The organism is Chryseobacterium gambrini, from assembly GCF_900156825.1.
In the GTDB taxonomy this organism is placed as follows: domain Bacteria; phylum Bacteroidota; class Bacteroidia; order Flavobacteriales; family Weeksellaceae; genus Chryseobacterium; species Chryseobacterium gambrini.
In genome coordinates this window covers 1-57,671 of record NZ_FTOV01000002.1, presented here as the reverse complement: position 1 = coordinate 57,671, position 57,671 = coordinate 1, and the positions used below count along the sequence as shown (strand labels likewise).

General features: G+C 36.4%; 57 protein-coding genes (1 of these 57 running past the window's edge). 35 read left to right on the top strand and 22 right to left on the bottom strand.

The annotated features are described in order from the left end of the window. From BW951_RS03790 to BW951_RS03755, 8 genes are all read right to left on the bottom strand, one after another. Nucleotides 1-436: the start of a PstS family phosphate ABC transporter substrate-binding protein gene (locus BW951_RS03790; RefSeq protein WP_076390616.1), read on the bottom strand. 437 nt of this gene lie to the left of the window's left edge; only the first 436 of its 873 coding nucleotides appear in the window; it begins with the start codon at nt 434-436; the stop codon falls past the left edge of the window. After that, complete coding sequence (locus BW951_RS03785; RefSeq protein ID WP_175608782.1) at nt 426-623, bottom strand: C4-dicarboxylate ABC transporter; 198 nt, start codon at nt 621-623, stop codon at nt 426-428. Before BW951_RS03785 ends, BW951_RS03790 begins: the two co-directional genes overlap by 11 nt. A gap of 74 nt (nt 624-697) precedes the next feature. Further along, on the bottom strand, nt 698-1,540 hold the full coding sequence (locus BW951_RS03780; protein ID WP_076390615.1) for an energy transducer TonB: 843 nt from the start codon (nt 1,538-1,540) through the stop codon (nt 698-700). Nucleotides 1,541-1,564: 24 nt separating this feature from the next. Beyond that, a complete protein-coding gene (locus BW951_RS03775) occupies nt 1,565-2,137 on the bottom strand; it encodes an ExbD/TolR family protein (protein WP_076390614.1) in 573 nt (190 codons plus the stop codon). Nucleotides 2,138-2,149: 12 nt separating this feature from the next. Further along, nucleotides 2,150-2,758, bottom strand: coding sequence for an ExbD/TolR family protein (locus BW951_RS03770; RefSeq protein ID WP_076390613.1), 609 nt, complete (start codon nt 2,756-2,758; stop codon nt 2,150-2,152). A 61-nt stretch (nt 2,759-2,819) separates the two neighbouring features. Then, nucleotides 2,820-3,683: a MotA/TolQ/ExbB proton channel family protein gene (locus BW951_RS03765; protein ID WP_076390612.1), complete on the bottom strand. Its 864-nt coding sequence runs from the start codon at nt 3,681-3,683 to the stop codon at nt 2,820-2,822. Between the two features lie 240 nt (nt 3,684-3,923). Continuing rightward, nucleotides 3,924-6,737 (bottom strand): leucine--tRNA ligase, encoded by a 2,814-nt coding sequence (gene leuS, locus BW951_RS03760; RefSeq protein WP_076390611.1) that lies wholly within the window; start codon nt 6,735-6,737, stop codon nt 3,924-3,926. A gap of 176 nt (nt 6,738-6,913) precedes the next feature. After that, on the bottom strand, nt 6,914-7,387 hold the full coding sequence (locus BW951_RS03755; protein ID WP_076390610.1) for a lipocalin-like domain-containing protein: 474 nt from the start codon (nt 7,385-7,387) through the stop codon (nt 6,914-6,916). A 199-nt stretch (nt 7,388-7,586) separates the two neighbouring features. On the opposite strand from BW951_RS03755, the gene BW951_RS03750 reads away from it, so the two are divergent. The 3 genes from BW951_RS03750 to BW951_RS03740 are packed head-to-tail and all read left to right on the top strand — an operon-like array spanning nt 7,587 to nt 9,967. Further along, nucleotides 7,587-8,564, top strand: a complete 978-nt coding sequence (locus BW951_RS03750) for an acyltransferase family protein (RefSeq protein ID WP_175608781.1) — start codon at nt 7,587-7,589, stop codon at nt 8,562-8,564. Nucleotides 8,565-8,572: 8 nt separating this feature from the next. Further along, entirely contained in the window at nt 8,573-9,331 is a 759-nt protein-coding gene (locus BW951_RS03745; protein WP_076390609.1) for a glycosyltransferase family 2 protein, read from the top strand. Between the two features lie 9 nt (nt 9,332-9,340). Next, nucleotides 9,341-9,967, top strand: coding sequence for a deoxyuridine 5'-triphosphate nucleotidohydrolase (locus tag BW951_RS03740; RefSeq protein ID WP_076390608.1), 627 nt, complete (start codon nt 9,341-9,343; stop codon nt 9,965-9,967). Here the strand turns inward: BW951_RS03740 and BW951_RS03735 are convergent. The 7 genes from BW951_RS03735 to BW951_RS03705 form a co-directional block, all read right to left on the bottom strand. Next, the gene (locus tag BW951_RS03735) at nt 9,959-11,188 is read right to left on the bottom strand and encodes a 3-deoxy-D-manno-octulosonic acid transferase (protein WP_076390607.1); all 1,230 of its coding nucleotides are present in this window, start codon (nt 11,186-11,188) and stop codon (nt 9,959-9,961) included. The genes BW951_RS03740 and BW951_RS03735 overlap by 9 nt on opposite strands. A gap of 11 nt (nt 11,189-11,199) precedes the next feature. Then, entirely contained in the window at nt 11,200-11,532 is a 333-nt protein-coding gene (locus BW951_RS03730; RefSeq protein ID WP_175608780.1) for a hypothetical protein, read from the bottom strand. 19 nt (nt 11,533-11,551) lie between these two features. Continuing rightward, nucleotides 11,552-11,890 carry a cupin domain-containing protein gene (locus BW951_RS03725; RefSeq protein ID WP_076390605.1) on the bottom strand — a complete coding sequence of 113 codons (339 nt, stop codon included), beginning with the start codon at nt 11,888-11,890 and terminating at the stop codon, nt 11,552-11,554. After that, complete coding sequence (locus tag BW951_RS03720; RefSeq protein WP_076390604.1) at nt 11,887-12,354, bottom strand: DUF1648 domain-containing protein; 468 nt, start codon at nt 12,352-12,354, stop codon at nt 11,887-11,889. The genes BW951_RS03725 and BW951_RS03720 overlap by 4 nt, the downstream gene beginning before the upstream one ends. Nucleotides 12,355-12,371: 17 nt before the next feature. Then, nucleotides 12,372-13,088 carry a C40 family peptidase gene (locus tag BW951_RS03715; RefSeq protein WP_076390603.1) on the bottom strand — a complete coding sequence of 239 codons (717 nt, stop codon included), beginning with the start codon at nt 13,086-13,088 and terminating at the stop codon, nt 12,372-12,374. Nucleotides 13,089-13,171: 83 nt separating this feature from the next. Next, nucleotides 13,172-13,819, bottom strand: a complete 648-nt coding sequence (locus tag BW951_RS03710) for an O-methyltransferase (protein WP_076390602.1) — start codon at nt 13,817-13,819, stop codon at nt 13,172-13,174. 397 nt (nt 13,820-14,216) lie between these two features. Then, a complete protein-coding gene (locus tag BW951_RS03705; protein ID WP_076390601.1) occupies nt 14,217-15,050 on the bottom strand; it encodes an OmpA family protein in 834 nt (277 codons plus the stop codon). Nucleotides 15,051-15,137: 87 nt separating this feature from the next. Between BW951_RS03705 and tilS the strand changes: the two genes are divergently transcribed. The 15 genes from tilS (at nt 15,138) to BW951_RS03625 (ending at nt 28,302) form a co-directional block, all read left to right on the top strand. Next, a complete protein-coding gene (gene tilS / locus BW951_RS03700) occupies nt 15,138-16,460 on the top strand; it encodes a tRNA lysidine(34) synthetase TilS (protein WP_076390600.1) in 1,323 nt (440 codons plus the stop codon). Next, nucleotides 16,457-17,011 (top strand): RNA polymerase sigma factor, encoded by a 555-nt coding sequence (locus tag BW951_RS03695; RefSeq protein WP_056013475.1) that lies wholly within the window; start codon nt 16,457-16,459, stop codon nt 17,009-17,011. Before tilS ends, BW951_RS03695 begins: the two co-directional genes overlap by 4 nt. Nucleotides 17,012-17,110: 99 nt before the next feature. Next, a complete protein-coding gene (locus BW951_RS22365) occupies nt 17,111-18,073 on the top strand; it encodes a redoxin domain-containing protein (RefSeq protein WP_084196354.1) in 963 nt (320 codons plus the stop codon). Nucleotides 18,074-18,241: 168 nt separating this feature from the next. Next, the gene (locus tag BW951_RS03680; protein ID WP_076390599.1) at nt 18,242-18,691 is read left to right on the top strand and encodes a YHS domain-containing (seleno)protein; all 450 of its coding nucleotides are present in this window, start codon (nt 18,242-18,244) and stop codon (nt 18,689-18,691) included. Nucleotides 18,692-18,713: 22 nt separating this feature from the next. Further along, on the top strand, nt 18,714-19,628 hold the full coding sequence (locus BW951_RS03675) for a hypothetical protein (protein WP_076390598.1): 915 nt from the start codon (nt 18,714-18,716) through the stop codon (nt 19,626-19,628). 46 nt (nt 19,629-19,674) lie between these two features. Continuing rightward, nucleotides 19,675-20,103, top strand: a complete 429-nt coding sequence (locus BW951_RS03670) for a DM13 domain-containing protein (protein ID WP_076390597.1) — start codon at nt 19,675-19,677, stop codon at nt 20,101-20,103. Nucleotides 20,104-20,113: 10 nt separating this feature from the next. Next, a complete protein-coding gene (locus BW951_RS03665) occupies nt 20,114-20,482 on the top strand; it encodes a DoxX family protein (RefSeq protein ID WP_076390596.1) in 369 nt (122 codons plus the stop codon). Next, nucleotides 20,475-20,984: a hypothetical protein gene (locus tag BW951_RS03660; protein ID WP_076390595.1), complete on the top strand. Its 510-nt coding sequence runs from the start codon at nt 20,475-20,477 to the stop codon at nt 20,982-20,984. Before BW951_RS03665 ends, BW951_RS03660 begins: the two co-directional genes overlap by 8 nt. Further along, nucleotides 20,985-21,419 carry an NRDE family protein gene (locus tag BW951_RS03655; protein ID WP_076390594.1) on the top strand — a complete coding sequence of 145 codons (435 nt, stop codon included), beginning with the start codon at nt 20,985-20,987 and terminating at the stop codon, nt 21,417-21,419. A 250-nt stretch (nt 21,420-21,669) separates the two neighbouring features. Then, nucleotides 21,670-22,722, top strand: coding sequence for an ATP-grasp domain-containing protein (locus tag BW951_RS03650; RefSeq protein WP_076390593.1), 1,053 nt, complete (start codon nt 21,670-21,672; stop codon nt 22,720-22,722). A gap of 51 nt (nt 22,723-22,773) precedes the next feature. Then, complete coding sequence (locus BW951_RS03645; protein ID WP_084196353.1) at nt 22,774-24,849, top strand: protein-disulfide reductase DsbD family protein; 2,076 nt, start codon at nt 22,774-22,776, stop codon at nt 24,847-24,849. A gap of 762 nt (nt 24,850-25,611) precedes the next feature. Next, a complete protein-coding gene (locus BW951_RS03640) occupies nt 25,612-26,139 on the top strand; it encodes a biopolymer transporter ExbD (protein ID WP_076390592.1) in 528 nt (175 codons plus the stop codon). Between the two features lie 64 nt (nt 26,140-26,203). Then, entirely contained in the window at nt 26,204-26,713 is a 510-nt protein-coding gene (locus BW951_RS03635; RefSeq protein ID WP_076390591.1) for a hypothetical protein, read from the top strand. A 10-nt stretch (nt 26,714-26,723) separates the two neighbouring features. Beyond that, the gene (locus BW951_RS03630) at nt 26,724-27,506 is read left to right on the top strand and encodes an alpha/beta fold hydrolase (RefSeq protein WP_076390590.1); all 783 of its coding nucleotides are present in this window, start codon (nt 26,724-26,726) and stop codon (nt 27,504-27,506) included. Nucleotide 27,507: 1 nt separating this feature from the next. Then, nucleotides 27,508-28,302 carry a patatin-like phospholipase family protein gene (locus tag BW951_RS03625; RefSeq protein ID WP_076390589.1) on the top strand — a complete coding sequence of 265 codons (795 nt, stop codon included), beginning with the start codon at nt 27,508-27,510 and terminating at the stop codon, nt 28,300-28,302. A gap of 259 nt (nt 28,303-28,561) precedes the next feature. Here BW951_RS03625 and BW951_RS03620 read toward each other — a convergent pair whose 3' ends face one another. After that, a complete protein-coding gene (locus BW951_RS03620) occupies nt 28,562-29,569 on the bottom strand; it encodes a DHH family phosphoesterase (protein WP_076390588.1) in 1,008 nt (335 codons plus the stop codon). A gap of 236 nt (nt 29,570-29,805) precedes the next feature. On the opposite strand from BW951_RS03620, the gene rpmH reads away from it, so the two are divergent. Continuing rightward, nucleotides 29,806-29,964 carry a 50S ribosomal protein L34 gene (gene rpmH / locus BW951_RS03615; RefSeq protein ID WP_007843334.1) on the top strand — a complete coding sequence of 53 codons (159 nt, stop codon included), beginning with the start codon at nt 29,806-29,808 and terminating at the stop codon, nt 29,962-29,964. Nucleotides 29,965-30,117: 153 nt separating this feature from the next. Next, nucleotides 30,118-30,828, top strand: a complete 711-nt coding sequence (locus tag BW951_RS03610; RefSeq protein WP_076390587.1) for a cell division ATP-binding protein FtsE — start codon at nt 30,118-30,120, stop codon at nt 30,826-30,828. Between the two features lie 136 nt (nt 30,829-30,964). Here BW951_RS03610 and BW951_RS03605 read toward each other — a convergent pair whose 3' ends face one another. Genes BW951_RS03605 through BW951_RS03595 form a run of 3 tightly spaced genes read right to left on the bottom strand, consistent with a single transcriptional unit; the run spans nt 30,965 to nt 33,702 of the window. Then, on the bottom strand, nt 30,965-31,660 hold the full coding sequence (locus BW951_RS03605) for a tRNA1(Val) (adenine(37)-N6)-methyltransferase (RefSeq protein ID WP_076390586.1): 696 nt from the start codon (nt 31,658-31,660) through the stop codon (nt 30,965-30,967). Then, nucleotides 31,660-33,114, bottom strand: coding sequence for a sensor histidine kinase (locus BW951_RS03600; RefSeq protein WP_076390585.1), 1,455 nt, complete (start codon nt 33,112-33,114; stop codon nt 31,660-31,662). The genes BW951_RS03605 and BW951_RS03600 overlap by 1 nt, the downstream gene beginning before the upstream one ends. 3 nt (nt 33,115-33,117) lie before the next feature. Beyond that, entirely contained in the window at nt 33,118-33,702 is a 585-nt protein-coding gene (locus BW951_RS03595; RefSeq protein ID WP_076390584.1) for a riboflavin synthase, read from the bottom strand. 49 nt (nt 33,703-33,751) lie between these two features. Here BW951_RS03595 and pdxA point away from each other — a divergent pair, with 49 nt between their 5' ends. The 9 genes from pdxA to BW951_RS03550 all read left to right on the top strand — a co-directional run bounded on the left by pdxA (nt 33,752) and on the right by BW951_RS03550 (nt 42,031). Further along, a complete protein-coding gene (gene pdxA, locus BW951_RS03590) occupies nt 33,752-34,843 on the top strand; it encodes a 4-hydroxythreonine-4-phosphate dehydrogenase PdxA (protein ID WP_076390583.1) in 1,092 nt (363 codons plus the stop codon). An 84-nt stretch (nt 34,844-34,927) separates the two neighbouring features. Beyond that, nucleotides 34,928-35,458, top strand: coding sequence for a YceD family protein (locus tag BW951_RS03585; RefSeq protein ID WP_076390582.1), 531 nt, complete (start codon nt 34,928-34,930; stop codon nt 35,456-35,458). 59 nt (nt 35,459-35,517) lie between these two features. Beyond that, nucleotides 35,518-35,721 (top strand): 50S ribosomal protein L32, encoded by a 204-nt coding sequence (gene rpmF / locus BW951_RS03580; RefSeq protein WP_076390581.1) that lies wholly within the window; start codon nt 35,518-35,520, stop codon nt 35,719-35,721. A 127-nt stretch (nt 35,722-35,848) separates the two neighbouring features. Beyond that, nucleotides 35,849-36,334 carry an acetyl-CoA carboxylase biotin carboxyl carrier protein gene (gene accB, locus BW951_RS03575; RefSeq protein WP_076390580.1) on the top strand — a complete coding sequence of 162 codons (486 nt, stop codon included), beginning with the start codon at nt 35,849-35,851 and terminating at the stop codon, nt 36,332-36,334. A gap of 92 nt (nt 36,335-36,426) precedes the next feature. Then, complete coding sequence (accC, locus tag BW951_RS03570) at nt 36,427-37,782, top strand: acetyl-CoA carboxylase biotin carboxylase subunit (protein WP_076390579.1); 1,356 nt, start codon at nt 36,427-36,429, stop codon at nt 37,780-37,782. Between the two features lie 226 nt (nt 37,783-38,008). After that, on the top strand, nt 38,009-39,250 hold the full coding sequence (gene rocD / locus BW951_RS03565; protein ID WP_076390578.1) for an ornithine--oxo-acid transaminase: 1,242 nt from the start codon (nt 38,009-38,011) through the stop codon (nt 39,248-39,250). A 7-nt stretch (nt 39,251-39,257) separates the two neighbouring features. After that, entirely contained in the window at nt 39,258-40,055 is a 798-nt protein-coding gene (locus BW951_RS03560) for a DUF5672 family protein (RefSeq protein ID WP_076390577.1), read from the top strand. A 3-nt stretch (nt 40,056-40,058) separates the two neighbouring features. Next, nucleotides 40,059-41,051, top strand: coding sequence for a WaaS/CpsH family glycosyltransferase (locus tag BW951_RS03555; RefSeq protein WP_076390576.1), 993 nt, complete (start codon nt 40,059-40,061; stop codon nt 41,049-41,051). An 11-nt stretch (nt 41,052-41,062) separates the two neighbouring features. Then, entirely contained in the window at nt 41,063-42,031 is a 969-nt protein-coding gene (locus BW951_RS03550) for a glycosyltransferase family 2 protein (protein ID WP_076390575.1), read from the top strand. 36 nt (nt 42,032-42,067) lie between these two features. Here BW951_RS03550 and BW951_RS03545 read toward each other — a convergent pair whose 3' ends face one another. Both BW951_RS03545 and BW951_RS03540 read right to left on the bottom strand, forming a co-directional pair. Beyond that, nucleotides 42,068-42,412 carry a phosphomannose isomerase type II C-terminal cupin domain gene (locus BW951_RS03545; protein ID WP_076390574.1) on the bottom strand — a complete coding sequence of 115 codons (345 nt, stop codon included), beginning with the start codon at nt 42,410-42,412 and terminating at the stop codon, nt 42,068-42,070. A gap of 16 nt (nt 42,413-42,428) precedes the next feature. Beyond that, the gene (locus tag BW951_RS03540; RefSeq protein ID WP_076390573.1) at nt 42,429-43,364 is read right to left on the bottom strand and encodes a glycosyl transferase family 90; all 936 of its coding nucleotides are present in this window, start codon (nt 43,362-43,364) and stop codon (nt 42,429-42,431) included. A 185-nt stretch (nt 43,365-43,549) separates the two neighbouring features. Here BW951_RS03540 and gltX point away from each other — a divergent pair, with 185 nt between their 5' ends. Together gltX and BW951_RS03530 are read left to right on the top strand one after the other, a co-directional pair. Then, on the top strand, nt 43,550-45,055 hold the full coding sequence (gene gltX / locus BW951_RS03535) for a glutamate--tRNA ligase (RefSeq protein WP_076390572.1): 1,506 nt from the start codon (nt 43,550-43,552) through the stop codon (nt 45,053-45,055). A 47-nt stretch (nt 45,056-45,102) separates the two neighbouring features. After that, nucleotides 45,103-46,059 carry an acetyl-CoA carboxylase carboxyltransferase subunit alpha gene (locus BW951_RS03530; protein WP_076390571.1) on the top strand — a complete coding sequence of 319 codons (957 nt, stop codon included), beginning with the start codon at nt 45,103-45,105 and terminating at the stop codon, nt 46,057-46,059. Nucleotides 46,060-46,123: 64 nt separating this feature from the next. Here the strand turns inward: BW951_RS03530 and BW951_RS03525 are convergent, their stop codons facing one another. Next, a complete protein-coding gene (locus BW951_RS03525; RefSeq protein WP_076390570.1) occupies nt 46,124-46,822 on the bottom strand; it encodes a DUF6759 domain-containing protein in 699 nt (232 codons plus the stop codon). 145 nt (nt 46,823-46,967) lie between these two features. Between BW951_RS03525 and tsf the strand changes: the two genes are divergently transcribed. The 4 genes from tsf to BW951_RS03505 form a co-directional block, all read left to right on the top strand. Continuing rightward, nucleotides 46,968-47,792, top strand: a complete 825-nt coding sequence (tsf, locus tag BW951_RS03520) for a translation elongation factor Ts (RefSeq protein ID WP_076390569.1) — start codon at nt 46,968-46,970, stop codon at nt 47,790-47,792. 250 nt (nt 47,793-48,042) lie between these two features. Further along, nucleotides 48,043-52,077 carry a T9SS type B sorting domain-containing protein gene (locus BW951_RS03515; protein WP_175608779.1) on the top strand — a complete coding sequence of 1,345 codons (4,035 nt, stop codon included), beginning with the start codon at nt 48,043-48,045 and terminating at the stop codon, nt 52,075-52,077. A 195-nt stretch (nt 52,078-52,272) separates the two neighbouring features. Next, nucleotides 52,273-55,629 (top strand): T9SS type B sorting domain-containing protein, encoded by a 3,357-nt coding sequence (locus BW951_RS03510; RefSeq protein ID WP_076390567.1) that lies wholly within the window; start codon nt 52,273-52,275, stop codon nt 55,627-55,629. Between the two features lie 81 nt (nt 55,630-55,710). After that, a partial coding sequence (locus BW951_RS03505; protein WP_228427486.1) for an Ig-like domain-containing protein occupies nt 55,711-57,671 on the top strand: 1,961 nt, incomplete at its 3' end.

Sequence of the window (57,671 nt, the reverse complement as noted above, 5' to 3'; positions counted from 1 at the left end):
TAAATTCTTTATTATCCGACTGCAATCCTTTCTGAATTTCCTCCATGGTAATACTTTCTTTTGGAGAATCTTTCGGAACAATAAAAATAACAGCATCTGCAGCGAATTTTGCAGGTAAAAACTTCAGTTCGATCTGTTCTTCGTATGTCTTAATTTCTTCCGGCGTAAGATCTCTGGACATTACCACGATTCTTGTCTTATTGTTTAATAAATCAATGAATCCGAGATCTTCTTTTTTCGTAACGACTTTGATCTTTGTTTCGGGATAATTAATCATATATCCTTCTGCTAAAGCTTCCGTAACACTTTTAAAAGATTCATCCGTAAGAATCGTCATTTCTCCTTTATGGTAAGACGGAGATTTTTCTTCTTTTTTACAACCAACTGCTATTATGCTAATGAAAAACAGCATTAGAAGCTTAACACTATTCTTCATTTCCTGAATTTTTAATTTTTGTAACCGCTCTGTAAATTCTGAAAATTCCATACAAAATAAGAAGTCCGCCTAATGCATAGGCAACTCCGGGTTCCAGAACTGTGAAGAAAAATCTGTAGTACATTACCACGATTCCCAGAACGATATAAAATAATCCCGTAACGAGGGATAACCAATTGAACATCATATAACAAAAATACCAAAAAAAATAAAAAGAGAAGCAAATGCTTCTCTTTTTTAATTATTATTTAAAGATAAATCTTATCCTTCAAAATTCATTGTTAAAGGTAATCTGAATCTATAACGTACAGATTGTCCGTTAATTTTAGCAGGAGTCCATTTATTTTTAATAGACTTGATGGTTCTGATTGCTTCAGCATTGAAGTCAGAGTTTCCACCGCTTGCTTTAACGTCCGTAATACTTCCGTCTCTTTCTACAACGAAAGTGATTTCAGTTTTTACTGTACCTTCATCTCCGTTCATCGCTGAACCATCGAAGTTACTGGATACTTTATTTCTGAAAGCATTAATACCTCCAGGGAATTCAGCAGTCTGCTCTACTTCTGTATAAACCTGAGTATCACTTACCTGAGGTTTTACTTCTGCTGTAGACGCCTTTGTACCTGTTGATGGTGGCGGTGGCGGCGGAGTGTAAGCCGGAGCTTTTACCCCTTCCTGATTAACCAGACCGGTTGTTGTTTCTAACTGCTTAGAAATTGGCGGTGGTGGTGTTTCAATTTTCGGAGCTTTTACAGGCTCAGGAACCACGTTCTGGATAATTTCAATTTTCTCTTCCTCTTTTGGTGGAGGTGGTGGAGGTGGTTCTTCTTCTTTTGGCTGCTCAATAACTTTATCTTCCTGAAGAATCTCTACCAAATCTGCTTTAACTTCTTGTTTTTCAGGTTCAGTAAGTCTCTTAATGGTAAGATAGATAAATGGAGACAAAGCCGCAATAAGGAATAATGCTGTTCCAACGATGAAAGATTTTGTCAGAAGTTTTGGGTACTGATGTCTTAAATCGTATGCACCATATTCCTTGTTTCTATTTTCAAATACAATCTCATCTAAGGTAAGATTAGGATCGTATACATTTTCGTTTGCCATAGATTTACAATTTTATGGTTTAAATTACTTAGTAGCCGGAGCTGCTGCAGCACCAGAGTTACCCACTTTTCTATCGTAAATAGCTTTTTCCCAAGGTTTAAGATCAGTAACACCGTACTGCTCACTCTTAGTAATTGCCATTTCGTCCAGGATATCTACGAAGTTTTTATATACAGCATCGTCAGTTGGCTTAATAATAACTGTAAATTTAGTTTTATCAGCCGCATTTGCTTTTGCCTGCTCAATTACTTTTCGGATTCCTTCTCTATCGAAAGTAGTTTCATTAAGATTCTGATCTGTTAAAGACGTATTGTCCTGCTGATGCCAGAAGATCTTATTGTTTTTACCTAATAATAAAGATATAGAGTTCGAAAGTTTAATTTCTGTTGGAGGTGGTTTTTTTGTTTCATCCTTCGGTTTTGCCGGAAGACCCAAATCCATTACATTCGGTTTAGAGAATGTGGTTGTGAACATAAAGAAGGTAATCAATAGAAAACCCAAGTCCACCATCGGAGTCATATCGACTCTGGTACTCTGTTTCTTGGAACGTACCTTGCCGCCTTTGGCGCCCTTTTCCTGTACTTGTACTTCTGCCATTTCTAAATGATATTATTCATTAGGTTTACCTTCTTGTGATGTAATCAACCAAAATTTAAGAAAATCGATATCTCTTAAACCCTCGAATAAGCTTTTAACTTTCGGATATTCTGTTGTAACGTCTCCTTTGATTGCTAATTTGTAATCAGGATTTACGTTCAAACTTTCTTTTACCCAGTCTACTAACTGCTTATTCGTACTATCCATAGGAATCCCTGTAGGACTCTTGAAATTCTTCTGCTCGTCATCTGGCAAATCAAGATAGCTTTTAAGCTGGTTCATAGGAACCCCAATTGCTTGTACTTTCTGGAATGCAGCTTTTTCATTATTGTCAAAAGTAACTCCGTACTTTTTTCCCATATTGTCTAAAAGCTGCAGTCTCTCTGATGCATTTTCTACAGGCTGGAAATAAAATTTTCCGTCCGGTGTAGCGTTGATGGTCATCAAACTTGCATCAGGAAGTAACTTCTCTGATATTGAAGATGGCGGTTTAATCTGCTCCACATCAGGTTTTTTAAACTGAGTGGTCAAGATAAAGAATGTAAGCAGTAGGAACGCAACGTCACACATTGCCGTCATATCCGTCACTACTCCATGTCTTTTTGGTTTGACTCTCGCCATTATTATTAATGATTTTTAATTAAACTTCTTTTTACTTACTGCAAATTCCTTGCTACAATTCTTAGTTGAATTCAGCGAAAGACTGTTGGATGCTCATTGCGATCTCGTCGATCTTATAAGTTAATCCGTCGATTTTAGAAGTAAAGAAGTTATAAAGGATGATAGCGATTGCTGAAGTACCAATACCTAAAGCTGTGTTAATCAAGGCTTCAGAGATACCTGTAGAAAGTGCAGCGGCATCCGGAGTACCCCCTCCTGAACCTAATGCGAAGAACGCCTTGATCATCCCGATTACCGTACCTAAAAGTGCTACTAACGTTGCAACAGTACCTAAAGTAGAAAGGATCATCATGTTTTTCTCAAGCATTGGCATTTCAAGAGTAGTCGCTTCTTCGATTGCTTTGTTAAGCGCTACCATTTTTTGCTCTTTGTTAAGCGTTGTATCGTGAGATAAAGCTTTGTAAGTAGTAAGACCTTCTTTTACTACGTTACCAACAGAACCTTGCTGTCTGTCGCACTCTTCTAAAGCTTCATCAATTTTGTTTTGGTTTAGTAAGCTTCTTACCTGTACAACGAAGTTGTCTAAGTTTCCTTTTCCGGCAGCTTTGCTAAGAACGAAATATCTTTCAAAAGAGAAAACGATTACCGTGATCATGAAAGTAATCAAGATAGGTACAATAACCCCTCCTTTGTAGATAATACCTAAGAACGATTCTGGGTGAATGTCTTTCCCCTCCTTGTCAGCAAAAGCAACAGATGCTCCTCCTAATTCATTAGCATCTTTAAAGTTTCCTGGGTTACCTAGAACGAATAAATAAATACAAACTCCTATTGCAAAGATAATAGGAATAATTACAGCTGGGTTTAAACCTCCCGACTTTCTAGCAATTACTTGCTCATCATTTTTTGAAACATTCATTTCCATATTTAACTAAATTATATTGTTTTAAAATTTTACAAGGTGTAAATTAAAGGCAAAAATAATTAAAATGCAAGAGTCTTAAATAAACATTTGCCATTTTTTTGATAAAGAAATTTTAATACACTTTCGATATTACAATTATTTTCTCTTTTTTTGGTAATATTTTTCAATTTTAACATTTACGTTAAAAAATCAAAAAATTTAAGCCTTCATTTTTTTTAATTTGCCAATGTTAATTTTTTTTTAAATTACTATATTCACAATTCTGTGAGGCACTACAATGATTTTCGTCGGGGTCTTCCCTTCCAGAATCTGCACCATTTTTTCGTCTTTAAGTACCACTTCCTCCACTTCTTTAGGTGAAAGCTGCGCGGAAAGTGAAATTTTAAACTTCATTTTTCCGTTTACACTTACCGGATACAAAATCTCATCTTCAACTAAGTAATCCTCGTTCAATACAGGGAATTTTTCAAATTCTATAGAATCCTGATGCCCCAATAAACTCCAAAGTTCTTCACAGATGTGAGGTGCATACGGAGAAATGATAACGGCTAAAGGTTCTAAAATATTGCGTTTGTTGCATTTTATTTTTTGCAATTCGTTTACAGCGATCATAAAAGAAGAGACAGACGTATTGAAAGAGAAGTTTTCAATATCGTAAACCACCTTCTTTATTAAGGTATGTAAAACTTTGTATTCTGCTTTGGTTGGCTCTTCATCGGAAACCGAGAAAGTATCCCCGTCAAAATATAAATTCCAGAACTTTTTAAGGAAACCGTAGACTCCACTCAGACCTTGCGTGTTCCAAGGCTTAGATTGTTCCAACGGACCTAAGAACATTTCATACAATCTTAAACCGTCTGCTCCGTATTCTTCACAGATGTCATCCGGATTTACCACATTGTATTTTGACTTGGACATTTTTTCTACTTCACGACCTGTGATGTATTTTCCATCTTCTAAAATAAATTCTGCATCTGCATAATCCGGTCTCCAAGCTTTGAAAGCTTCAGTATCCAGTTCATCAGAAGTTCCTTTTAATAAAGATACATCAACGTGAATTGCCTGAGTTGTATAATCTTTTGCTAAATTTTTAGAAACATATTGATTAGTTCCGTCAACTCTATACACAAAAGCACTCATCCCCAAAATCATCCCCTGATTAATCAACTTTTGGAAAGGCTCATCCTGATTAATATATCCTCTGTCTTTTAAGAACATATTCCAGAAACGGGAATATAATAAATGTCCTGTCGCGTGTTCACTTCCTCCGATGTACAAATCCACCTGTCCCCAATAATCTGAAAGTTCTTTTTTAGCAAAAACCTCATCATTTTTCGAATCCATATATCTTAGGAAATACCATGAGCTTCCTGCCCAACCCGGCATTGTGGATAATTCTAAAGGGAAAACCGTTTTTTCATCAATCAAATTTGTATCGACTACTTTTTGATTAGCTTCATCCCATGCAAACGTTTTTGCATTTCCCAATGGCGGATCTCCGTCTTCAGTCGGCAGATATTTTTCAACTTCCGGAAGTTCCAAAGGCAAAGCGGAAGTCGGCAATGTATAAGGCATTCCATCCTTATAATAGATAGGAACCGGTTCTCCCCAATATCTTTGTCTTGAGAAAATCGCATCACGCTGTCTGTAGTTCGTTGTTCCGTGTCCGATTCCTTTTTTCTCAATAGCAGAAATAATCAATGCCTTTGCATCATTATAATTTAATCCATTTAAGAAATCAGAATTTACGCAAACCGAATCTTTAGAATCGAAAGAAGCTTCCTGAACATCTTCGTCCGTTTCCACTACTTTCTTAATTTCTAAATTAAATTTCTTTGCAAATCTGTGATCACGCTCGTCATGTGCAGGAACCGCCATTACAGCACCTGTTCCGTAACCCATCAAAACATAATCTGAAATATAGATCGGCATTCTTTCTCCACTGAAAGGGTTTAAAGCATAACTTCCCGTGAAAGCGCCTGAAACATTTTTCACGTCCGCCATTCTGTCACGTTCCGTTTTCTTAGAAGTTTCTTCAATATAAGAATCTACCTCAGCTTTTTGCTCTGCGGTTGTGATGGTTTCCACCAAAGGATTTTCGGGAGCCAGAACCATAAAAGTCGCTCCGAAAATAGTATCTGGTCTTGTTGTAAACACTTCAACGATCTCGTCATGTCCTTCCACATTGAATCTCACCTGTGCTCCCTGAGATTTTCCGATCCAGTATTCCTGAGAATCTTTCAAAGGTTGTGGCCAGTCCAAAGTTTTTAATCCCTGCAATAATCTTTCAGAGTACGCAGAAATCCTCATGCTCCACTGCATCATTTTCTTCTGGAAAACAGGAAAACCTCCTCTTTCGGATTTTCCGTCTTTCACCTCATCATTTGCCAGAACGGTTCCCAAAGCAGGACACCAGTTTACAGTGGTTTCCGCTCTGTAAGCCAAACGGTAATTTAATAAAATGTCTTCTTTATCAATTCCTGAAGCTTCTTTCCACTCTTCCGCCGTGAAATTTAATTCATCGTTCTGATTGGCATTTAACCCTTCCGTTCCTTTTTCTTCAAAACGTTTAACCAAAGATGAAATAGGCTCCGCTTTATCAGTATCTTTATTATACCACGAATGGAACAGCTCAATAAAAATCCACTGTGTCCATTTATAATAAGAAGCATCGGAAGTTCTTACTTCTCTGCTCCAGTCGAAAGAAAAGCCAATTTTTCTTAACTGCTCTTCGTATCTTGTAATGTTTTGCTCTGTCGTAATCGCAGGATGCTGCCCTGTCTGAATAGCGTACTGTTCAGCAGGAAGCCCGAAGCTGTCGTAACCAACAGGGTGGAGAACATTAAAACCCTGATGTCTTTTGTACCTCGCGTAAATGTCGGATGCGATATATCCAAGCGGATGACCTACGTGAAGTCCTGCTCCGGATGGATACGGAAACATATCGAGAACATAAAATTTAGGTTTGTCTGTGTTGTCGGAAGTTTTATACGTTTGATTATCTTCCCAGTACTTCTGCCACTTTTTTTCTATCTGCTGATGATCGTAAAACACTTTTTTATAGATATTAGATGTTAAGATATTAGATGCCGGATTCTTTTAAATTCCTTTTCTAATTTTCACAAAAATAATGATTTTAAAAGAAATGGAAATTTAAATTTGACGAAATAATGCACAAAAAAATCTCATCAGTAGATGAGATTTGTATTTTATATTGATAATTCAGACTATTACTGAGGTATTCTCTTAAATGTATAGGTTTCAGAATGGAATTCGGTAGGATCTGATTTGTCTTCAAACATGATGTTTAAAGCAGTATCGCTGATGCTGATGATTCTTCCCTGATCCGGCTGAACAATTCCCTGATATTTTATCTGAATAGCTTTGCTGTCTTTATCATAAGTATAAGTAAATGTTCTGTCGAAAGTAGGTGTACAGGTTCCCGGCGTTGCGCTGTCTCCCATATCTTTTCTTGTTCCTGCATTTCCGGAAGCGAACGTCCATCTTGAAGTCTGCTGACAAGTGGTATCAAAAGAAATACCGTCCGAAACAGGAACTTCTCCTATTGCAACTACGGTTACTACTTTTTTCACGGGCTGCCAAACTCCCACTAACGGAGCTTCCTGTACTACTTCGTCGTCGTTATTACATCCTGTTGCTACAAATAATGATAAACCTGCAAATAATAATGCTAATTTCTTCATATATCAATTTTTTCAAGCGCTAAAATTATGATTTATTTATATTATTATACAATTTTTTTAAAAAAATATTGTTAAAATTTATTATTTTCTGTGTATCGGCATTTCAAAAGCGTTGTTTTTCCTTTATTCAGCAAACATTCATTACCGGAAATATGATCTTTTCTTCGAAAAAAACTATTTTTGTAACAAACAAATGCAAATGCAAGACCTTACGAAAAATAATTTTGATTTTATCCGTGTTCTCCTCGCTTTCATCGTTTTTTTAGGGCATCTTGGAGCTTTAAGCGTTTCTCCGGAGCTGAAATTTCTGGAACACAGCCCTATCGAAATTGCCGTTTTCGGTTTTTTTGTGGTGAGCGGATTTCTCATCGCCAGAAGTTATGAGCGTTCTTCCAGTCTTAAAAGCTATATTAGCAAAAGAATCAGGAGAATTGTTCCCGCTTATTTATTGGTTGTTTTTCTCTGTGCCATTTTACTCAGTCTTGTAAGCACTTATTCGTTCAGGGAATATTTTAGTAATACGCAGGTCTACAAATATCTTTTCTGGAATTCCATTTTTTTAAATTTTAAAGCACCGTGGCTTCCCGGAGTTTTCGGAAATCAGGCAGTCAACGGAGCTCTTTGGACACTAAAGATAGAAATGTGCTATTATTTTGCTGTTCCGCTGATGTTTCTACTGTTCGGAAAAAACAACAAGTATAGGAACATCAGTTTAATGATCCTATATTTTCTGTCGCTCGTTTATCTTAATTATTTTGAACATCAGGGAAAAATTTCAATGGCGAAACAGCTTCCGGGAACGCTGTCTTATTTCATACCGGGAATGCTGATTTATTTTAATTTTGACAAATTCATCAAATATAAAAACACCCTTTTTATCATTGCCATAGCCACAGTGTGGATCGATTTATTTACAAAGATTCAGCTTTTTTCTCCGATGATGATCGGGATTATCGTCCTGTACATCGCATATTCTTTTAAGTTTTTAAATAATTTCGGAAAATATGGAGATTTTACCTACGGAATTTATATCTTCCACTTCCCGATCATCAGAACTTTTACCACACTGGGATTATTTAAAGATTACAATCCTTACGTGATGGCTTTTGCATGTATGATGGTGGTTATTGCCGTTGGGGTAAGCTCATGGCATTTTTATGAGAAAAAATTTTTATAAAACACAAGATGAAAGAATTAGTTTCGATAATCACCCCCTCCTACAATTCGGCGGAATTTATAGAGGAAACCATACAGTCTGTACTCAGCCAGACGTATGAAAACTGGGAATGGCTGATCTCGGACGACCGTTCCAAAGATAATACGGTTGAGCTGATCCGAAAGTACAATGATCCCAGAATAAAATTACACGTTCTTGAAAAAAACGGCGGCGCAGGAAATGCCCGAAATAAAAGCCTCGAAAGAGCGGAAGGTCGTTACATCGCCTTTCTGGATTCCGATGATTTCTGGTATCCTGAATATCTTGACGAGATGATCGGGTTTATGGATAAAAACAATGCAGAATTGGTGTACTGCAATTATTCCAGATGTGATGAACATACGATGGAACCGGTTCTAAAAGATTTTGAAGCCGATACAGTCGTTACCTTTTCCAACCTGCTTAAAACCTGCAGACTGGCTCCGGTTTCTACAATGTACGATACCAAAAGAGTGGGAAAATTCTTCTTCCCCGTGAAAAGCAAGCGCGAAGATCATGTGATGTGGCTGAATCTTCTGAAAAAAATCCCGAAAGGCTATCCGCTGAATAAAACACTTGCTAAATACAGGATGCGCGAAAACAGTGTTTCCAGAAAGAAAAAAAACATCATCCGAGATCAATATCTGGTGTATAAAGATTTCATGGGATTTTCTACAGTTAAATCTTTATACTATACCGCAAACTGGGCATTCAACGGATTTTTGAAATATTCGAAAATTTTTAATTAATTTTATTGAATGGAATATTCAAAAGAGTTCAAAACTGCTCTGAGCAATTTTTCTTCTGTAGAAAAAGACCGCCTGATTTTCAGATTATTAAAAAAAGATAAACTTTTATCTAAAAAACTATACTTCGAACTTATTGATCCTGAAACCACAGACAATAAAAGAGATGCGATGGAGGAAATTGTTTCCGAAAAAGTTTTACTGGCATCAAAATACATCAGCAATCAGAAATATTTTCTGGGAATTATCCGTAAAATAAGCAGTGAAATTACCGAACACGTAAAAGTAACGACCGATAAATTCGGAGAAGTTTCTCTTAATTTATTGTTGATTAATAAGATTTTAGAATATAACGAAGATCTGAGCCGACAAAGATTCGATAATGTTTATAAACTGTATCTCTACATCATTAATAAAGTGGTGAAAGCTTTGCTTTTAACCAAAAAACTGGATGTCGATTACTGGATGGAAATTGATGAGCATCTGGATAATTTAAAAGATAAAATCCTTGAGAATACATATTTATCCAAACTTTTCATTAACAACGGGATCGATTTTAACTGGCTGACCAGCGATAAGATTCCGGAAAATTTTGACCAGATCATCAAAGACATTAAAAATCAGGGATTTTTACGATAAGATTTTCTGTAAGATCAGTTCCGTAGAATTCGGTTTTTCAGAGACAAATTTTTCAGCATTTTCAGACATTGCCTGAAGGGAATCTTCATTATTAATTAAAAACAGAACAAAATCTGCAGCAAGACCTGCATTTTCAAAAGACCTTCCTCCATCCGCCGAAATAAGACCGTCTGCTTCAGGATTTTTTCTATACTGATTTCCGAAAATTACCGGAACGCCAAAGGTTGCCGCTTCCAGAATATTGTGAAGTCCCGCATCATGAAACCCTCCTCCTACCACCGCAACATCGGCGTAAGAATACAATTTTGAAAGCAAACCGATGCTGTCGATAATTAAAATATTTGAGTTAAAATCCTCAACAGAATTTTTAATTTCACTGTATAAAATTGCTTCCGGAAAAAGCTGTTTCAAATGGGAAACTCTCTTCAGATCATGCGGAGCAATAATTAATTTTGCATAAGGACTTCCCTGCGAGACTTCCAGCGCAATTTTTTCTTCCGCCTGCCAAGAACTTCCGAAAACCACGGTTTTATCTTCGCCAATAAAATCTTTAATCCAATCTACTTGATTGTCTCGATGTCTCAACTGTTTTACACGGTCAAATCTCGTATCTCCCGTTACCGAAGATTTCGTTAATCCAATGCTTTTAGCCAGAGCAAAGGACATTTGGGTCTGATGAAAAAACCAGTCGATATTTTTCTGAAGTTGCTGTACAAACCATTTTCCATACGATGTAAAAAACGACTGACGATCATAGAACAAAGCTGAAATCACATACGTTTTTGCTCCTTTATTTTTAAGTTCACCAAGAAGATGATACCAGTAATCATACTTCACCGTAAAAAATAGTTGAACATCAAACTGGTCTGTAAATTCTTTTACAGCAGATTTTTTATCAAAAGGAAGATAACAGATCACATCGGCAAAATGTTTCTTTTTCACCACGTTTTCATAACCGGATGGAGAAAAGAAGGTGACTAAAATTTTATGATCCGTAAATCTTTCTTTCAACTGTTCCAAAACAGGCAGTCCCTGTTCATATTCTCCAAGACTTGAAGCGTGCATCCAGATCACTTGATCAGATTTTTTAAAGCCTGACTTCACCTTTCCTAAAGATTCTTTCCTGCCTTCAACGCCTTTTTTAGTTTTATCATTGAATAACGCAAAAACCTTCATCCCGAAGATGAGCAGATGGATAAATATGTTGTATAGAGTTTTCAATTCTTTTAAATTTATAAAATCTTGGTCTTTATTATTTCTATTACTTTAGCATAATAGTCTTTAACAAAAAAATTAACTTCTACAGAAATGCTATTATTCCAAATACATATAACTTCACATAGAGGATCTAACTGAACAGCAAACTCTATGTTGTCTAATTTATAATATGCTATTAAGTCTTCAGGTTGATTTATCGGCTGGTAAAATTGGAAGTTATTCAGATTTAAAGATAATTCGTATTTAAAAAACTCAAAAATTTCACAGCCAAAACCAGAATACCTGAGTTTAGCTTCCATATAACTTTCAGCTTTTAAATTCCAACTATTTAAAATATTCGCAGTCATAATATCTTTTAATTTCCATTTAAAGCACAATTCTATCATTATCAGCCGAAGGACTGGAAATGACTAAAAATTCCAGATCTTCATCAGATTCATTAGCAATATAATGTTTAGATTTTGGGGGAATGGTAATGCTTTCACCGTTTTTTACAGACAACCTTTCGCCATCAATAAAAAAGACAGCTTTCCCTTTTAAAATATAAAAAAACTGTTCTGCGAGATGATGAAAATGCAGCTTTTCTGAAGTTCCGGAAAGCATAATTTCCTGCTTGACGGATAAATGGGCATCATTTTTCAGAATCCAGCTATCGCAGTTGTCTCCCCAGATATAATGTTCAGAATTATTTTTAGATTTTATCATTTGAAAACACCTACAAAAACGAACAAAATAATTAAACTTCCAATCACCGAAAAAATTGCCGAAGACATCGGGACTCTTGGTTTTACGTTTTCATCAAAAGAATACCGGAACATATAATCCTGACTGTTTAAAAATAGCAATGTGATTATCATAAACAGCCATCTGATAAAAATTTCCATGATCATGAACTGAGCATCCTGATTTTCTTCAGTAATTTTAACAGGATAATTGGCAGATTCTGGATCTCTCACAATAAAAGCAAATAAGAAGTAAAGTCCGGTTAAAACCACAGGCATTAAAAAGGCATATTTCTTACTTCCGAAATTATCCGCTTTTCCGTCAAAATCAAAATGAATGGGTATAATCTGAGGCAGTGATTTATAATGTTTCACCGTAAACCACCACAGAAAAACCAGTAATCCAAAATTAAAAATATCAAAAACAGTAAAGAGAATATTTTCCATTTCAGACAGATTTTAAGTTAAAGCAAACTTTTAATTACTCTCAGTTTATGGGTATGTTTATTCATTTCTTTGTTGAAAATTCCTGTAGAATCCAGCGTGTCGATTCTCACTTTTCCGGAAGCGTGGATAATTCTCTGGTTATCCAGCATGATTCCGACGTGAATAATCTTTCCTTCCGGATTTTCAAAAAACGCAAGATCTCCCGGCTGACTTTCTTCAACAAAGCTTAATGATTCTCCCACTTCAACCTGCTGTGAAGCGTCTCTCGGTAATTTTATGTCGTGAATTTTGTAAACCAACTGTGTAAAACCTGAGCAGTCTACCGCAAAAAAGCTTTTACCGCCCCATAAATACGGCACATTCAGGAATTCTTTTGCCGTTAAAGCAATACTTTCTCGCACGTCGTGACTTCTTCTCGACGCTACCGCAGGAAATTCAACTTCCGAACCCATGGAAAGCAGTGTTTTTCCGTCATTCATCAAGACAGAAGAAAAGTCTTCGGTTACAACGGTTACTTTCCGTTTAGCCAGATATTCGTCTGTTACAGGTTTAAGCTGTTTCGTATCCATCCATCCTTCATAGCCGTCATAATGCATTTTTATTCTGGTCCAGTTCTTATTCACTTCCAGAATATCTGCACTTTCCCCAAACAATATTTCCGTAACAATTTCTGCTCTGTCCGAACCTTCTGCACGAACAGGAGCTACTGTAACAACACAAATTCCTTTATCCATTTATTTTTCTAATTAAAAGGTTAAGACTTCGGTTCAGGTTGAGAAAATACTCTGTAAAATCTAACCTTAAACTCAACCTCAAATTACTTTCTGCGTAAAAAATTCAGCCCGTCACGCAAAGGTAAAATAAGATTTTCAAAATCATCATCTTTTGCAATCAAATCATTCAGTTCCTTAATGACCTGCGTAGATTTCTGTTTCGGATTTTCTTCCAGAACTTTTCCGTACCAGAGAACATTATCAAACATCACCACCGAGCCGGATTTTGTTCTTGGCTTTATTAATCTGAAATATTCTGCATAATTTTCTTTGTCGGCATCAATGAAAACCAGATCAAAAAACTCATCGGTTTCTCTTAGAAATTCCTTCGCATCCTGAAGCCTGAAATGAATCTGAGAAGCGTATTCACTTTCCGCGAAATACTTTTTAGGAAGGTATGCCAAATCTTCATTCACATCCAAAGTAGTAATTTTTCCGTCTTTTGCCATTCCCGTTGCCAGACAAAGTGTTGCATAGCCTGTAAAAGTCCCTATTTCCAGAATATTTTTTGGCTGCATCATCTGCGAAATGATGGTTAACAATCTTCCCTGCTGATAACCGGAGATCATGTGTGGCTGTGTGGTCTTTTGGTATGTTTCCCTTCTCAGTTTTCTCAGAATTTCAGGTTCCGATGAAGCGTGCGTTTCAAGGTACCTGTCCATTTCCGGAAGTTTTTCTTCAAAAAAGCTCATGCTGCAAATTTTATTTCGGTCAAATTTACTTAAATATAACAAAAAAGCGGAAACAATCCTAAAGATTCCGGAAAGATGGGAAAATCCCCCAGTTTAATTACCGTAAAAATACGGATGGTCTCGTCTGCGAATAAGCCTAACTTTGCAATGAAGGGTAAAAACACACGACATAATGCTTGCGGGAAAAAAACAAATTAACCAGAGAAATCAGAAGACTACAGTGCGTAAAAGCACTGTGGATTCTTTTTCTAAAAAAACTAAACCGGAACTATCCAATTCATTTTTTCAAAAAATTATTTCTTTGCTGAAAAAAGAAGAACTAATTTGATTAATCACAAACAACAAATCCCGAATTGCTTCGGGATTTGTTTTGTATTGACTGAATGTTGATTGTAAATTATTTCTTTGGCGCGATATCCATTAATTTCATAAACTCATCAAGTTTAGGCATAATGATGATCTCCGTTCTTCTGTTTTCCGCTCTTCCTGAAACGCTCATGTTAGTCGCTTTAGGATTGTATTCGGAACGTCCACCTGCTGTAATTCTTGCAGGATCTACTCCAAACTGAGTCTGAAGAACTTTAGCAACCGCAGTTCCTCTTAAAGCAGAAAGATCCCAGTTGTCTTTTGGTAAATTCGGAGAGCTTAAAGGAGCGTTATCTGTATTTCCTTCGATAAGGACAGAATATTTATCGTAATCGTTAATTACTTTAGCTACTTTTCCTAACACTTCCTGAGCGGCAGGTAATACGTTGTAATCTCCTGTTTTGTACAACATTTTATCTGAAAGAGAGATCATTACCACTCCTTTCAGCACTTTTACCTGAACATCGCTGTCTGCTACGTTATCCAACGATCTTTTCAGTTTGTTTGATAATGCTAAATTCAAGCTGTCGTTTTTCGCATTGCTTGATATAAGCTGTTTGATATAAGAGTTTGAAGAATTGATTTCTCCAACCAGCTTGTCGATATTGGCAGAGCTTTTCCCTGAATTCGAAAGACACGCATCCAATGAAGATTTCAAAGCATCATGCTGACTTTTCAATAAATTATTTTCACTTGTTAAAGCTGAATTCTGAGACTTCAGTTCCTGAATTTCTCTCTGTCTTTCACCTACGTTTTCAATACATTGCTTGTAATTTGAGCTCAATGCATCATACTGCTTTTTGCTGATACAAGATGTCATTCCCAACACCATTGCAGATACTGCTAAAATTTTAAAAATTTTCATAAATAATCATTTTTAGACGAACCAAAGGTAACGAAATTCATTTTAATTATATGAATTATCTTTGCATAAAAGAAATTCCGGACATCCATGCTGAACGTAGACAACTTCCAAAATCAGCTTAAAAACATTGTTGATTCCCCCGAAAACCGAAGCTATCTTCTTGCGGTGAGCGGAGGTGCAGATTCTATGGTTTTAGCACACTGCTTTAAGGACTTAGGCATTCATTTTCAGATTGCCCACATCAATTATAAACTTCGTGGAGAAGATTCGGATCTAGATCAGAAAACGGTGGCGGATTTTTGTGAGAGAAACCATATTAAATTTCATTTATACAAAGTTTCAGAAAAAGACCAGAAGCCGGAACATTCTATCCAGCTTTGGGCAAGAAAACTGCGGTATGAATTTTTCAGAAATGTTCAAAGAGAAGAAAATCTGGAATTTTTAGTCACCGCACATCATCTGAACGACCAACTGGAAACTTTCATCATCAATCTTTCAAAAGCAGCCGGAATTAACGGATTGAGCGGAATTCCGGCAAACGAAAATCACATTTTAAGACCTCTTTTAAATTTCACAAAAGAAGAAATCTACGAATTCGCAGAAGAAAATAATATTGAGTACCGTGAAGATCTGTCTAATAAGAAAAATGATTATTTAAGAAATAAAATTAGAAACGAAATTGTTCCGAAACTTCTGGAAACCAACGATCATTTTCTGGAAAATTTCAAAAAAAGCTCTTCTTATTTAAACCAGACCAAAGATTTTGTCCAGCAGCAGATTCAGGAGATCGAAAACAGGATTTCGGTTTTCAACAGAGAATATACAGTTTTATCCAAAAGTAAGCTGAATGAAGAAAGTGATTTTGTGAAATTTGAGATCCTTAAAAAGTATGGTTTTAATCAGGAAGAAGAAATTCCGAAAATTTTTAAAGCTGAAAACGGAAGTTCTTTTTTCTCAAAAGATTATCTGCTGATCGTCAATTATGATGAACTAATTTTAAGCAAAAAGACGGAAGATGGAAAATGGAAGTTTGAAAAGCACAGTGATGATGAAATTCTTCTGATGGAAAATTTTGACTTTTCTGAAAACCAGATTACCGTTAATCTCGAAAATATCATTGAAATTGAGCAAATCAATAACAGTCTGAACTGGGCATTTGATGCAGAAAAACTTTGTTTCCCACTGCGTTTAAGAAGGCAGAAAGACGGTGACGAATTTTTTCCGGCAGGATTTTCGGGGAAAAAGAAAGTTTCTAAGTTTTTTAGGGACGAAAAAATATCTATTTTAGCAAGGCAGGAAATCTGGCTCCTTACCGACGGTGAAGATTCGGTTTTGGGAATTATTCCTTTCAGGCAGGACCGAAGATGTATGGCAACGAAAAACACAGAGAAAGTTCTGAAGATTACATGAACAAAAGAACAACAAACACTTTAGCAATAGAAGATTTCCAGAAGGACAACAATGTTGCCTTTGGTATTCTGTACCGGAAATATTTCGGCTACACCAGAAAATTTGTTCTTTCCAACAAAGGAAATTCTGAAGATGCAGAAGATGTTTTTCAGGACGCTTTAATTATTCTGTACGAAAAATTATATGATGACGATTTCAAAGCCTACACTTGTCTTGCGAACTACGTTACCGGAATTTCCAAAAACCTTTGGCTGAAAAAATTGCGCAACCGAAACTTTTTTGTGGAAATGCACGAAAGCTATTATTTTGAAAACAAAGAAGAGATCAACCAGGCAATAGAAAACGAAAGGAATTATTATGATAAACTTAATGATTACATCAATAAAATTTCTTCGCACTGCCAAAACCTCATCCACGATATTTTTATGAAGAATAAAAATATGGAAGAAATACAGGAAAAATACAAGTATTCCACCAAGCACAATGCGCAAAATCAAAAGCATAAATGTGTGGAACAAATCCGAAAAATAAAAAAAGACGATAATTTTTAAACCTGATTATCAATACTTTAAATAAAATAATTAAAAAATCATCTTTTCGCAGGGTGATTTTTTCTGTTTTTGGGAACTACATAGTAAATACTTTATCTTATGTTCACCAAAATAATTTATACGTTCTTTTTCTTAGTTGCCATTTCGTTCAATGCACAAAGCAAAACCGGAATTCAATTTCAGACTAAAAATTTAGAAGAAGCCAAAAAATTGGCACAACAGGAAAACAAACTCATCTTCATCGATCTGTACACCACTTGGTGCGGTCCGTGCAAGCTGATGAAAAAGAATACGTTCCCGAATCCTGAACTGGGAGAATTTTTCAATAAAAATTTCATCAGCCTTTATATTAATGCCGAAAAAGAAGGAACAGAACTTGCCAAAAAATTTAAAATCGTTAATTATCCTTCCTTTCTTTTCTTAGACCAGAACGGCGAACTGGTGCAGTACGAATATGGATATTACAACGCTGCACAATTTTTAAATATCGGACAATCGGTTACAGAGAAAAGAAATTCAGACAAAAAAACACCGACAATCAGCGAAGTGAAGGGCAAAATGGTGGGTGAAACGATTCCCAACTTTACAGCAAAAGATCAGTTTGAAAAAACATTTTCTCTGTCTCAGGAAAAAAAGAAAACCGTGGTGGTTTTCATTCGTGGACAATGGTGTCCGTATTGTAATAAATATGTTGAAAGCCTACAAAATCTTGCTCCCGAATTACAGTCAAAAAACACAAGATTGGTCATTATTTCTCCTGAAAAACCTGAGTTTATCGCAAAAACCATCAGCAAAACCAAAACCGTGTATTCCGTTTTGTATGATGAAAACTACAGAATAGCAGAACTTTTTGATGTTCTGTACACACCCGAGAAAAAAACGCTTGACTTCTACGAAAACCGATTGGGAGACGATTTTAAGAAAAGTCGTTCCGATGATTCCGGAAGACTGCCCGTTTCTGCGACCTATATTTTAGATGAAAATCAAAAAATCATCTGGAGACATTTCAATCCCGATTACAAAGAAAGAGCTTCACTGGAGGATATTGTAAAACAGCTTTAATTAAAAATTTTCACCGCAAAAGTGGCAAAAGAAATGACTAATAAAAAGAAACATAAAAGAAAGCAAAAACGCATATTTTGAAAACTTTTGAAAATCTAAAATCCGATGCAAACTTTTGATTCTTTTGCGGTTAAAACATTTTATCTAAACAACTTTAATTAAAAAATTATGAAAAATACATTCACCCTCATTCTCGTATTTCTGCTTCCTTTTTTGGCATTTCCCCAAAAAGCAGAACATAGAAATTTAGAAAACAAACTGGCAATTCAGGGTTATGATCCCGTTTCTTACATCGAACAGAAAAAAGCGGTAAAAGGGAAAAAAGAATTTGCGGTCAATGTAAACGGAGCCATTTATTATACTTCTTCGGAAAAAAATAAAGAACTCCTGAAAAAAGATCCCGCAAAATACGAACCTGTTTACGGCGGTTGGTGCGCTTTTGCAATGGGAGATTATGGCGAAAAAGTGGAAATCAATCCCACCACTTTTAAAATCATTGACGGAAAAACACACCTGTTCTACAATAAATTTTTCAACAATACCCTGACTTCATGGAACAAGAACGAGGCAAAACTGAAAAAAAGTGCTGACCAAAACTGGAAAAAACTGACCAATTAATCCTCACAAAAAAATTAAAATTATGAAAACATTTAAAATTTTCCTGATAACAGCATTTTTACTGCTTTTGCAAAGCAATCATTTAGTTGCACAGGGATGCAGTGACGCCGGATTCTGTACGGTTAACAGTTTTCAGCCGAATAGCAACGACAGCATCAAAACTTACCATAATCAGATTAAAACCGGAATTTTCTTTGGCAAAGCAGATAATTCGATTTCTGTTTTTGGAAATTACGTAGAATACAACAGACAGATCGATGAACAATTCAGCATTGATGCCAAAATCACCACATTAGCACAAAACGGAAACGATGTTTCTACTTTTGGACTTTCTGATTTGTTTCTGAATGCCAATTATAAAGCTAACGAAAAACTGAAATTTACATTAGGTGCGAAAATCCCTTTGTCAGATGCAGGGAAATCTAAGAATAATATCCCCTTGCCAATGGATTATCAGTCCAGCTTAGGAACGTTGGATTTAATTGTGGGAGTGGGTTACGAAATCAAAAAAATTCAGTTGGTTGCCGCTCTACAACAGCCTTTAACGCAGAATGACAATCAGTTTCTGGCATCACAGTATCCCGCAAGTTCAGCACTGAGAGGATTTTTATCCACCAATAAATTCCAGAGAAGCGGCGATGTTTTGCTGAGGGTTTCTTATCCTTTAATGATTCATCCGAAAATAAGACTTACGCCAAGTATTTTGCCTATTTATCACCTGAAGAACGACCGTTTTACCAACCAAAACAATGTAGAACTGGAAATTAACAATTCGAAAGGGCTTACACTGAACGGAAATGTCTATCTGGATTACGAAATCAACCGGAGAAATGGACTTCAGCTTAATGTAGGTGTTCCTTTTGTCGTGAGAACATCCAGACCCGATGGACTGACGAGAAGCTTCATTGCCAATGTTGAATACAGAGTGAAATTTTAAATTCCTTAATCAGAAAATTTACAATCAAATAAAAACATCAGAAATTATGAAAACAATGATCACCTTTATTTTCGCGTCCTTTCTCTTGGTTTCCTGCGTCAGAGAAAGCACTGCAACAGAAGATTTAATGGAAATGGCTCCTGAAAATTCGGTCTTAAAATATTCCGGAGATTTTATGCAGGGACCTTACGGAAATAACGTTAACGGAAAAGCAGAAATCTATGAAAAAAACGGAGTCTTCACATTGGTTTTAAATGAAAACTTCACCATCAGCAACGGTCCGGATCTTTACGTGTATGTAAGCAAAGAACAGCAGCCATCGCAATTTGTTTCTTTAGGTAAGCTGAAATCTGTGAACGGCGGACAAACCTATACTTTTACGGGTTCAGTAAACTTCGATGAGTACAAATACGCAGTTGTTCATTGCCAACAATACAATCATCTGTTTTCTTACGCTTTATTGGAAAAAAAATAACATTACAAATATGAAAAACTATATCGATTGGGCATTACGATTAATTCCCGCCATTATTTTACTGCAGACTTTATTTTTCAAATTCACAGCACATCCGGATTCGGTTGCTATTTTTTCCCGACTCCACGCAGAACCTTTCGGAAGGATTTTTTCAGGAGTTTTGGAACTCATTACGGCAGTTTTAATTCTAAACCCTAAAACCACTTTTTGGGGAGCAGTTCTGGGACTTGTAACGATGATTGGAGCAATTGCCTCACACATTTTCATTCTGGGAATCGATACCAATAACGATGGCGGAAAATTATTTTACCTTGCGCTTACCGTTTTTGTTTTCTGTGTGATTCTTTTAATTAAATTTAAAAAAGGAAAGTATGAATAAAGACCAATCGGTTTATGCGATCTTACACGAGATCCTTACCGAACAACAGAATTTACTGAGAAAAGTTTCGGCAAAAATGTACACTCAGAGTATTCCTTCTCTGGACGGTTCTACCATTGGCGGTCACACAAGACATATTATTGAGTTTCTGGAAATTTTACGGAACTCTTACCATACGAATCAGATTAATTATGACGAAAGACAGAGAAATCCGGAACTGGAACAGAATCCTGAAAAAGCGATAGAAATTATTTCCGAAATACTTTTCAGCATTAATTTGCCCAACAAAAATTTGACAATGCATCAAACCGTGGGAACTATTTCTTTGGAAATTCCGACCAATTTCTTTCGGGAACTTTTGTACAATATTGAGCATTGCATCCATCATCAGGCGTTGATAAAAGTAGCTTTTAACGAAATTAAAATGAGTCATTTACTCAACAAAAATTTCGGAATTGCCCCTTCAACAATTCAATACAGAGAAACCCAAAACCTAAACTAAATGTGTACTGTAACGTATTTTCCGCTTAAAAATAAAATTGTTCTGACTTCCAACCGGGATGAGAAACCGAATCGTTCTGCACAGGAAATTCATCGTGAAAAAGGTATCTTTTATCCGAAAGATGCTACCAAAAACGGAACGTGGTTTGCGGTTTCAGAAAATGGAAATGCCCTCATTTTATTAAACGGTGCTTTTGAAAATCATCCGGTAAAAACAAATTACCGAAAAAGCCGTGGACTGATTGTTTTGGATCTGATAGCGGAAGAAGATATTTTCAAGTCAATAAAATTAATTGATTTGGAAAACATTGAACCTTTTACGCTGGTGATTTTTCAGGAAAAACAATTGGCGGAATTTCGCTGGGACGGAACTGAAAAACATTTTAAAAGATTAGACGCTCATCTTCCGTACATCTGGTCTTCCGCAACTTTGTAGGATGCAAAAGCACAGGAAAAAAGAAGGGAAATTTTCAAAGAATTTCTGCAAACCAAGCCGATTTCCGAAAAAGATATTTTAGATTTCCACCATCAGAAAACCGATGATCTGGAAAACGGAATTACCATCAAAAGACAAAATACGATACAAACCATCAGTACGACACAGCTCGTTATTTCCGATGAAATGACACTGAAACATTATGACCGACTGAACCCAGATTCAAAACCCGAAAAAATTTCCCTCAAAAATGAAACTCAAACATCGCCTTCATAAAATTGCACATTGGGAATACTGGTCTACTTTTTCCATTTACCTGCCGCTTTTTCCGGTTTGGCTGTACTGTGCATATAAAGCAAGAACGCTTTTGTTCTTCCACGGTGCGAATCCTTCTATAAAATACGGAGGAATGGCAATGGAAAGCAAAAAAGAAATCTACGATCTGATTCCCGAAAACTGGATCCCGAAAACGGTTTTTGCATCCCCGGAAGTTTCATTTCAGGACATTTTATCTGAATTAAAATCACAAACCATCAACTTCCCCGTTATTGTAAAACCCAATATCGGATTGAAAGGTTTGGGCGTTGTTCAGGTTGAAAATGTAAACGAACTGGAAGATTATCAAAAAAATAATGACTGTGATTTTTTAATTCAGGAAAAAATAAATTATCAGCATGAAGTCGGGATTTTTTACCACCGTTTTCCGGACGAAAAAAAAGGAAAGATCACAGGAATGGTGAAGAAAGAATTTCTTTCCGTAAAAGGAAATGGCAGAAAAACGTTGAGAGAACTGGTGATGGAAAATCCCAGAAGTGCGTTCCAGATCAAAGCCATAGAACAGAAAATGGGAAGCGAAATGCAGAAAACAGTTCCTGAAAACGAAGAAATAATTCTGATCCCGTTCGGAAGCCATACGAGAGGCGCGAAATTTATTGATATTTCAAGTGAAGTTACCGAAAAATTAGAACAAAAAATAGATGAAATCTGTACCAAAGTGAATGGCTTTTATTTCGGAAGACTGGATGTCATGTTTGAAAATTTGGAACTTCTAAAAGAGGGAAAGAATTTAAAAATCATCGAAATAAACGGTACTAAAAGCGAACCAACGCATATGTACGATCCGAAACACTCCTTATTTTTTGCATGGAAAGAAATTGCAAAACACTGGAACATCATGGCAGAAATCAGCAGAAAAAACCACGAAACCGGATTTCCTTATCTGGATATCAAAGAGGGATTTTCTGCGCTGAAAAACAATCTTGCCATAGAAAAAAGGCTGAGGAAGATTTCTTCGGTTGATTAATCTGCAAAAAACAGTTACTTTTGTAGTAAAGTATTTACATAAAATTACAATATGAAATTCTCTTCGATTTATAAAATCCCGTTGCTGCTTTTCTTTTTTATTACCCTTGCAGTTTCGGGACAAATCAAAAATCCTGTAAAATTTAAATTTACCATCAACGAACTAGGCGACAATCAATATGAAGCCGTCCTGAATGCCACCATGGAAAGCGGTTGGCATATTTACTCCAAAGACATTCCGGAAGATACGGGAATTCCTACCGACTATAAAGTTTCAGGGAAAAACATAGAACTGATCGGGAAATTTACCGAAGTGGGTAAAAAGCATGAAGAATTTTCTGAGGCTTTCGGCGGAAAAATTATTTTCTACTCCAATACGGCAGGTTTCAAGCAGAAATTTAAGCTGAAAGACGGAACAAAACCGGGAGATGTTGTTGCTGAAATTACTTATCAGACCTGTGACGACAGAGTCTGTCTTGCTCCCAATACGTTGGAATTCAATAAACAAGTTACGCCAAAAGGTGCGGCTGAAGAAGTAAAAACCGATGAAAAAACAACGGCAAAAGATTCTTTGCAGCCTGTTGTGGATACTTTGGGTAATGTTGTTCAAACCGCTGTTCCAACTGCAGAAACCCAAAAACTTGATCCTAAAAATTTAAAAATAGAATCCATTAATTTCCAGAAACCATTAACGGATTGCGGAACAGGAGCATCAAAAATAAGCGAAAACTACTGGACATATCTTTTGTTAGGATTTATCGGAGGTTTAATTGCCTTATTAACGCCCTGCGTTTTCCCGATGATTCCTTTAACGGTTTCGTTCTTCACCAAAGGAAATAAAAATCCGGCAAAAGGAAAAAGAGATGCTTTAATCTACGGATTTTTCATTCTTTTGATCTTTGTTTTATTAAGTGTTCCTTTCCATTTAATTGATGGAATTGCAGGAAATATTTTCAACGAAATTTCAACCAATGTATGGCTGAATATTGCGTTCTTCATCATATTCATTTTTTTCGCGGGAAGTTTCTTCGGCTATTACGATATTACTTTGCCAAGTTCTATTGCCAATAAATCTTCAAAAGCGGAAGAAGCGGGAGGAATTATCGGGATTTTCTTTATGGCTTTGACTTTAGTTATCGTTTCTTTCTCCTGTACAGGTCCTATTTTGGGAAGTTTATTGGGAAGCGCGATTACGGGTTCTGCTAATGTTCCGATGCTGCTAACTTTTGCTTTGGCAGGATTCGGATTGGCTTGGGCAATTGTTTTCGGTTTGCTGGCTTTATTTCCGCAGGCATTGCAAAGTCTTCCGAAATCCGGAGGTTGGATGAATACGGTGAAAGTTGTTTTAGGTTTCGTGGAACTGGCTCTTGCTTTAAAATTCTTATCCAAAGCAGATCTTGTTTCTAAAACGTTCTTCATTAAAAGAGAACTTTTCATCGGAATCTGGATCGTTGTAGCGATTGGTTTAGCCATTTATTTATTTGGATTAATCAAATTCCCGCATGACGACAAGAAACCTAAAATTTCTGTTACCAGAAAAATTTTAGGGGTTTTAGGAATTGGTTTTGTGGTGTATCTGGTTCAGGGATTAATTCCTTCTGACAGACCAAAACTGCAATTATTAAGCGGAATTTTACCTCCGTTAAATGTTAGCTATTTCCATGATGAAAAAGACGGAATTCTGGGAATGCATCCTGAACACGATTTCTTTACCGCTATTGAATTAGCGAAAAAGGAAGGCAAACCGATCTTAATTGATTTCACGGGTTACGGATGTGAAAACTGTAGGAAAATGGAAGAATTTGTGTGGAGCGAACCGGATATTTTACCGATTCTTCAAAACGACGTGGTTCTGGCTTCTCTTTATGTGGATGATAAAGAAGAACTTCCTGAAGATCAGAAAACAAAAGTCGATCTTGGTGACGGACAGGTGAAAAAAGTAAAAACCATCGGTGACCGATGGAGCCTTTTCCAGCAGGTGAATTTCAATAATAATTCCCAGCCGCATTACGTTTTATTAACGCCGGACGGAAAAGTAATCAACACCCCGGTTTCAGGATATATGGAGAAAGAAAAATTCAAAAAATTCCTCGAATGTGGTGTAAATTACTACAAACAGAATAAATAATATATTCAATTCTCATAAATCAGCCTTATCAGTTTTTCTGGTGAGGCTTTTTTAATACTTTGTTTTAAAATAATCTAATTTGGTGAATTTCATTTAAACGCAACGATCACAAGATTTAATATAACTATGCTTTTTTATTTTTGGTTCGCAAAGGCACTTCGTTCAGCGAATGATAGCATAAAGCCATCGCTGAGTGAAACGCCCTTGCGAACGGAAAAGTATTTTCACGTTATTCAAAAACTTTCCGAGCATTGCGTTTAAATGAAAGTTGCTCTTATTAAAAAATCTGGTAATCAAAAATTTATCACAAACATACAAGATTTCAAAAAAATAAGATTGATATAGATAATTATTAAACGCAACGACGACAAGATTTAATACAACTATGTTTTTATTTTTGGTTCGCAAAGGCACTTCATAGCACAAAGCCATCGCTGAGTGAAACGCCCTTGCGAACGGAAAAGTATTTTCACGTCATTCAAAAACTTTCCGAACATTGCGTTTAAATGAAACTCACAATGATTAAAAATCAGGTAGTCATAAATCAAATATTTATTATAAAAACTCCTTATCAGCGTTTTCTGTTGATAGGGCTTTTTTAATGTATTGATTTTAAACACATTTAAATTCAAACAGCAATTAAAATGTTAAATTAATACCATTTTTAAAATTTAGGTATAAACTTTGTATTGATTCAGAAATAAAAATAGAGATACAATACCCTTTATTGAAAATTGTTTAACATTTTAAAAACTATTAATTATGGCTGCAGTTATTGCACAAGAGAAGCAGGGAGGAAGCAAACAAAGAAAAAAACTGATCCGAGTTGACATGACTCCAATGGTAGACTTGGGATTTTTACTCATCACCTTTTTTATGTTTACCACGAATTTCACTAAACCCAATGTGATGGATTTAGGATTGCCTGCGAAGGATCCACATCCAGACCCAACGCACATACCCGTAATAAAACCTTTAAATCAGGTTACCTTTATTTTAGGAAAAGATAACAGAGTATTTTATCATCAAAGCTTTAAAGAAGGATTAAATACAAGTAATTTGAAAGAGACAAATTTCAGTGGAATTAATATCACTAAAATCATTTCGGAAGCCTACAATAACGCTCCCAATAAGGAAAATTTCAGCATTATCGTTGAACCTACAGATGACGCAAACTATAAAAACTTTGTAGATGTCCTGGATAATATTGCCATTTCGAAGAAAGAAAGATACGGAGTTACCGACATTAAACCTTGGGAAAAGAAAGTTTACGAAGAATTAATCAAATAAAATAAGAAGGGCATTTTTAAAATGCTCTTTTTTTTATTTACTTTTGAGTATAATTTATTCTTTAATGAAAAACTTTTTAACCGCAGTTATTTTAGCAGCTTTTATTGTTTCATGCTCCAAAAAAGAAGCAACTTCTACTTCCGATAAGACCGACAGTACAAAAATCATCGATTCTATTAATGCTGCGAGAACAAAAATCAACGACAGCATAAAATCTAAAAATCATTTTAAAGATTTCAGCGGATCTCATAAATTCACTCACAGTTCAATTAAAAATTCGGGTTCTGTAAATTTCAAAAAAATTGATGGCGAAAGAGACCATTACGCCGTTTCAGGAAATATCAGCTCCGGAAAAAACACCGTTGAAATAAAAGGATTTATGGCAGTTGTTTCAGACAAACACATGAATTTTACAGGAGAAATTACAGAAAGTATTTCGGCAAACGACAACGGAAAACCTTATACCAGAAAAGGAACAAAAACCTTCCTATCTAAAGACGGCGGAAAAACGTATCGACTTCAGGATATGGTAAATGGTTCAGGATTTGTTGAATATATTGACATCCACTTTTAATTACTGAAATATGTTAAACTTCGAGAGAAAAGGAAACGGAAAAGAAACTTTGGTTCTGCTTCACGGCTTCATGGAAAATCTTTCTATCTGGAGCGATATGGAGCCTCATCTTTCCGACAATTTTTCATTGTTAAAAATTGATCTTCCCGGTCATGGACAATCTGAAATCATTGCGGAAGTTCAGACGATGGAACTGGTGGCGGAAGAGGTAAAAAAAGTTTTGGATCATGAAAATATAACCAAAATTCACTTACTCGGACATTCGATGGGAGGGTACGTTTCTTTGGCTTTCGCAGAAAAATATCCTGAATACCTGAAAAGTTTAACTTTATTTTTCTCCACGTATTTTCCGGATGATGCTGAAAAAAAAGAACAGCGCATCAAAAGTTACCGCATCATCAAAGATGCTTTCGCGCATTACGCGAGAGCGGGAGTTCCGAATCTGTTCAATCCCAATGAAAAAGACATTCTGGAAGGAAAAATAGAAACCGCACTGGAAGTTGCCCTTTCTACCAATAATCTCGGAGCTTTGGCATCTGTAAAAGGAATGGTGGAACGAACGGACAAAAAGCATATCATGGAAAATCTTGAGGCAAAAATTTTGGTTCTTGCCGGAAAGCATGACAACGCGGTGAAAACCGAAACCATGATTAAGCATCTTCCCGACCGCACCAACATCAAATCCTACATTCTCGATTGCGGACACAACGGACATTGGGAAAAGCCAAAAATCTGCGCAGAGATCATCAATACAGAGCTTCTTCACAATATGCCGAAACATTTGGTCTTTTAATATGCTGGATTTTTTCTCTTTCAAAAAAAAGAAACCCGTCATCGGTCTGACTCTTTCAGGCGGAGGAATGCGCGGAATTGCTCATATTGCGGTTCTGAAAGCTTTGGAAGAGTATCATCTGAAACCGGATATTATTTCAGGTACCAGTGCAGGATCAATTGTAGGAGCTTTTTATTCTTTCGGGAAATCTCCGGATGAAATGATGGAAATCGTAAAGCAGACTACTTTTTTTTCGAGGTCTTATCTTAAACTCTCCAAGAACGGAATTTTCAGCTCGAAATTCATTCTGAAACTCTTCACCGATCATTTTCCGGAAGATGATTTTAACATTTTAAAAATTCCTTTGTATGTTGCCGCCACTGAAATGACGCACGGAATTGTAGATTTTTTCTCGGAAGGTGAACTTTTCATCCCGTTATTGGCTTCTTCGAGCGTTCCTTTTGTTTTGCCTCCGGTAAAAATTGGCGAAAAAATTTATGTAGACGGCGGTGTTTTAGACAATCTACCGATTGAACCAATTGTAGACAAATGCGATTTCCTGATTGCTTCCCACGTCAATTCCATCAGCTACGACAGTCTGGAAAAAATGAGCTTAATGAAGGAATTTGACCGGATTTTACATTTGGCCATCGCAAAATCTGTGTATTCCAAAGCCAAGACCTGTGATATTTTTCTGGATCCTCCGAAGATGACGAAATTCAGTCTTTTCAACAAAAAATTCTTAGATATTATGTTTCAGGAAGTTTATGAATACACCTGTAAAGAGCTTGAGGAAAAGGGATATTCGAGGAGTTAGAGTTAAGGGCTTTAGGGTATTAGTGTTTTGGTGTTGAGAGTTTTAGAGTATGAAGCGTATCATTCCGAAGAGCGGAGCGAAGAAGCCATCTCTTTAAAAGAAATTTAAATTCTGTGTTGATTATTTTTCAGGATTTAAAATCAATAAAATTCAGATTCTTCACTACACATTTTGTTATAAAAGACAAATACGCAGCTTTCTCAGCATGAATCTAAATCTTAAACTCAATCTTAAACTGAACCTCAATCTTAGCCTCAACTTACAAACTCTCCTCTCCTTCTATTTTCACTTTGAATGTTTCAATGGTTCCCTGCAAAGATTCGTAAGATTTTCCTCCGGCTGCATTAATGTGACCTCCTCCATTGAAATATTTTCTTGAAAATTGATTCACATCCATATCATCCTTACTTCTGAAAGAAATTTTAATAAAATCTTCATACAGATCTTCCATGAAGAATGCTGCCATTTTTACGCCTAAAATACTCAGTCCGTAATTAACGAAACCTTCCGTATCGCCTTTCTGGAAGCCATATTCTTTTAGTTCTTCCCTTGTTAAATAAAGAACAGCCACTTTTCCGTCTTTTACCACTTCTATTCTTCCTAAAATCAGGGCTAATAAATGAAGACGGGAAACGGTATTGGTATCCCATGTATTGGAAGTAATCATTGCAGGATCTGCTCCGTGTTCGATGAGATTGGCAATAATTCTGTGCGTGGTTGCACTTGTAGAACGGAATCTGAAACCTCCTGTATCCGTCATAATTCCGGTATAAAGACATTCTGCAATATCGTTATTCACCAGATTTTCATCATTCATCGCTTCTATGAAATGATAAACCATCTGACAGGTCGCAGGAATTACGGTATTGGAATAAACAAAGTCAAATTTTTCAGGCTGCTGATGATGGTCGATAAGAATCTTTTTCGCTCTGGAATTCGTAAGCCAGTCTCCCAAAATCCCTATTCTGGAAGGCGCATTGAAATCCAGACAGAAAATAACATCTGCTTCATAAATAAGATCAGAAGCTACTTTTCTTTTGTAGTCTGCAATCAGAACCTTTTTCGCTTCCGGCATCCATTTTAGAAATTTAGGAAAATCGTTGGGAACAATTACCTCTGCATGAATTCCTTTTGTTTTCAGATAATGTTTTAAACCAAGGCTGGAACCAATAGCATCGCCATCCGGATTATAATGGGTAAGAATTACAATTTTATGTTCCGGAGTAAGTAACTTGTTGATTTCTAAAAGTTCTGCTGGTGTAAACATCATGATGTTTATTTTTTCTTTAAATTTGAGTTTCCAAAGATAGAGCTTTTAAACAAATCATTGTGCATTATTTTTGAATATCGGGAAAGTACGCATCCCATCGGCATTTACAAAGAATGCATGAAAAAACAGTGTAATTTTTTTAAAAAAAGATTTGTAAAGTTTGCAACTTTTAAAAAATTCCATATCTTTGCAACCTGAAAATTAATAGATAATTACGATTTAAACATATAGTAATGAGTAAAAGAACATTCCAGCCATCAGAAAGAAAAAGAAGAAACAAACACGGTTTCAGAGAAAGAATGTCTACGCCAAATGGAAGAAGAGTTTTGGCTGCGAGAAGAGCTAAAGGCAGAAAGAGTTTAACTGTAAGTGCTTCACGCGCTAAGAGATAATCTTTTTATTATCATATACAAATCATGCTTGAAAAGTAGTTTTTCAGGCATTTTTTGTTGTTAAATTTTCCCAAAATTTAGGTTGTTTATTCTTCTTTTTCCTATTTTTAAAATCTGAAAAAATTTTAAGAAAAAGTACTTTAAAACTGAATTATGCCACATACAAATATCGCCGGAGACAATATCATCAGCTTACAGCACGCGAAGATTGCCCAAAAAAACTTCACGGTTCTTTCTGATGTGAATCTGAACATCAAAAAAGGAAGATTCTGCTATCTTATCGGGAAAACAGGTTCCGGAAAAAGTTCCCTGCTGAAAACTTTGTACGGGCATATTCCTTTGGCTTCCGGACACGGCGCAGTGGTAGGTTTCGACCTTGCCAAACTGAGAGCTTCCGATGTTCCGAACCTGAGAAGAAAATTAGGAATTGTTTTTCAGGATTTCCAATTGCTTTCTGACAGAACGGTTGAAAAAAACCTGAAATTCGTACTGGAAGCAACAGGATGGAGCGATAAGACAAAAATGGAAGACCGCATTAACGAAGTTCTTGGCAGCGTAAACATGAAAAGTAAGAAGCACAAAATGCCGCATGAACTTTCAGGAGGAGAACAACAGCGTGTTGCTATCGCGAGAGCGCTTCTCAATCATCCGGATCTTATTCTTGCGGATGAGCCTACAGGAAACCTTGATCCTGAAACTTCCAATGAAATCATGACTTTACTAAAGCAGGTTGCGCTTGAAAACGGAGCTGCCGTAGTCATGGCAACACACGATTATCATATGATCCAGAATTTTCCGGGTGAAGCCATAAGATGTGAAGACGGAAAAGTTTCTGTGCTTGATACAGCAGAATTATTTGAATAAAATTTAACCATTAAAAACAATTTAAGAAGTTAAGTTTCTTTAAGAAATCGATTAAATTTAAATTATTGATTTCAAAATAAAGATTATTTAACATCCTTAACTTATTAACAACCAGCTCAATGGTTAAAAATAGGTTTTATTTTCTAAAAACATGAAACTCTTTAGTGAGTTCAAGATATTGGTCCGAGTATTGTCTCGGACTTTTTTCTATGGTAAATTCGAGTTCTTCATAAAATCTTTCGCTTATGGAAAATTCAAGAATCAATCTTTTTGTTTTTGAGTTTTCAATGCCTTTAATATTGATTTTTTTAACTAAAAACAACTGATTTTCATTCGCAATCTGAATAAAATCGTTTCCGGCTTCAACAGGGATAATGACTGAAAATATTCCTTTTTCCGTTAGTAAAGAAGATGATTTTGAAATTAACTGCCTAAAATTTAATTCCACGGTCTGCCTTGCGATTTTATCTTTTTCAGAGCCGGAAGCTTCAAAATATGGCGGATTGGAAACGATCAGATCAAATTTTTCTTCGGATTGGAAATATTTAAAGTCCTGCTGAATATTCTTTAATCGTAAAGCGAAAGGTGAATTTTCAAAATTAAGTTTGGTGAGATGTGCTGCTTCTTCATTGATGTCTATTCCCAAAAATCGTGTCTCCTGATTTCTTTGCGCCAACATCATCGAAATTAATCCGGTTCCTGTTCCGACTTCCAATACTTTAGAAGCGTTATCAACACAAGCTAAAGCACCCAGCAAAACACCGTCCGTTCCTACGCGAAAGACGTTTTTAGACTGCTGAATTTCAAATTGTCTGAATGTAAAAGGCTTCACTATAAATTTGTGGGTAACATGATGGTAAATGTTGATCCTTTTCCGACTTCAGATTTAACGGTGATTTCTCCTTTGTAATCTTCCACCATTTTTCTTACCATGGAAAGACCAAGTCCCATACCGCTGTTCTTAGAGGTGAAATTAGGTTCAAAAATCCTTTCATAAATATTTTCCGGAATTCCGATTCCATTGTCCTGTATGGAAATCATCACACGTCTCTGATGCTGTTCCAGATCTACATTGATGATTAATTTTCTTTCATCGCTTTCCGCCTGTCTTGCATTCGTCACAAGGTTGGTAATGATTCTGGACAGATAAATCCTGTCCATATTGATCATGATATTGCTTTTATTGGAATGCATGAAAATACTGTCATCATTAAAAACACGGAGAATATCTTCCACCTCTGTATTCAGATTGATGATTTCATTGTTTTTTTCAGGAAGTTTGGCAAATTCCGAGAATGCAGAAGCTACGGTAGCAATCAAATCGATCTGATCGACCATGGTTTTGCTCATCTGCTTTACTCTTTCTCTGATATTAGGATCTTCGGGATCAAATTTTCTTTCAAAATTCTGAATGGTCAGTTTCATTGGTGTTAAAGGATTTTTCACCTCATGCGCAACCTGTTTTGCCATTTCTCTCCACGCTTCTTCCGAAGCTTTAAAACGAAGCCTTTCCTTCTGATCCTGAATCTGGAGAATCATTCTGTTATACGCTCTTGCCAAAGCATTCAGTTCGTCATTTTTATAGTAACGGATCGGGCGCATTTCATTTTCAAACAATGTAATGCGCGTAATCATATCCGAGAATTTCGTAATATTTTTTGCCAGGTTATTGGACATCACCCAACTAAACCACACACTGAATAAAATCAATAAAACATCTACAAGAACAATATACTTTACATAAACATTTAAGACATCAAAATACGCAGCTTCATCATGATAAAGCGGAATGTATACGATCCCTATAGGTTCTAAATCATTATTTCTCAACAATAAATATGAGGACGTAAGAACTGCATCCTTGGCGGAATCATACCCTTTGATATCAACCCTTGCTTTGGTTGCTAAAATCTTGTTTATGATATTAATAGGTACACTTTTTTGTTCAACAAGATTATTTTCCCTGTTAGACAAAAGATAGTTTCCTTTAAGATCATATATGTAAATATCATGATGATTGATGTCCGCAATTTCAAAAATTTTATTTTCCAAAACTTTTTTCAGATCATCAGTTTTTACCTGCGTCCTACTGAGTGCATAATCCAGATAGCCCATTACGGCACCTGTCTTATTCTGCATATCAATCTCACTCTGTTTTTCGTAATTTTCTTTCAAAACAAAGTATGGAACCAGCGAAGAAGCGACAACACTTAAAAGGCAAACCAATAAGAAACCGAAGAACACACGGTTCCTTAAGCTATATCCTTTATACATATTAATTGACATCCGCTATTTTTTAATTAACCTAGCAATATACTTACCAATTATATCAAATTCCAGATTAACTTTATCTCCAATTTTTAAATATTTCATATTTGTGAATTCCCATGTATACGGAATGATCGCTACAGAAAACTGCGTATCCTCGCTTTTTGCCACCGTTAAACTGATCCCATTCACCGTAATTGAACCCTGTGGAACGGTTACAAAATTTCCGTTATCTTCATATTTCATGGTAATAAAATAACTTCCCTCTTTATTTTCGATATTTACCACTTCACCTGTTTTATCAACATGCCCCTGAACAATATGTCCGTCGAGCCTCCCATCCATTTTCATGCAACGCTCAAGATTCACCACGGTTCCCTCCTGCCATTTTCCAAGATTTGTTTTTTCTAAAGTTTCATTGATGGCGGTTACCACATAACGGTCTCCTTCGATTTTCACAACCGTAAGACAACATCCGTTATGCGCAAGGCTTTGATCAATTTTTAATTCATTGGTAAACGGGCATGTTAAGGTAAAATCTATATTGCTTCCGTTTTCTTCGATCTTCTCAATTACTCCAACTGCTTCAATAATTCCTGTGAACATATTATTTTTTGCTAAATTTGTAAAATTATAATGTTCAAAGATAATCAAAATGAGCCCAAAAAACCATAAAGTACGAGTAGGAATTTCAATTGGAGATTTCAACGGCATCGGTCCCGAAATCATCATGAAATCTCTTGCAGACAAAACCATTACGGATTTTTTCACACCTGTAATTTTTGGTTCGGGAAAATTATTTACCTATCAGAAAAATATTTTTAAGTTAAATTTAAATTTTAACTACATCACCGAAGCTTCGCAGGCTCAGGCAGCAAAACTGAACATGGTGAATCTGGTGAAGGAAAATTCGATGGTAGAACTGGGAACGCCTACTGAAGAATCCACCAAAATGGCGATCGATTCTCTGGAAGCGGCTACCGAAGCTTTACTGAAAGGGGAAATCGATGTTTTGGTTACGGCACCGATCAACAAAGATGAAATGGTGAAAATGGGCTTTAAACACGCTGGTCACACAGGATATTTTGAAGAGAAATTCAATAAAAAAGGATTGATGTTCTTAGTGACAGAAGATCTGAAGGTAGCAGTTTCAACGCATCATATTCCAATTGCACAGGTTGCGGAGAATATTTCCAAGGAAAAAATTAAAAAACAGATCCGGGTTTTAAATCAGACTTTAATTGAAGATTTTAATATTACCCGACCTAAAATCGCAGTTCTGGGCTTAAATCCTCACGCAGGAGACGGCGGAGTAATCGGAAAAGAAGAAATTGAAGTTATTGCTCCGGCAATCAAAGAACTTTCCGATAATGGAGTTCTGGCTTTCGGGCCTTTTCCGGCAGACAGTTTTTTCCAGCCCGGAAAATACAAGAGCTTCGATGCTGTTTTAGCCATGTATCACGATCAGGGACTGGCTCCTTTCAAAACTCTGGCGTATGAAGAAGGCGTAAATTATACGGCAGGACTTCCATTCATCAGAACATCTCCCGATCACGGAACGGCTTATGACATTGCCGGAAAAAATGTTGCCGATCCACAGAGTTTTACAGAAGCAATTTTCACTGCCATTAAAATTTTCAGGAACAGAACGGAATACAATGATCTGATGAGCAATCGTCTGCAGCCAAGAAAAATGGCAGTAGATAACGGAATAGACGAAGATCTGCCGGATGAAACTGAAGGATAAATCTTTAATAAAGATTTTAAATTAATTTGTTAGAAATTTTATTTGTTATTATAAAAAAATTGCATATTTTTGCACACTCATTTTATGGACAAGTTAAGAAACTATGACGTAAGCTTTTCCGGGTTAAAAACCGGCAAGCACGAGTTCAGGTTTGAGATAGATAAAGAGTTCTTTCAATTATTTGACACTGAACAGGAATTTACAAATCCTAAAATTGCGGTGGATGTCTTATTAGATAAGCATTCTACCTTTTTAGAATTTGAGATCAAAGTAAACGGAACGGTAGAACTGGTTTGTGATATTTCGAATGAAAATTTCGATCATCCTATTGAAAACCAGATCAAAGTTTTGGTAAAATTCGGGGAAGAGTATGATGACAGCGAAGAAGATGTAATCACGATCCCGACTTCAGATCATGCGTTTAATATCGCTCAGCTGATTTACGAAAACGTAGCACTTTCCATTCCGATGAAAAAGATTTCCCCGAATGTAAGTGATGATGATCTTGCCATTCTGGAAAAGTTCAGCCCGAAAGAAATTCAGGAAGAAGAGGAGGAAGAACATGAAAGCGACCCGAGATGGGACGCACTAAAAAATTTGAAGAATAAAAATTAAATAGTTTAATGATGAGATGATGAATCTCATCGCTCATCAATTAAAAAAGTTATTACAAAATGGCACATCCAAAGAGAAGACAGTCGTCTACAAGAAGAGATAAGAGAAGAACTCACTACAAAGCTGTAGTTCCTCAATTAGCTAAAGATGCAACAACAGGAGAGCTTCACCTATACCACAGAGCTCACTGGCATGAAGGAAAACTTTACTACAGAGGTAAAGTAGTATTGGAAAAAGAAGTAGCATCTACTGAAGAAAACTAAGAGTCGATTTTCCTCGAAAAACACTCATTTTAATACAAAAACCGCCCAATTTTGATAAAATTTGGCGGTTTTTTGTTGTTTTTTATGTTTTTTTGGTATCTTTGGAACAAAATCAAATATCAATTTTATGGACATTAAAGACATACAAAATCTTATTAAGTTTGTATCTAAGGCAGAAGTTTCTGAAGTAAAGTACAAAACTAAAGATTTCGAAATCACTATTAAAACTCCATTGGCTGGAAGTGAAGTTGCTTACGCTCAACCTGCGGTTTACCACACTGCTCCACAACAGGTAGCTGCTGCTCCTGCACCGGCTGCAACTCCGGCTGCTGCACCTGCTGCAAGTACAGAAGCTACTTCTGACGACAGCAAATACGTGACCATTAAGTCTCCAATGATCGGAACTTTCTACAGAAAGCCATCTCCAGACAAAGACGTGTTCGTAAATGTTGGTGATGAGGTTTCTAACGGAAAAGTAGTTTGCGTTATCGAGGCAATGAAGTTATTCAACCAGATCGAATCTGAGGTGAGCGGAAAAATCGTTAAAATTTTAGTAGACGATGCAACTCCTGTAGAATACGATCAACCTTTATTCTTAGTAGATCCATCTTAAGGAATTTTAGATTAAAGATTATAAATTTTAGATGAAGCTTTTCATTTAAAATAATTTAAAATTCAAAATTTATAATTTAAAATTTCGGAGAGATGTTCAAAAAAATATTAATAGCCAATCGTGGCGAAATTGCAATGCGTATTTTACGTACTTGTAAAGAAATGGGAATTAAGACCGTTGCGGTATATTCTACTGCAGATAAAGACAGTCTTCACGTAAGATTTGCTGATGAAGCGGTTTGTATCGGTCCGGCAATGAGCAAAGATTCCTATCTAAAAATTCCTAATATTATTGCTGCTGCGGAAATTACCAATGCAGACGCTATTCACCCGGGTTACGGTTTCTTATCTGAAAACGCTAACTTCTCCAGAATCTGTCAAAAAAACGGTATTAAATTCATCGGTGCGACTCCTGAGCAAATTGAAAAAATGGGAGACAAAGCTAACGCTAAGGCAACCATGAAAGCGGCAGGTGTACCTTGCGTACCGGGTTCAGACGGTTTGATCGAGTCTTATGAAATCGCTGCAACAACTGCTGAGGAAATTGGTTATCCGGTGATGATCAAAGCAACTGCAGGAGGTGGCGGAAAAGGGATGAGAGCCGTTTGGAAAGCCGAAGACCTTAAAGACCACTGGGAATCTGCAATTCAGGAAGCTGTAGCGGCATTCGGAAACGGAGGAATGTACATGGAAAAACTGATCGAAGAGCCAAGACATATCGAAATTCAGGTTGCGGGAGACCAGTTTGGTAAAGCCTGTCACCTTTCTGAAAGAGACTGTTCGGTTCAGAGAAGAAATCAGAAACTTACGGAAGAAACTCCTTCTCCTTTCATGACGGACGAACTTCGTGAAAAAATGGGAGAAGCGGCTGTAAAAGCTGCAGAATTTATTGGATATGAAGGGGTGGGAACTATCGAATTCCTTGTAGACAAGCACAGAAATTTCTATTTCATGGAAATGAATACAAGAATTCAGGTAGAGCACCCTATTACTGAGCAGGTTATCGATTATGACCTGATCAGAGAACAGATTCTTCTGGCTGCAGGAACTCCGATTTCGGGAATTAATTATTATCCGAAATTGCATTCAATTGAGTGCAGAATTAATGCGGAAGATCCTTACATGGATTTCAGACCTTCTCCGGGGAAAATCACAGGATTAAATATTCCCGGAGGACATGGAGTAAGAGTGGATACGCACGTTTATTCAGGATATACAATTCCTTCTAACTACGATTCTATGATTGCAAAACTAATCACAACGGCTCAGACGCGTGAAGAAGCTATTGCAAAAATGAGAAGAGCACTGGAGGAGTTCTACATTGAGGGTGTAAAAACAACAATTCCTTTCCACAGACAACTGATGGATAATGAGGATTACCTTTCAGGAAACTATACTACAAAATTTATGGAGGATTTTGTAATGGACAGAAAATATGATAATCACTAAGATTGATTATTTAAAAATATTTTAACCGCCTCATTTTTGGGGCGGTTTTTTATTAAAATCAAAACAAAAAGATATTTAAACTGTAATTGATAAGTGATTGGAATAATAATTTCTAAAACATTCTGTTCTATCATTAAATTGTACTTTTCCCACGAAATTTTTCAGTAGAAGATTTCTGTTTATTCATATCAATTATAATGTTTAAATTTGTACAAAACCTAAATTTATGTCAACAGTAGAAACAGTAAAAGACTCACAATATTTCATTGATCTTGAAGACCGACACGGAGCCCACAACTACCACCCTCTTCCGGTTGTTTTAGATAAAGGAGAAGGTGTTTTTGTCTGGGATGTGGAAGGAAAGAAATACTACGATTTTCTTTCAGCCTATTCTGCTGTGAACCAAGGTCATTCTCATCCGAAAATTGTAGGAGCATTAATTGAGCAGGCTCAGAAACTGGCTTTAACTTCAAGAGCTTTTTACAATTCGAAATTGGGGGAATACGAAAAAAAGATCACTACCCTATTTGGTTTTGATAAAGTTTTACCGATGAATTCCGGTGCTGAAGCAGTGGAAACGGCGGTAAAATTAGCAAGAAAATGGAGCTACGAAGTAAAAGGAATTTCTGAAAATGCTGCAAAAATCGTAGTTTGTGAAAATAATTTCCACGGAAGAACCACAACAATTGTTTCGTTCTCCAATGATCCTGATGCGAACCAGAATTACGGTCCGTTTACGCCCGGATTTATTAAAATTCCTTACAACGATCTTGAAGCTTTAGAAGAAGTTTTAAACAGAGAAGCAGAAAATATTGCGGCATTTCTGGTTGAGCCTATTCAGGGTGAAGCCGGAGTATATGTTCCGAATGACGGATTTTTAAAAAATGCTTCTGAATTGTGTAAAAAGCATAATGTTCTTTTTATTGCCGATGAAGTTCAGACAGGAATTGCAAGAACAGGAAAATTAATCGCATGTCATCACGAAGATGTACAACCTGATATTTTAATTTTAGGAAAAGCCCTTTCCGGAGGAATGTACCCCGTTTCAGCAGTTTTGGCGGATAATGAGATCATGAATGTGATTAAACCGGGACAACATGGCTCTACGTTCGGAGGAAATCCGATTGCGTGTGCAGTAGCTGTTGCAGCTTTAGATGTTGTAGAAGAAGAAAAACTTTCTGAAAGAGCGGAAGAACTGGGAAAATTATTCCGTTCCGAAGTTGAAAAAATTATTGAAAAAACAGACCTTATCACAAAGGTTAGAGGAAAAGGTTTGCTGAATGCTATTTTAATTAACGACACTCCTGAAAGTTCCACCGCATGGAATCTTTGTCTGAAGTTAAAAGAAAACGGACTGCTTGCAAAACCTACCCACGGAAATATCATCCGATTGGCTCCGCCTTTGGTGATTACAGAAGAGCAATTGCTGGATTGCGTGAAAATTATTGAGAAAACTATTTTAGAATAGACCTGTTTTGGTAGAAATTATTATTCCGATATACAAAAAAACACCTGATGCAGATGATCTGATTTCGATAAATCAGGCATTCCATATTTTAAAAAATCACAAAATTACGTTTATTCATCCCGAAAGTTTGGATGTGAGCAACTATGAAAAGTTCACATCCAGTTTTTTGGCTTTTGATGATGTTTACTTTAAAAATATCCACGGCTACAACCGTCTTATGCTGAGTGTAGATTTCTACAACAGCTTTTCGGAAAAATATTTACTGATTTATCAGACCGACTGTTTCGTGTTTAAAGACGAGCTTCTGGATTGGTGTAATAAAGATTTTGATTATATTGGCGCTCCCTGGATCAGAAGTTCTGAGAAGATATCTTTGGTCAAACTGATTTCAGACCGAGGTTTGGCAAAATTAAAAGCTTTAATCAACTTCAAAGGCAACGGAAAATCGCAGAAAGACAAATCTTTACTTTATAATGCAGTCGGAAACGGAGGTTTATCTTTAAGAAAGCGCGAAAAATTTATCGAAGTATTAAAAAATCTTTCAGATGTTAAAGATGTTTATCTGAAGAAAGAAAATATAAGTGAATTTTATGCTGAAGATGTATTTTTCAGCATAGAGCCGGAAAGAAATGGAATTAATTTTTCTAAACCAGACTATAAAGAAGCGTGTGGATTTTCTATTGAAAACAAGCAGCAGAAAGCACTGGAGATCAATAATGGCAGGCTTCCTTTTGGCTGCCATAGATGGAATAAAGAGAGAGAATTTTGGAAACCCTACTTTTCTAAAGCAGGATATTCTATATAAAGCATGAATAACTTCAAAGATAAAAGCATCATATTAGCAGTTCCGGATCATTTCGGACTTCCTCAGGTTTTTAAAGAAAATCTTGAGTTTTTGGGCTTTACAGTCTATCTGGTGAAGCATGATAATTCCAAGATCAAACTTAAAACCAAAGATTCTCTTATTCATCTTTATAAAAAAACGTTTAGTAAGAATAAAACTCATAAAGCCATAATCACCGCACTGGAAAAAGAAAGTCCACAAATTACTTTTCTTAACGGAATTGAATCTGCAGATTATGCTTTGGTAGTAAGACCTGATCTTTTCAGTGAAAATGTGCTTCAAAAAATCAAATCTAAAAGCAATCATACCGTTGGTTATCAATGGGATGGAATGAAGCGATTTCCGTTGGCTGAAAATATGATTCCTTATTTTAATCGTTTTTTTGTTTTTGACAGTAACGATGTAAAAAAGTATCCTAATGTACAACCTATTAATAATTTTTACTTCGATTACCTGCATCCGAAAAAAGAAATTAAACAGGATATCTTTTTTGTAGGAACTTTTATGAAAGACCGTATTAATGAATTACTGCAGCTATCTTTAATTTTTAAAAAGATTGGTCTTAAAAGCAGCATTAATATCATATGCAGCAAATCAAAGTATTATAAAAAGTATAGTGACTTTCCTGTCCATTTCACAAAATCAGGGATGGATTTTAAAGACAGTATCCTTAATACGCAACAATCCAACGTGATATTAGATTTTCAGAATTCAATGCACAACGGAGTCTCCTTCAGGGTTTTTGAAGCGGTCGGATATCAGAAAAAACTGATTACCAACAATCCTTTGGTGAAAAATTATGATTTTTATAATCCTAATAATATCTTTGTATTCTCGAATGAGAACATTCATGAGGCAGAACATTTTTTAAAACAGGATTTCGTGGAACTTCCCAATGAAATCAGAGAAAAATATTCTTTCACTGAGTGGATAAAGCATATTCTGAATAGTAATTAAAAAAGATTTATTTGAAAACTTCTGTAGCATTATGCACTTATAACGGCGAAAAATTTTTACAAAAACAAATTGATTCAATCCTGAATCAGACTCATCCTGTTGATGAAATAATCGTATGCGATGACAGATCGACTGATGCTACAGTAGAAATACTAAATTCTTACAAAGAAAAATATCCCGAACTATTTCAAATTCATATCAACGAAAAAAATTTAAGAAGTGTAAAAAACTTCGAAAAGGCAATTTCGTTGTGTACCCACGAAATTATATTTCTTAGCGATCAGGACGATATCTGGGTTGAGAATAAAGTCGAAAAATATCTAAATTATTTTGAAAATCATCCTGAAACAGAAGTCATTGCTTCTAATGGTTTTGGGATTGATGATGATGGAAAGCTTTTGGACGTAATCACCATTTGGGATGTTATAGGTTTCATGAAGGCAAAAAATATTAAGATTGACTTTTTTGAGATTATAAGTTTTTCGGGAAATATCGCAACCGGTGCAACAATGGCAATTAAAAAAGATTTTGTAAAAAAAACAATTCCTTTTCCTCTTGTTCCGGAGTTTCACCATGATGAATGGATTGCATTAATAGCAGCTTCTGAAAATAGATTTGATTTCATTGATGATAAAATGTTTTACTACAGACAGCATCAAAGTCAACAGGTAGGAGGTGTATTTTTTGATAATAACGAAAGGAAAAAAAATACGTTATTACGATTTTTCAGCCTGGATTTTAATGTACAGACCTTTTCAAATTATAAACATCTGTTAAAAAGAATTGCCAACTCGTATCAGAAACATAAACATATTTTGGAAGAATCTCAGGTTCATCATGATATTTTCAGTAAAAATCTGGATCTTTTCAAAAGCCTTTACTACAAATATAAAGAGGAAATGAAAAAGAAATATCCTGTTCGTTTTTTCATTTTAAATATTGTCGACAAAATCAAAAACAAAAGACAACTGGAAAAGTAATAAAAAAAGGCTACAGCAATCTGTAACCTTTTATTCTTAATTCCTGTCATATTCATCCTCGAGTCTCACAATATCGTCCTCTCCGAAATACGTTCCGGTCTGTACTTCAATAAAAACGACCGGCTTATCCGAAAGATTCATTATTCTGTGTTTCGCACCAAGAGGTATAAAAATACTTTCACCGTAAGATAAACTGATCTCCTTATCATCCAGAACGATGGTCGCATTACCTTCAATAATCGTCCACTGTTCCTGTCTTTTATGATGATACTGGTAAGATAATTTCTGCCCCGGATTTACTTCTATTCTTTTCAGCTTATAATGTGGTTCATCCGCTAAAACATAATATTTTCCCCAAGGTCTTTCTCCGATTTCTAGCATATCTGTCTAATAATTTTTAGCGAATGTAGTCAAAATATTTTTTCAATACCAAAAGTGATATTAAATTTTCAACATTTTTATCATTAAACTGCGCTCTGTATTCTTTGGCATTTCTGATTATTTCCAGAGCTTCATTTTCATGATCGATGTAATACTGAAGCTTTTCCTCAAGATTTTCATAATTCTCATCAATCCCGATAAAATGTACATCTGGTTTTAAAGTTCCTTCCATATACCATGTTTCCATCTTTAAAGGCGGCGAAACGGCAATAGAATTAGAAGACATGATCCATTTTAAATTCGTGGCAACATCATTTCCTTCAAGGCTTAAAATAAATTTACTTTTTAAATGCTCCCCGATAGAAATCTTAGGTTTTATCCACTCCTGATTTCCGTTTTTATTAACCTGTCCGAGATCACAAAGCGGATTGTTAAAATATTTTTCATAAAATCTTTTTCGGTGTTCCTGATGAACTGCCGCTCTGCCGATCATAATATTTTTCTTTTCAGAAAAATTCAGACTGTCCTTTACAGAGACGAAATGTCTTGCTTTGTCCAGATTCAGTAAAATATTGTTTTCATTATTTCCGTGAATAGGACGGCTTTTCGTTATTTTGGGAAAATCAAGGATGGTATTGACATCACCAAATGCAAAATCTATTTTTAAATCCTTTGGAAAATATCTTGCATACTCATAAGTATCAAAATAGTAGGCTTTCGGAGTTTTAGGCTTCAAAAGATCTGCGATTGTAGTTCCTGAATGATTTACTTGGGTTTCCGATGAAATTTTGTTGTAGTAATCTACTCTTCTTTCAACTGTTGTAAGCTGTTCTTTGGAAACGGTTTTATAGAGATCATCAATTTTTTTTTCAAAAGATTTTACAGGAAATAATCCTCGTGCAAATCCCTGAATATAAAAGGATAACTTATTTTGTTTTTTAACTTGTGCCATGGTGAATTTAAAACTCCACAAAAATACAGCATTATATCTGTTATTTTTCGAAAAGAATATTATTTTAATTGATTTTTACACTTAGAAAATTAAATCGTTCAAATAGATGATTAAAATTAGTTTATCGCAAATAAATGTACCTTTTTATATTAGTTTAAGTAAATTTGCAAAAATTTTTATTTAAAATGGACAAAGTAAGAGTACGTTTTGCTCCAAGTCCTACGGGACCTTTACATTTAGGAGGCGTAAGAACCGCATTATACGATTATCTTTTTGCTAAAAACCAGGGAGGTGAATTTGTATTGAGAATTGAAGATACAGATACCGCAAGATACGTTGAAGGAGCAGAAGAATACATTGAAGAAGCCCTTGAATGGTGCGGAATTATTGCCGATGAAAGCCCGAAAAAAGGAGGAACATTCGCTCCGTACAGACAATCTGAAAGAAGACATATTTACGATAAATATACAGAGCAGATCTTAAAAACAGATTATGCTTATATCGCTTTTGATACAGCAGAAGAACTGGACGCGATCCGTGCAGAATATGAGGCAAGAGGAGACGTTTTTTCTTATGACAATAAATCAAGAAACCGTTTGAGAAACAGTATTGCACTTTCTGAAGAGGAAGTTCAGAGATTACTGGACGAAAAAACGCCGTATGTTGTGAGATTCAAAATGCCGATCGACAGAACATTAAATCTTGTGGATATCATCAGAGGAAATTCTTCTGTGAATACCAATACTTTAGACGATAAAGTTCTTGTAAAAAACGATGGAATGCCGACTTATCATTTCGCCAACATCATTGATGACCACGAAATGGAAATTTCTCACGTTATCCGTGGTGAAGAATGGCTGCCTTCTCTGGGACTGCATACTTTATTATATGAAGCAATGGGTTGGGAAGCGCCTCAGTTTGCCCATCTTTCTTTGATTTTGAAGCCTGAAGGAAAAGGAAAACTAAGCAAAAGAGACGGCGATAAATTCGGGTTCCCTGTATTTCCTTTGAATTTTACAGATCCTGCAACAGGAAATGTTTCCAAAGGATACAGAGAAAGCGGATATCTGCCTGAAGCTTTCATCAATATGGTTGCACTTTTGGGCTGGTCTCCTGCAGACGATAAAGAAATTTTATCTCTGGATGAAATGGCAAAAGAATTTGATCTGAATAAAGTTCATAAAGCCGGAGCAAGATTCAGCAAGGAAAAAGCAGAATGGTTCAATCATCAGTACATCCAGAAAACTTCGGATGAAGATTTACTGAATATTCTTAAAAATTCAGATTTAAATTTAACATTGTCAGATGACAAACTGTTAAAAGTGATTAAGCTGATGAAGGAAAGAGCTACTTTCCCAAAAGATATCTATGAAAACGGAAAGTTTTTCTTCGAAGCCCCCACTTCTTATGATGAAAAAGCATCTAAAAAAGCATGGAATGATGAAACTTCGGCAATTTTAGGGGAATTGGCTTCAAATCTTGAAGAAGCTGATTTTAATGCTGAAAATCTTAAGCAGACGGTTCATGATTTCGCGGAAAATAAAGGTTTGGGAATGGGTAAAGTGATGATGCCTTTACGTTTATCGTTGGTTGGAGAACTGAAAGGACCAGATGTTCCGGACATCATGGAACTTCTTGGAAAAGAGGAAACTATCTCCAGAATAAACAATGCCATCAATAATTTTAAATAGATTTTGATAATTTTTCATAAATTTGAAAGATTTAATTTACTTCAAGAATGGAATATTTAAGTTTCGAACTTCCTATAAAAGAATTAATGGACCAATACCAAACCTGTTCTTTAGTAGGAGAAGAAAGTGGTGTTGATGTAAAATTAGCATGTAGCCAGATCGAGGATAAAATCATAGAAAAGAAAAAAGAAATCTATGGAAATCTTACCCCTTGGCAAAGAGTACAACTTTCCCGTCATCCGGATCGTCCTTACACACTGGACTATATCCACGGAATGGTGGATAAAGGCAGTTTCTTAGAACTTCACGGAGACAGAAATTTCGCAGATGATCCTGCCATGATCGGTGGTTTAGCAACCTTGGACGGTCAGAAAGTAATGATCATCGGAACTCAGAAAGGAAGAACTACAAAAGAAAGACAGCACAGAAGATTCGGAATGCCGAATCCTGAAGGATACAGAAAAGCTTTGAGACTGATGAAGCTTGCAGAAAAATTCAGAATTCCTGTAATTACTTTGGTAGATACACCAGGAGCTTATCCTGGTCTTGAAGCGGAAGAAAGAGGACAGGGAGAAGCAATTGCAAGAAACATTTTCGAAATGACGATGCTTAAAACGCCTATTTTCACTTACATTATTGGTGAAGGAGCGAGTGGCGGAGCATTAGGAATTGGTGTAGGAAACAAAGTATATATGTTGGAAAACACATGGTATACGGTAATTGCACCGGAAAGCTGTTCATCTATCCTTTGGAGAAACTGGGATCATAAAGAAGATGCGGCAAACGCTCTGAACCTGACTCCGAAAGATGCTTTAAGAGAAAAATTCATCGACGGAATTGTGGAAGAACCTCTTGGCGGAGCGCATTACGATCCGGAAACAACGTATCTGAACCTTAAAAATTCAATATTGCAGAACATCAAAGCCTTTTCAAAATTCACTGGAAAAGAACTTGAAACCCAGAGACAGGAGAAATTCATTGCGATGGGGCAATTTAAAGGATAAAATATAAAAACCGGTTAAGAAAAATCTTCTTAACCGGTTTTTTTTAGCTCTTTTCTCTATTCAATTATTCACTCAGATTCAATTCGATCTCAATATCTTTATTGATCTTTTTCAGGGACGAATATTTGGCATCACAAACCATTGTGGTTAAAATATATTCACCTTTCTCTACCAATAGAAAATTCTGTCCGTTTGCCGGAACATCCAGATTATAATATTTTTTTCCATTGATCTTTACAATCAGATTACATTTAGACCTGTTTTTAATATTGATGTAAGCTTCCTTATCCATCGGATCATTATTAAAAAGATGCGTTAGCATGGCTGCTGTCTTTTTGTTCTGTTCGCTTGCTCCGGAAGATTTTTTAGCCGATCCGGCAACACTCGCGTAGTTTACGGTTCTTTCTGCTTTGGAAGCATTGGCTGCAATGGTTTTAGAATTGTTCAGGCTGTTGTTATCCAAAACCATCTGCTTTATTTTATCTTCACTCAACGCTTTAATGGTTGGCTTGGCTTCAGGAGAATTTCCTGCCGTGATGATGGCAATTAGTTTTCTTTTGAAATAATCTGTTTTGGCATGTCCGGGATTTTGTTTCAGGAATCCCGCAATCACTCTTGCTTCCGCAGTGGTTTCCGCATCATTTTCTGTATAAATGATGGCGGTTTCCTTTTCCACGATGCCTTTGGATTTCGTTTTTTTCTTTTTTTGCGAAAATCCGAGAGTGAAAATGCATAAAAATATGAGGAGAAATATTTTTTTCATTAAGTAAGCATTTAAAAATTTATTAAATATACAAATAACGCAAAAAGTCATTTTTTAGTTTATCATTAAAATCATTATCTTTGCATCGCTTTAAAATTAAGCTAAAAATTAATACTAATCTTAAATAAAAAAAATAATAGATATTATGTCTTATACACCAGCTGCTGCAGACGTAGCAAAATTGAGAAACCAAACAGGTGCAGGTATGATGGACTGCAAAAAAGCTTTAGTTGAAGCTGAAGGAGATTTCGAAAAAGCGGTAGATATCCTTAGAAAAAAAGGACAGAAAGTTGCTGCTAACAGAGCTGACAGAGAGTCTACTGAAGGTGCAGTAATCGCCAGAGTAAACGAAGATAACACGTTAGGTGCTATTATCTCTTTAAACTGTGAGACTGACTTCGTAGGTAAAAACGAAGCTTTCATCGAGCTAGCTTATGAATTGGCTGAAATGGCAATTTTTGCTGCTTCTAAAGAAGAATTATTGGCTACAGATTTCCACGGAATCACTGTTGCTGAAAAATTAATCGAGCAAACAGGTGTTATCGGTGAAAAAATCGAGATCGGTGCATTCGAAAGAATTACAGGTCCTTATTTAGGAGCTTACATCCACGCTGGAAACAAAATCGCTGCCATCACTTCTCTTTCTGCAAAAGTAGAAGGAGCAGACGAAGTTGCAAAATCTGTTTCTATGCAGGCTGCTGCGATGAATCCAATTGCTCTTGATGAGACTTCTGTTTCTCAGGAAACGATTGATAAAGAATTGGAAATCGAAAGACACAAACTTGTAGAAGAAGGTAAACCTGCAAACATTATCGATAATATCCTTAAAGGTAAAATGCAGAGATTCTACAAAGACAATACTTTGGTACACCAGGATTTCATTAAAGACAGCAGCATGTCTGTTGCTGATTATGTGAAGTCTGTAAACGGAGATCTTAAAGTTACAGGATTTGTAAGAGTAAGCTTATAATCTTTTTCAGGATTAAAAATACAGTCCCGGTGATTTTTCATCGGGATTTTTTTATGTTTAAAAAGCAGCAAACCGTCTAAATATTAACGCATTATTAAATATTTAAAATTTACATTAAATGGAGTTATTTGGATAAAAATCATCATAAAAAATTGATTATTAATGCTTAGATTTGCAGCCCTTATTATTAGACATGAAAAAATTTCTACTAATCTTTTGCTCTTTTTTTTATTTTATTCTTAATGCCCAATTGGATACAGAACACTGGTTTGCTCCAATGTCCGCAAGCTCTCTTCAGGGTACTCCGGAATGCTACCTGTATTTATCCACCAATGAAACAACTCCGTTTTCGGTTCAGATTTACAACAACAATACGGTGTTTTCTACTGTTCAGGTGAGTAAAAACAATCCGGTACAGGTTACAGTTCCGAACAATTATATGATTGCCTCTACTCCATCCAATCTTTTTACACAAAGATCAATGGGATTACAGGTAAAAGGTTCTAAAAAATTCTTCGCCAATTTCAGATTTGCAGTTCCCAATCAGGCAGAAATCATCACTTCCAAAGGTTTGGCAGGAATCGGGAAAAACTTTTTCGTAGGCGTTGCCCCAAATACAACCGCAAAACCTTACGTTAATTCAACCATTGGATTTATTGCGACGGAAGACAATACAACCGTTACCTTATCCGGCTACAATCCGAACGTTATTTTCTCCGACGGTACTTCATCGCCCACAAGAACGTTTACCATCAATAAAGGGAAATCATATATTATTGAAGCGCAGAGTGATTTGTCCTCAAGTAATTTAACAGGATTAGTAGGTGCAAAAATTACTGCCAACAAACCTATTTCGGTAACCAACGGTAATTTCAACAGTATTTATACCACCCAAAATAACAGCAATGTAGATATTCTGATGGATCAGGCTGTTCCTGTGGAAAGATTAGGAAAAACATTTGCCTTGGTAAAAGGAAACGGACCTGCCAATTCCGGAATGGAAGCTGCTTTAGTAATCGCCACGGAAAACAACACCAAACTTACGGTAAACGGAAACCTTTTAGGAAGTGTTACACTGAATGCAGGACAATATTACATTGTTCAGGGAACCAGCTATATCAATCAGGGGAACGGACATTACAACATGAGTATTTCTGCTAATAATAATGTCTATGTTTACCAACTTCTTGCAGGAACTTCAGGAAGTACAGTATATGCAACCGGCGGAATGAATTTCATCCCGCCTTTAAGCTGTTTTTTACCGAAAGAAATTAACGAAATCGGCTTTATCAATAAAATAGGAAGCAATTCTTTTGATACCAAACTTAATATCATTACCCAGACAGGAGCCAATGTAACGTTTAACGGAAGTGCCATCGGCGCGATCAGCGGACCTTATCCAGTAACGGGAAATCCGGGTTGGGTAACCTATTCTCTTCAGGGAGTTAACGGAAATATTACAGTAAATTCTACGCTTCCTGTTACAGCGGGAATTGCAGCAGGAAACGGCGCAGTAGGTTATGGTGGATATTTTGCAGGATTTTCATCCGTTCCCGCCATTACAAAAACCGGCGACTGCTACGCAGGAATTCTTTTGCAGGTTGATAACAATTACGATTCTTATCAGTGGTTTTTAAATGGAAATCCGATTGCTGGAGCCACTTCTTTCTCAATCAATCCAGAATTATACGGAGCCGGAGATTATACCTGTTTAATTACAAAAAACAACTGTGAAACCAGATTAACCGGAGTTTACAGCTATACTTTATGTCCTCCTATTTCTACAACAACCTACAATATCGGGTCTTGTAACACAAAAGTGATTACTCCCTCGTTTACGAACTCTACGCAAACCATCGTTCCATCGCTTACCAGTATCATTTCACCGCCTACATCGGGAACTGCTACGGTAAATCCAACAACAGGACAAATTACTTATACACCCAATCCTTCTGCAACGAACACTACTGATAATTTTATATATTATGTTCAGGGGAATGGAAATCCTTTTGATTTTGAATATTTTAAAATCATTATTAATACAAATGTTTTACAGATAAACAACGGTTCTCTGGCATCCTGTGCAGGAACCAACGGAAACGGAACTTACAATCTGACTTCTGTAAATGTTTCTTCTGATCCGGGAGTTACGGTAACTTATTTTACCAATTCTAATTTAACCGGACAGATTGCAAATCCTGCGAACTATTCCGGACCGGCAGGAACTGTTTATGCCAATGTGACTTCACAGTACGGCTGTTCAAAAACCGCTCAGATTACATTAACTTTAAATGCTTTACCGAATGTTAATAATGTTTCTCTGGCTTCATGTACGGGAACAGGTGGAAACGGAACGTTCAATTTAACTTCTGCCAACGTTTCTTCTGATCCGGGAATTACGGTGACGTATTTTACGAATTCTAATCTGACAGGACAAATAACTAATCCTGCAACCTATTCAGGTCCTTCAGGAATTATTTATGCGAATGTAACTTCTGCAAACGGTTGTTCGAAAACCGCTCAGATCACTTTAACGGTAAATTCTTTACCCAATACGAATAACGCGACTTTAACATCTTGCGCAGGAACCAACGGAAACGGAACTTTTAATTTAACTTCAGCTAACGTTTCTTCTGATCCGGGAGTTACGGTAACTTATTTTACCAATTCTAATTTAACCGGACAGATTGCAAACCCTGCGAATTATTCGGGAACTTCTGGAATTATTTATGCCAATGTAACTTCTGCAGCAGGCTGTTCAAAAGCAGCTCAGATTATTTTAACGGTAAATCCTTTGCCTACTGTTACGAATGCTACTTTATCTTCGTGCGCAGGAACCAACGGAAACGGAACTTATAATTTAACCACAGCCAACGTTTCTTCTGATCCGGGAACTACGATAACTTATTTTACCAATTCTAATTTAACCGGACAGATTACAAACCCTGCGAATTATTCAGGATCGGCGGGAATTATTTATGCAAACATTACTTCTGCGAATGGATGTTCCAGACAGGCACAGATTACTTTAACAACCACTCCATCGCCTAATATTAACACCGCAAATTATAATGCGAGTCTTTGTGATGATAATTTTGACGGTATCGTTAACGTGAATTTTTCAACCGTAACCCCTCAGATTGTTACCAATGCTGCGAATTTTACGGTAAGATATTATTTGAATCAGACAGATGCAAATGCCGGAAATAGCAACACTCTGCCTGTAAACTGGACGTATACAGCAAATACAACCGTTTATGTAAGAGTAGATACAGTGGGAGGAAGTTGTCCTCCGGCTTTCGGACAGATTAATTTTAAAATCGGAAATAAGATCACATTGCTTACCAACGTCGTGAATATGGATGTTTGCGATAATGATCTTAACGGTTCTGAAAACGTAAATCTTAATGACTATAAAAATTTATTTACCACTAATCCTGCCATTACTTTAACTTTTCATGCCACTTTAGCAGATGCTCAAAACGGTATTAATACAATTCCTGCAAACCAAACCATTACTTCGCCAAAAACGTTCTATGTAAGATTTGTAAGCGGAACTGAATGTCCGAATACAGGAATAATTAATGTAACGCTTAAATCGCCTAAAAAATCCAGTCAGCTTACTGACAAAGTGGTTTGTTCCACAGAAAAAGTGGTATTGGATCCGGGTGCGGAATTCAGTTCTTACACTTGGAGTACAGGAGCAACGACTCAGACCATTCTTGCCGGTGCGGGAACGTATTATGTAGATTTAGGTTTTAACGGTTGTGTTTATCGTCAGTATGTAAATGTGACGACTTCGCAGGCTCCGACAATCACCAGCATCAACGTAACGGCTTCTAATGCGACTGTAAATGTTACAGGCGGAACACCCCCTTATCAGTACTCGTTAAACGGAATAGATTATCAGACTTCCAATACATTTATCGGTCTTTCAAGAGGAATTCATACCGTTTATGTACTTGGAAAAGATGGCTGTTCACCTGTGGTTAAGGAGTTTTTAATTGTAAATATCATCAATGCAATTACCCCGAACGGAGACGGCATCAATGATGTTCTCAATTATTCTGATCTGAAAATAAAACAAAACGTGTCGATTGAAATTTCAGACAGATATGGAGCTGCTGTTTATAAATCCACAGATAAAAGTTATATCTGGGACGGAAAATCGGGAGGGCGACCTCTTCCAACGGGAACTTACTGGTATATTTTAAAATGGATTGAACCTGATACAAAACTTCCGGTTTCCTACTCCGGATGGATTTTAATAAAAAACAGAGAATAACTTTTTACTTTACCAAAAAATATTGATCCTGATGATTTTAATTCATCAGGATTTTTTATTAACATTACAATATATTCTTAATTATTAAAAAAATATTAAATATTCAACAATATTCATAATTATAGAAATTACTAATTAAATTTTATGTAAAAAATTGACTTTTAATACTTACATTTGCATCCCTTATTGAGAAATATGAAAAAACTTTTACTAACCATTTGTACATTTCTTTGTCTATTATTCAATGCACAGCTTGACACCGATCATTGGTTTGCTCCAATGGCTTCAAAGTCTGGTACAGGGAATCTTCAGGGATATTTATATTTATCCACCAATGAAACCACTCCCTTCAGTGTGCAAATTTATAATAGCAATGCTCTTTATACCACAGTACAGGTGAGTAAAGGAAATCCTGCTCAGGTAAGTATTCCAAACAGTTTTTTAATCACTACTAATCCATCGGATTTATTTAGTCCGAATTCAATGGGAGTTTACCTGAAAGGAACAAAAAAATTCTTCGCCAATTATAGATTTTCTGTCCCAAGCCATGCTGAAATTATTACCTCTAAAGGTTTAGCAGGATTAGGAAAAACGTTCTACGTAGGAATGGCACCTATTACCGGTGCTGCAACTTATGTCAACTCCACTATAGGAGTTACTGCTACAGAAGACAATACTAATGTTGTGATATCAGGATATAATCCCAATGTTGTTTTTTCTGACGGATCTTCCAGCCCCACAAAAACATTTACCTTAAATAAAGGAGAATCCTATATCGTAGATGCATTAAGTACAGATTCTGCAGTGAATCTTGACGGATTAATCGGGGCGAAAATACAATCTTCGAAACCGATTTCCGTTACCAACGGAAATTTTAACGGAATTTATACCAATTTAAATTTCACCAACAATGATATTCTTATGGATCAGGCAGCTCCTGTAGAAAGACTGGGAAAAGAGTTTGTTGTGGTGAAGGGAAACGGAACCATACTTTCCGAAATGGAAACCGCGCTGATTGTGGCAACACAAAACAACACCCAAATTACAATTAACGGCATTGCTACAGGAATTACACTGAATGAGGGACAGTATTATATGGTTCCAAGTAATAATTATATACAGCACGGAACCGGAGACAATTACAATATGAGCATTTCTGCCAATAACAACATCTATGTTTATCAGTTATTAGCAGGAGTTTCATCTACAACCGGAGGCAATGAATACGCTACAGGAGGAATGAATTTCATCCCGCCTTTGAGTTGCTTTATGCCTAACAAAGTAGATGAAATAGGATTTATCAATCAAATCGGGAATCAGACATTTAACACCCGTCTCAATATTATCACCCAAACCGGAGCAACCGTAACTTTAAACGGAAATCCGATTGCTACAGTTAACGGACCTTATCCTGTAAACGGAAATCCTAACTGGGTAACCTATACTGTTCCTAATATTACTGGCACCATTACCGTTAACTCTACAAAATCCGTAACGGCAGGAATTGCGGCGGGAAGCGGAGCAGTTGGATATGGAGGATATTTCGCAGGATTTTCTTCTGTCCCTGTGATTTCAAAAACAGGAGATTGCTATCTCGGAATTTTACTACAGGTAGACAATACGTACGATAATTATCAATGGTATCTGAATGGAAATCCTATTCCGGGAGCCACTTCATATTCCATCAATCCTGAATTATACGGCGCAGGAAACTATACCTGTATGGTTTCTAAAAACAATTGTGGTTCTTTGCTTACTGATGCCTATTCCTATACATTGTGTCCTCCGATCACAACGACAACGTATAACATTGGTTCATGCAATACAAAAGTGATTACACCTGTATTCACAAATTCTACACAGGCTATTGTTCCGGGTAATACAAGCATTATTTTAGCTCCTACTTCCGGAACAGCAACCGTTAATTCTGCAACGGGGCAAATTACCTATACTCCCAATGCAGGACTTACAGCAGATACAACAGATAGTTTCATTTACTACATAGAAGGAAACGGAAGTCCTGCAAGCTTTGAATATTTTAAAATTATTATCAATACAGATGTTTTGCAGACAACAAACGCATCATTAACTTCATGTGTAGACACCAACGGAAATGGAACGTTTAACTTAACCTCAGCTAATGTAACACCAGATTCGGGAACTACGGTACAGTATTTTACTAATGCAGCATTAACAGGAACTCCAATTGCAGCACCCGGAAATTATTCAGGACCGGCTGGAACGATTTATGCAAACGTAACATCTTCTTACGGGTGTAAAAAAGTAGCACAGATTACTTTAACAACAACCCCTTCTCCAAACATCAATACAGGCAATTATAACGCAACGCTTTGCGATGATAATTTTGATGGCATCGTGAATGTAAATTTCCCAAGCATCACTCCTGTTATTGTCACCAATTCTGCAAATTTCAATGTAAGATATTATTTACTTCAAGCTGATGCCAATGCGGGTAATAACAATACGCTTCCTGCAAACTGGACTTACACAGCCAATACCACTGTTTATGTGAGGGTGGATGCACTTACCGGAAGCTGTCCTGCTGTTTTTGGTCAGATTAACTTTACCATAGGAAACAAAATTACCTTAATTACAGGAAATGCAGCAACAGATATCTGTGACAGTGACATCAGTGGCTCTGAAGCGGTAAATTTAAATGATTATAAAAATCTTTTTACGGCGAATGCAGGAGTAAGTCTTACATTCTACTCTACATTGGCTAATGCACAGGCGGGAACCAATGCTATTTCACCGAACCAGACTATTTCTGCCATAAGTACCTTCTACATCAGATTTACTTCCGCTACAGAATGTCCGAGTACAGGCGTTTTAACAATCAATTTAAAAACACCGAAAAAATCTACCAGACTTGCCGATAAAGTGGTATGCCTTAATGACACAACAACATTAGATGCAGGTGCAGGATTTACATCTTATTCCTGGAGTACCGGAGCAACTACACAATCCATTATTGCCGGAGCAGGAAATTATTATGTAGACCTTGGATTCAACGGATGTGTGTACAGACAGTATGTGAAGATCACAACAGCTGAATCTCCCGTTATTTCTAAAATTGAAGTTTCCGGATATAATGCTACCGTTACCGTTGCCGGAGGAACTCCTCCATATCAATATTCATTAAACGGAATAGACTATCAGACATCTAATATTTTTACAGGTCTTTCCAGAGGAATGCATACTGTTTATGTTTTAAGTAAAGACGGATGTTCTCCGGTTGTTAAAGAATTTTTAGTATTAAATCTTATCAATGCGATTACTCCGAATGGAGATGGACTTAACGACATACTGGATTATTCCGACCTAAGAATTAAACAAAATGTTTCAATCGAAGTCGTAGACCGTTACGGAGCTCCGGTATACAGATCGTCAGATAAAAATTACACCTGGGACGGAAAAATTAACGGAAGACCCTTATCAACAGGTACATATTGGTATTTATTAAAATGGAATGAACCCGATACCAAATTACCGGTTTCGTATTCCGGATGGCTATTGATTAAGAATCGTTAATATTTTTTAAACTTTCTTTTATTTTTCGTTAACATTTATTAAATATTATTTTAAATTTGTAGAAATCATAATTAATTATATATGAGAAGATTTCTACTGTCTTTCGTATTGATATTTTGTACGATTAACACGCTTTTTGCCCAAAGAGACACCGATCACTGGATTGCTCCGTTTTATACATCGGTTACAGGATATAACAATGCTGTATATCTTTCTACGGACTCAACCACTCCGTTTGACGTAAGAATATACAATAACAATAACCTGATTCAGACAGTTTCCGTTGCAAAAGGATCACCCGTTTCTTACGCTATTGCCGCCAATCTCATCAATGGAACCAGCGCCGCAGACGCCTTTACGGTTGGAACAAAAGGATTATACCTCAAAGGAGATAAACCGTTTTACTGTACCTTAAGATCCGCTCAGACGGCACATGGAGAAATTATCACGTCAAAAGGTAAAGCAGGAATCGGAAAAAAATTCTATGTAGCAGCAACTCCCAGTACAGCGAGCAGCTCCACTAACAATTTTACAGCAGGGATTTTGGCTACGGAAGACAATACATCAGTTACCGTATCCTGGAATACTGCAGGTTTAGTTTTTATCGGAGGTACGCCCGGAGGAAATTCACAGACATTTACTTTAAATAAAGGACAGTCTTATATTTTAGCAGGAAATCATTTAACATCAGCTAATTTAAACGGCTTCATCGGTGCCAAAGTCGTTTCAGATAAACCTGTAACCCTTACCAATGGAAATGCTAACGGAAACTTTGCGACAAATACTTCCGATGGTTCAGATTTAATTATGGACCAGTCGGTTCCGGTGGAAAGACTGGGGAACACATTTGCCATGGTAAAAACCAAAGCAACCAATCCTACCTTGAATATGGAAGGTGGAATTGTTATTGCCACAGAAGACAATACCCAGATTTTTATTAATGGAGCCACAACACCTGTTGCCACAATTAATGAAGGGGAATGGTATAGAATTAACGAAACAAGTTATGTAGAACAAACCGCGGGAAGCGGACATTTCAATATGTTCATTTCCACTTCTAAAAATGTTTACTTATATCAGTTTATAGGGATTCAGGGATTCTCATACAATGGAGGTTACAATTATATTCCACCATTGAACTGCTTCCTGCCGAGAAAAATTGACGAGATCGGAAAGATCAACGAAATGCCGGGTGTTTCCGGAGTTACTCTGAAATTAAACATCTTAACTGAAGCAGGTGCTGCTGTTACGTACAGCATCGACGGCGGAGCGGCAACCACTCCAACCGCTGCTCAGGGACCTTATCCGTTAACCGGAAATACCAACTGGGTAACCTATGCCATCGATAATCCTACAGGAAATGTAGTGGTAACTTCCACCAAAGCGGTAACAGCAGGAGTGAACGGTGGATACAGCACTGCAGGGTACGGAGGATATTTCGCGGGATTCTCTTCCATTCCGATTATTGCGAAAAAAACAGGAGAATGTGTCCCGGGAATTATTCTTGAGGTTGACGACAGCTATGAAAGCTACCAGTGGTATCTGAACGGAAACCCGATCACCGGAGCAACACAAAACGTTTATACGCCTACCGTAGCAGGAAACTATACCGTGAAAGTAACCATGGGAACCTGTCCACCCGTTACCACTCCCATCTATAAAGTTTTTTCATGTGTAAGAAATACAACAGCAGCTCTTAATGCCTGTGCAACGAAAGTCATTACGCCCGCTTTCTCGTTCACCACAACACAGACGCCTGTTGCAAGTACGGTAACCATCCTTACCTATCCGACAAACGGTACTGCAACGGTAAACGGCGCAGGACAGATTACCTATATCCCGAATCCGGGATATTTAGGTCCCGATACTATTGTTTACCAGTTCTGCGGAAATGCTCCCGAATTTATTGACTGTGAAAAGGTAACTTTAAATCTTACAGTGGTTCCGTTTATTTTAACGGACACCACCATCAAAGCCTGTCAGTACAACGGAAAAGGTTTTTTTGATCTTACTGCTGCCAATGTAACGACGTACACTCCGGT

Coding starts and splice junctions, on each gene's coding strand:
- BW951_RS03765 (WP_076390612.1), bottom strand. CDS start 3,683: ATGGAAATGAATGTTTCAAAAAATGATGAGCAAGTAATTGCTAGAAAG.
- BW951_RS03680 (WP_076390599.1), top strand. CDS start 18,242: ATGAAAAATACATTCACCCTCATTCTCGTATTTCTGCTTCCTTTTTTG.
- BW951_RS03705 (WP_076390601.1), bottom strand. CDS start 15,050: ATGAAAATTTTTAAAATTTTAGCAGTATCTGCAATGGTGTTGGGAATG.
- BW951_RS03660 (WP_076390595.1), top strand. CDS start 20,475: ATGAATAAAGACCAATCGGTTTATGCGATCTTACACGAGATCCTTACC.
- BW951_RS03620 (WP_076390588.1), bottom strand. CDS start 29,569: ATGTTTACACCAGCAGAACTTTTAGAAATCAACAAGTTACTTACTCCG.
- BW951_RS03585 (WP_076390582.1), top strand. CDS start 34,928: ATGGACAAGTTAAGAAACTATGACGTAAGCTTTTCCGGGTTAAAAACC.
- BW951_RS03785 (WP_175608782.1), bottom strand. CDS start 623: ATGATGTTCAATTGGTTATCCCTCGTTACGGGATTATTTTATATCGTT.
- BW951_RS03595 (WP_076390584.1), bottom strand. CDS start 33,702: ATGTTCACAGGAATTATTGAAGCAGTTGGAGTAATTGAGAAGATCGAA.
- BW951_RS03635 (WP_076390591.1), top strand. CDS start 26,204: ATGAAAAACTTTTTAACCGCAGTTATTTTAGCAGCTTTTATTGTTTCA.
- BW951_RS03665 (WP_076390596.1), top strand. CDS start 20,114: ATGAAAAACTATATCGATTGGGCATTACGATTAATTCCCGCCATTATT.
- BW951_RS03745 (WP_076390609.1), top strand. CDS start 8,573: ATGAAAGAATTAGTTTCGATAATCACCCCCTCCTACAATTCGGCGGAA.
- rpmH (WP_007843334.1), top strand. CDS start 29,806: ATGAGTAAAAGAACATTCCAGCCATCAGAAAGAAAAAGAAGAAACAAA.
- BW951_RS03625 (WP_076390589.1), top strand. CDS start 27,508: ATGCTGGATTTTTTCTCTTTCAAAAAAAAGAAACCCGTCATCGGTCTG.
- BW951_RS03555 (WP_076390576.1), top strand. CDS start 40,059: ATGAATAACTTCAAAGATAAAAGCATCATATTAGCAGTTCCGGATCAT.
- BW951_RS03675 (WP_076390598.1), top strand. CDS start 18,714: ATGAAAACATTTAAAATTTTCCTGATAACAGCATTTTTACTGCTTTTG.
- BW951_RS03630 (WP_076390590.1), top strand. CDS start 26,724: ATGTTAAACTTCGAGAGAAAAGGAAACGGAAAAGAAACTTTGGTTCTG.
- BW951_RS03655 (WP_076390594.1), top strand. CDS start 20,985: ATGTGTACTGTAACGTATTTTCCGCTTAAAAATAAAATTGTTCTGACT.
- tilS (WP_076390600.1), top strand. CDS start 15,138: ATGCTGAACGTAGACAACTTCCAAAATCAGCTTAAAAACATTGTTGAT.
- rocD (WP_076390578.1), top strand. CDS start 38,009: ATGTCAACAGTAGAAACAGTAAAAGACTCACAATATTTCATTGATCTT.
- BW951_RS03715 (WP_076390603.1), bottom strand. CDS start 13,088: ATGGATAAAGGAATTTGTGTTGTTACAGTAGCTCCTGTTCGTGCAGAA.
- BW951_RS03750 (WP_175608781.1), top strand. CDS start 7,587: ATGCAAGACCTTACGAAAAATAATTTTGATTTTATCCGTGTTCTCCTC.
- BW951_RS03780 (WP_076390615.1), bottom strand. CDS start 1,540: ATGGCAAACGAAAATGTATACGATCCTAATCTTACCTTAGATGAGATT.
- BW951_RS03510 (WP_076390567.1), top strand. CDS start 52,273: ATGAAAAAACTTTTACTAACCATTTGTACATTTCTTTGTCTATTATTC.
- BW951_RS03775 (WP_076390614.1), bottom strand. CDS start 2,137: ATGGCAGAAGTACAAGTACAGGAAAAGGGCGCCAAAGGCGGCAAGGTA.
- BW951_RS03730 (WP_175608780.1), bottom strand. CDS start 11,532: ATGACTGCGAATATTTTAAATAGTTGGAATTTAAAAGCTGAAAGTTAT.
- BW951_RS03600 (WP_076390585.1), bottom strand. CDS start 33,114: ATGTCAATTAATATGTATAAAGGATATAGCTTAAGGAACCGTGTGTTC.
- accC (WP_076390579.1), top strand. CDS start 36,427: ATGTTCAAAAAAATATTAATAGCCAATCGTGGCGAAATTGCAATGCGT.
- BW951_RS03770 (WP_076390613.1), bottom strand. CDS start 2,758: ATGGCGAGAGTCAAACCAAAAAGACATGGAGTAGTGACGGATATGACG.
- BW951_RS03710 (WP_076390602.1), bottom strand. CDS start 13,819: ATGAGCTTTTTTGAAGAAAAACTTCCGGAAATGGACAGGTACCTTGAA.
- pdxA (WP_076390583.1), top strand. CDS start 33,752: ATGAGCCCAAAAAACCATAAAGTACGAGTAGGAATTTCAATTGGAGAT.
- tsf (WP_076390569.1), top strand. CDS start 46,968: ATGTCTTATACACCAGCTGCTGCAGACGTAGCAAAATTGAGAAACCAA.
- rpmF (WP_076390581.1), top strand. CDS start 35,518: ATGGCACATCCAAAGAGAAGACAGTCGTCTACAAGAAGAGATAAGAGA.
- BW951_RS03645 (WP_084196353.1), top strand. CDS start 22,774: ATGAAATTCTCTTCGATTTATAAAATCCCGTTGCTGCTTTTCTTTTTT.
- BW951_RS03525 (WP_076390570.1), bottom strand. CDS start 46,822: ATGAAAAAAATATTTCTCCTCATATTTTTATGCATTTTCACTCTCGGA.
- BW951_RS22365 (WP_084196354.1), top strand. CDS start 17,111: ATGTTCACCAAAATAATTTATACGTTCTTTTTCTTAGTTGCCATTTCG.
- BW951_RS03695 (WP_056013475.1), top strand. CDS start 16,457: ATGAACAAAAGAACAACAAACACTTTAGCAATAGAAGATTTCCAGAAG.
- BW951_RS03740 (WP_076390608.1), top strand. CDS start 9,341: ATGGAATATTCAAAAGAGTTCAAAACTGCTCTGAGCAATTTTTCTTCT.
- BW951_RS03640 (WP_076390592.1), top strand. CDS start 25,612: ATGGCTGCAGTTATTGCACAAGAGAAGCAGGGAGGAAGCAAACAAAGA.
- BW951_RS03755 (WP_076390610.1), bottom strand. CDS start 7,387: ATGAAGAAATTAGCATTATTATTTGCAGGTTTATCATTATTTGTAGCA.
- accB (WP_076390580.1), top strand. CDS start 35,849: ATGGACATTAAAGACATACAAAATCTTATTAAGTTTGTATCTAAGGCA.
- BW951_RS03725 (WP_076390605.1), bottom strand. CDS start 11,890: ATGATAAAATCTAAAAATAATTCTGAACATTATATCTGGGGAGACAAC.
- gltX (WP_076390572.1), top strand. CDS start 43,550: ATGGACAAAGTAAGAGTACGTTTTGCTCCAAGTCCTACGGGACCTTTA.
- BW951_RS03650 (WP_076390593.1), top strand. CDS start 21,670: ATGAAACTCAAACATCGCCTTCATAAAATTGCACATTGGGAATACTGG.
- BW951_RS03530 (WP_076390571.1), top strand. CDS start 45,103: ATGGAATATTTAAGTTTCGAACTTCCTATAAAAGAATTAATGGACCAA.
- BW951_RS03720 (WP_076390604.1), bottom strand. CDS start 12,354: ATGGAAAATATTCTCTTTACTGTTTTTGATATTTTTAATTTTGGATTA.
- BW951_RS03610 (WP_076390587.1), top strand. CDS start 30,118: ATGCCACATACAAATATCGCCGGAGACAATATCATCAGCTTACAGCAC.
- BW951_RS03670 (WP_076390597.1), top strand. CDS start 19,675: ATGAAAACAATGATCACCTTTATTTTCGCGTCCTTTCTCTTGGTTTCC.
- BW951_RS03545 (WP_076390574.1), bottom strand. CDS start 42,412: ATGCTAGAAATCGGAGAAAGACCTTGGGGAAAATATTATGTTTTAGCG.
- BW951_RS03540 (WP_076390573.1), bottom strand. CDS start 43,364: ATGGCACAAGTTAAAAAACAAAATAAGTTATCCTTTTATATTCAGGGA.